Here is a 41253-nt window from a genome sequence, read left to right as displayed (position 1 = left end):
CCGGGGCCGTGGGGGTGGGGGCCGCGGCGACGGGCACGTCGGGCGAGGGCGGCAGCGTGGCGACGGGCACCACCGCCGGGGCGGCGAAGTCGAGGATGTCGGGCGCGTCCGCGAGGACCTGCACCCCGAGCGAGCGCACCGCCCCCACGGGCACGTAGAGGCTCCCGCCGACGAGCTGCGGCACGCCGAGCCGCACGTCCGCCGCCAGGGTAAAGCCCAGCGCCCGCCAGCCGCGCCCCGGCGAAAAACGCAGCTCCCGCTCGCCGAGGAGCAGCCGCAGGTCGCGCGGGTCGTTGCGCACGGCCACCCCCAGCCGGGGCAGCGTCCACACCGCGATGACCTCGCCCCCCGCCACGACGCGCGACCCCACCGCCGCACTCTGCCTCACGCCGCCAATCGCCACGGGCCGCGCGCCCGCCGTGGCCGCCGCCAGCAGCACGAACGTCGCCATGCCCAAGAGCCTTCCCCTCATCACGGCGCGGAGTTTATCCCACGGCGGGCGGGTCGGGGGCCGGACGGCGGGGGAGGTGGCTGGGGGCAGGCCCGGCCTTCGTCTCCTTTCACGGACCACTCGCCACTTCCCGCTCTCTCCTCTTTGTCAGAAGCGCGTTTGAGTCCGCCTCCTACACTTCCCCTGAGATGATTGAACCTTCCCTTGCCCTCTACGGCGACGCGTTCGAGCGCGTGGACCGTCATCTGGAGGAGCTGCTCGCGGCCACCGGCGTGCGCTACTGCCTGCTGGTGGACCGCAAGGGCTTCGTGCTCTCGCACAAGGAAGCCCTCTGGGCCCCCCGGCCCCCCGCGCTCGACAGCGTGGCGACCCTCGTCGCCTCCAACGCCGCCGCCACCGCCGCGCTGGCGAACATGCTCGGCGAGCGCACCTTCAGCGAGCAGACCCACCAGGGCGAGAACGGCACCTTATACGTCGAGTCGGTCGGCGACTCGGCCCTCCTGACCCTGATCTTCGACGGCAGCGTGCCCCTCGGGCGGGTCAAGGTCCAGACCAAGAAAGCCATCGCGGGGCTCGCCGCCATCCTCAAGGAGCTTCAGGACGCGCCGCCCGTCCAGCTCGGCGAGGACTTCTCGCACGGGGCGACCGCCCTGCTCGACGACCTGTTCGGCTGAGGGCCGACCTGACCCCAGGGGGAATCCATGAGCACCATCAACTTCGCCGCGCGAGAGATCAACTGCAAGATCGTCTACTACGGCCCCGGCATGTCCGGCAAGACCACCAACCTCAAGCACGTCTTCTCCAAGGTGCCCGCCCAGCTACGCGGCGAGATGGTGAGCCTCGCCACCGAAGACGAGCGCACCCTCTTCTTCGACTTCCTGCCGCTCGACCTCGGCAGCGTGCAGGGCTTCAAGACCCGCTTCCACCTCTACACCGTGCCCGGCCAGGTCTTTTACAACGCCAGCCGCAAGCTGATCCTGCGCGGCGTGGACGGCATCGTCTTCGTCGCGGACTCGGCCCCCAACCGGTTGCGCGCCAACGCCGAGAGCATGCGCAACCTGCGCGAGAACCTCGCCGAACACGGCATCGACGTGCGCGAGGTGCCCATCGTCCTCCAGGTCAACAAGCGTGACGTGGAAGGGGCGCTCCCCACCGAGATGATCCGCGCCGTGATCGACCCGAAAAAAGAACTCACCCTCTTCGAGGCGACCGCGCACAACGGCGGCGGCGTATTCGAGACCCTCAAGAGTGTGAGCCGTCTGGTGCTGGACCGGCTGGCGCAGAACAAGTAAGTGGGGAGTGGGAAAGGCCCCCGGACAGGTGACGGGGGTTGTCCCGTGACCCCCGTGCCGCCCCGTCCTCAGCTCGTCTCTATCGCCGCGTAGGTCTCCCCGAAGTTCAACGCCTCCAGGTCCCTCTCGCGGATCAGGAAGTGCAGATACCCCGCGTCCCAGAAGGTGAGGTCGAGGGCCTGCACGGAGTCGAGGCGCAGGAGGGTGCGCCACGTGTCGGCCCGCGTCATGTCCAGGGTGTCGCGCCGCCCATAGTCGTACAGCCACGCCGGGTTCACGTCGCGCACCACGAAGGCGTCCTCCTCGGCGGGATGACCGATCCCCGCGACGTGGCCGAACAGGTGGCCGACATGTTCCCGGCCCTGCCCCTGGCCCGCCTGCAAGTCCTCGGTCAGGGCCTGGTACCTCTCCTGCCCGTCCTCGGGGAGCCTCTCCATCAGCACCTCGTAGGCGTGCGAGGTCCAGCGCGGCAGGTCGGGCACGAGGACGGTGCCGAGGCCGCGCGGGGCGAGGTCGCCGTAGTTCTCGTTGGCGGGCGGCAGGTCGGGCAGGGGACGGGGGCTCAGTTCCTCCGTGCCCGTGTAGAGCAGCAGGCAGTGCTCCACGTCCGAGGCGGGCTCGTCCAGCCCCAGGAAGACGTAGAGCATCCCGCGCTGTGGCAGGGGATTTCCGGCGAAGTGCGGCACGTCCCGCAGGTTGAGTTGCAGGAGGAAGGTCAGGGCCTCGCCCTCCCGGCTGATCGGCCAGTCGAGCGAGGCGGGAAGGTCGGGCAGGCCACCGATCCGGCTCTCGCCCGGGGCCGGGTTCGGCTCGCCGAGGTACAGGAGCACCGCCGACCGCACGGCGGCGAGGACGGCGCCCTCGATCTCGGTCAGGCCGTGGTGGCGGATCAGCCCTTGCAGGGAGGTCATGGTGATCCAGCATGACACGGGGCCAGGAGAAAGGGAGGAAAGCCCGCGAGCCTTCCTCCCCCCGTCCTGCCCGGCCCTAGAACTTCCCGAAGCGGGTCAGCCGGAAGGGCGTCTCCGGCGTGCCCCCCATCAGCTTGTCGAGCTGCGCCTGGGTCACGACGAGTTCTCCCCCGACGAGGGCGAGCGTGGCCGGGAAGCGCAGGCCCCTCAGCGGCTCCTCGGCGACGAGCTGGCCGCTGCCGTAGTCGGCGGCGAGGCTGACCTTGCTCACGACCTGATCCTTGTTGCGGGCGACGTACAGGGTGCGCCCGTCGAGCAGCAGGCCGTCACCGTTCATCAGGCCGCCCATGACCTTCCTCACGGCCTTGGTCCGCAGGTCGATGCGCCACAGCTCGCCGGTGTTGAGCTGCATGGCGAGCAGGTAACGCCCGTCCGGCGTGGCCGCGATGCCGTTGAGGTTGATGCCGGGGCCGTACTTGATCGGCGTGTTCGCCAGGTCGAGCCAGGCCGTGAGGTTGAGGTCGCGGTCCACCCGGAAGATGACGGGCCGGGTGGAGTCGGTGACGTAGACGTTCCCGTCGGGGGCGGGCGTCAGGTCGTTGACGTAGGGGTTGGGGCTTTCCGGCGTCTGAAGCACCTTGAGGGTCATCCCGGCGGGGCTGAGGATGCTCACCGTGCCCTGGGCGCCGCCCGCGATCCACAGTCGGCCCTGTGGGTCCACCTTCAAGCCCAGCGCGGCCTGACGCCCGAGCGCCCCGCCCTCCTGGAACTTGGTCACCGCGCCGCTCGCCGCGTCGACCGCGTAGATCGTGCCGTTCACCGCGCTGCCGGTGTAGATCACGCCCCGGCGCGCGTCGTAGGCCACGCCCTCGGGGAAGTCCTGGGCGCCGGGGAGCGCATAGTCGCGCGTGGTCAGGCCGTCCCGCGCGATGACGCCGCAGCGCTGGCGGGCGCCGCTCATCCCCGCCGGGTCGCTCTTGTAGTCGTCGGGGTTGGCGTGGATGACCAGGGTGCGGTTCAGGATGCCGTTCATGCCCGTCAGGCTGATCTTGTCGCTCGTGAAATTGGAGCGGCCCACCCCGTCCGCGCCGACGTTGAGCATGGGCACGTCGCCGCCGTGGCCGTACTTGTTGGGGGCCTGCGGGTCGTCGTGGTTGCGGCTCATGCCGGGGTCGAAGTGCCCGCCCGCCGCGCCGAAGGGGACGACCGTGTTCATCGCCGGGTCCACGCCGGGAGCGCAGCGCCCGGACTCGTGGACGTGCATCCCGTGTTGCCCCGGCGTCAGGCCGCGCGCCTCCACGCTGACCTGCACCCCCTGGCCGACCTGCCGGAAGGTCGCGGTGCCGAGAAGTTGCCCCGCCGGGTCACGCAGGGCGGCGGTGGCGGAGAGGGGTGTGCTCGCCGGGGCCATGTTCATGGGCTGGGCTCCCCCCGCCGAGGCACTGTGCCCCACGGTACTGGCGAGCGCCAGGACCCCCAGGATCGTCAGGTGTCGCATCACTGGCCCCCCGTGTAGCGCACCCGGTACAGGACGCCGCTCTGGTCGTCGGTGAAGAGCAGGCTGCCGTCCGTGTAGGTGGCGACGCCCGCCACGCGCCCGAACTGCTTCCACTGCCCGTTCTCCTGGTAGACGAAGCCGGTCACGAAGGGCTGGATGGCGGTGGGGCGGTTTTGCGCGTCGAAGTTCACCCGGGCGATCTCGTAGCCGCTGGGCGCGGAGCGGTTCCACGAGCCGCGGAAGGCCACGAAGGCGTCGCCCCGGTACTCGGCGGGGAATTGGGCGCCCGTGTAGAAGTTCAGGGCGATGGGCGAGGCGTGCGCCGTGTAGGTCAGCACCGAGCCCTGGGTCAGGTCGCAGAACTCGGCCTTGGTGATCCGGCCCGGAATCTGGCTGGAGTTGGTGTAGGGGTCGGGGCGGCGGTCGGCGTAGCAGAAGGGCCAGCCGTAGTTGCGCCCGCGCTCGATCACGTTCAGCTCCTCGGGCGGGAGGTCGTCGCCGTGCCAGTCCATGCTCATGTCCATGCCGTAGAAGGTCCCCGTGACCGGGTGCCAGCCGAAGCCGATGGTGTGCCGCAGCCCCCGCGCGTACACCTCGCGCCACTGCCCGTCGGGGCGGACGCGCAGGATGGTCGCCTCCTCGGGATTCTGGGTGGGCGTGTCGTTGTTGGTGGAGCCGAACGACGCGTAGAGGTAGCCGTCCGGGCCCCACTTCAACCCGCGCGCGGGGTGCTGCCCGGCGTCGGGAAAGCCGTCGGCGAAGACGCGGGGCACGCTCAGGGTGCCGTCCCGCGCCATATCCATCACCCAGATCGTCTTCTCGCCGACCGCGTAGAGCTTGCCGCCCCTCACGTCGAGCCCGTGGACGAGCTTGAGGTTTTGCGCGACCATCCGGCGCTCGCCCGCGTCGAACAGGCCGTCTTTGTTCACGTCCTTCAGGTAGTAGATGTCGTTTTGCCCCCTGCGGGTGAGGTAGATGCCGCCGTCGGGCATCACGTGCATCATCCGCGCGTTGCCCAGGCCGCTCGCCATCACCTTGATCTCGAAGCCCGCCGGGACCCTGAGCCGGGCGAGCTTGTCGGGGGTGAACTCCAGCGCCGCGGGCTCGTTGCGGGTGACCGTCGCGCTCACGGGCGGCTCGGGGGCGGGCAGGGGGCGGGGGGTGGGCACGGTCGTCTGCTGGGGGCCGGGGCCGGTGGGCGGAGCCGAGCCCTGGGCAAATGCGGGGGGCAGAACGCCGAGGGCCGCCGTCAGCGCGGCGAGCAGGGGTCTTCTCATGGTTGTTCCTCCAGGGCTCAACATTTCATCCCGCGTTGAGGAACAATCTCGGCCCGGCTTACCTTCTGAGACGAGATTCAGCGCCACCTCAAGAGACGCCGCCGTCCGTCCGGGGCGGAACCTCCGGGACCGGCCTCCCCGCCGAGCGCCGCCCGAGCCACCAGCGGGTCGCGGCCCCGAGGGCGACGAGGGCCGAGAGCAGCCCCAGCCCCCACGCCATCCGGTGGGCCGAGCCGCTGAGCCACACCACCAGCAGGGTCACCGGCAATGCCCCGGCGGCGGTGGCGAGCAGGAAAGGCCGGAAGCCCATCCTGGCCGCCCCCGCGACGAGGTTCATCACGTCCGCCGAGAGAACCGGCGTCAGCCGCACGAGCAGCACCCCCTGCACCCCGTACCGCTCGGCGAAGGCGTGGGCCGCGTTGCGCGCCCGTTCCCCGGCGAGCGTCCGCACGAGCGTGTCCCCCACCGCCCGCCCCAGCCCGTACCCGGCGGCGGCCCCGAGCAGCGTGCCGACGTAGACGATAAAAAAGCCCTCGACGGGGCCGTAGGCGCGGGCGGTCACGGCGATCATCACCAGGGCGGGGAGGACGGGCACGACCGCCTGAAACACGAAGCCCAGGATCAGCGCGAGGGGTCCGGCCCAGCCGAGCCCGCCTACGAAGGCGTGGGTGACGGCGGGGTCGCTCGACGTGAGGGCCGTATACCCGCGCGCCAGAAAGGCCCGCACGTCCGGCGTGAGACCGATCCCCACCAGCAGCGCGAGCGTTCCGCCCAGCACCAGCCAGCGCACGAGACGGGGGTTGCGGCGGGGGGCGGGCGTCACGGGTGCAGTCTAGGAAAAGGCGCGTGAGAAGGCCGTTCCGGTCCCCTGCGACCCGGAGGCCCACGCCGCCCCGCTACACTGCCCGCGATGCGTCCCGACCTGCTCGACCGCGTGCTGTCGCTGCTCCCTGCCCGGGGGGGGCGACCGGAACTGCAACTGCTCTACGACATGCTGCGCGACTACCCCGGGCGCGGGGGCAAGGGCATCCGCTCGGACCTCCTGCTCGCCAGTGCCCGCGCGCACGGGGTCACGCCGGATTCGGAACGCCGGGAGGGGGCGCTGTGGCTCGCGGCGGCCCTGGAGCTGTTTCAGAACTGGGTTCTGATCCACGACGACATCGAGGACGACTCGGAAGAGCGCCGGGGCAGGCCTGCGCTGCACCGCCTCCACGGGGTGCCGCTCGCCATCAACGCGGGCGACGCGCTGCACGCCTACATGTGGGCGGCGGTCCACCGGGCGGGGGTGCCGGGCGCCGTGGAGGAATTCCTCGCCATGATCCACCGCACCGCCGAGGGGCAACACCTGGACCTCGCCTGGGTGGAGCACCGCGAGTGGAACCTGCGTGAGGCCGATTACCTGGAGATGGTGCGCCTGAAGACCGCCCACTACACGGTCGTCGTGCCGCTGCGGCTCGGCGCACTCGCGGCGGGCGCGACCCCTGCTGAAGCCTTCACCCCGGCGGGCCTGGCGCTGGGGGCGGCCTTCCAGATTCGGGACGACGTGCTCAACCTCGCGGGCGACTCCCTCAAGTACGGCAAGGAGATCGGCGGCGACCTGCTGGAGGGCAAGCGCACGTTGATCGTGCTCCACTGGCTCGCCCGGGCGCCGGAGGAGCAAAAGCGCGTCTTTCTGGACCAGATGCGCCGCAACCGCCCCGACAAGGACCCGGAGGCCATCGCCGACATCCACCGCTGGCTGCTGGAGAGCGGGAGCGTGCGCTACGCCCAGGACTACGCGGACGCCCAGGCACGCGAGGGGCTGAGATTGCTGGAGGAGGCGTTGAGGGACGCGCCGGATCAGGCGGCGGCGCGCGAGCTGGTGAACGGAGTGCGGGAACTGGCGACGCGGGAAGCGTGAGGGGATGGGGGACACGCTCTGATCCTCGCTGTAGATGTGGGCTACCCGCCGGGTGGGACGAAGGCGGCGGGCGTGCTGTTCAGGGAGTGGACGGACGAACACCCGGCAAGAGTCCTCACCGCCCACCTCGGCCCCCCAGAGGACTACCTTCCCGGACAGTTCTACCGCCGCGAGCTGCCCGCCCTGCTGGCCGTCATCGGGCCCGTCTTGCCCGAACCACACGTCATCGTGATCGACGGGTACGTGTAGTTGGGGAGCGAGCAGAGGCCCGGTCTCGGGTGGCACCTGTGGGAGGCGCTGGCCGGGCGGGTCCCGGTCATCGGCGTCGCCAAGTCGAGGTTCCACGGCACGCCCGGGGAGACCGAGGTTTTCCGTGGGACGAGCAGGAGTCCCCTCTTCGTCACCTCCGTCGGCCTGCCGCTGGAGGAGGCGAAGGGGGACATCAGAGGGATGGCGGGCGCGCACCGCATCCCCACGCTGCTCAAAGAGGTCGATAGACTCAGCCGCTCCGGCTGACGCTCACTCCACCAGCCCCAGCGCCGCGTCCGCGAAGCGCCCAAACGCTGCGTTCAGCTCCCGCAGCGCCCCGGGCCGCACCACCCCCCACTCCGCGTAGTACAGCGCCACGTTGATCTCGATGCCGAAGGCGGGAATGCCCGTGCGCGCGTGGTGGTTGCGGCTGAGGGTGTCCGTTGTCCAGGGGTCGCCGACCGCCACGCGGGTGAACTCGCCCGTCAGGACGGGGGCGAACGCCTCGGCGCAGGCGGCTTGCAGGGCGTCCCAGCGGTCGCGGGGGAAGGTGGGCTCCCCCTCCGTCCCCGGCATCAACGTGAGGGCGGGGCGCGGGGCCCCCGTGTCCGGCCCCAGCTTCGGCCCGTGCGAGGCCATCGAGTGCCCGACGATCATCAGCCGCGCGCCCGCGAGTTCCGTGCTCACCTGCGCGTCGAAGGCGTCCCAGACCCGCCGCAGCCGCGCTTCCCTCCCCTCGGGCGTCAGGGTGAAGCCCTCCGGGTAGAGGGGGCGGCGGCCAAAGTCCATCAGCTTGACCACGCCGTTGTCGTCCAGATCGTCCCGGTCGCGGTTGAGGTCCACGGCGAAGCGGCTCCAGGGGGCTTGCAGATACCGCGCGCCCGGCACGGCGTAGATCAGGTCGGTGTAGGGGTCTCCCTCCAGAAAGACGCGCCGCAGAAAGGCCGCCCGTTTCTCCTCGTCGAACACGTCCTCCCCCAGCATGTCCCGCAGCACGTCGGCGGACAGGGCGCCGGACGGGTGCGGCGTGAGGACGAGGAGGCGGTCGCGGTCAGGGGCGGGGGTCATGGGGAGGATGGTACGCGGTCGGCGGGACGGGGTGCGCGGGAGGGGCCGCTTACCAGGTGTCTCCCCCGCCGGGAGGAGGCCAGGCGCCGAGCATCCGCCGCAGCAAGATCACCTGACCGAGGTGGACGGCGTTGTGCATGACGTGGAGCGTGAGTTCATAGCCCAGCGTCTCGTGCCCCCGCACGGGCCGCGACAGGTCCTCCTCCCGCGCCACACGCTTCATCTCGGTCAGTCCCTCCAGGAAGCGTCCCCGCAGCCCGTCCCACTCGTCCGGCCTCACCTCAGGCCAGCCCTCGGCGGCGTGTTCGGGCAGGGCGGCCCGTTCGCCGCGGGCGAGGGTGAGCGTGTACGACTGCCAGAAATGCAGGTGCGCGACGATCTCGGCGACCGTGTGGGGTGTCCCCTCGACCCGGCGGCAGGCCAGTTCGGCGCTCAGGCCGCCCAGGACGCGGCTGGGCGGCACGAACGCGCTGCCCTCGTCGAGCAACCGTTCGAGCGCCTGGGGTGAAGGTCCGGACAACACCGCCTCACGCGCTTCCTCGGTCATGTCCTCAGCTTACGGAGATGGAAAGGGGGCAGGGGCGGGCGTCCTTTCCCACTCACCACTGACCACTTCCCACTCCCCGCCCCCCCAACTGCGTCCCCGGCACCCCGCCCCACTCCCCCCTCGCCTAGAATGTCCGGAGTGCACCTCGCCTCCCTCTCCACCCTCAACTACCGGAACCTCGCGCCGGGCACGCTGAGTTTTCCGGCGGGCGTGACGGGTGTGTTCGGCGAGAACGGGGCGGGCAAGACCAACCTGCTGGAGGCCGCGTACCTCGCCCTGACGGGACTCACGGACGTGACGCGGCTCGAGCAGCTCGTGCAGTCGGGCGAGCGCGAGGCGTACGTGCGCGCCGACGTGCAGCAGGGCGGCAGCCTCAGCATCCAGGAGGTTGGGCTGGGGCGCGGGCGCCGTCAGCTCAAGGTGGACGGGGTGCGGGTGCGCACGGGCGACCTGCCGCGCGGGAGTGCGGTGTGGATTCGCCCCGAGGACAGCGAACTCGTCTTCGGCCCCCCGGCGAACCGCCGCGCCTACCTCGACGCGCTGCTCTCGCGCCTCAGTGCCCGCCACGCCGGACACCTCGCCCGCTACGAGCGCACGGTCACCCAGCGCAACGCGGCGCTCAAGGCCGGGGAAGACTGGTCCCTCCACGTCTGGGACGACGTGCTCATCAAGCTCGGCACCGAGATCATGCTCTTCCGCCGCCGCGCCCTGACCCGGCTCGACGAACTCGCGCGGGAGGCGAACGCGGGGCTGGGCAGCCGCAAGACGCTCACCCTGACCCTGACCGAATCCACCACGCCCGAGACCTACGCCGAAGACCTCGCCGCCCGCCGCTCCGAGGAGTTCGCGCGGGGCGCCACCGTGACGGGCCCCCACCGCGACGACCTGACGCTGACGCTGGGCGACTTCCCGGCCTCGGAGTACGCCTCCCGGGGCGAGGGGCGCACGGTCGCGCTGGCGCTGCGGCGGGCCGAACTCGAACTGCTCTCCGAACGCTTCGGGGAAAAGCCGGTGCTCCTGATCGACGACTTCACGGCGGAACTCGACCCCGGGAGGCGCGCCTTTCTCCTCGACCTCGCCGCGAGCGTGCCGCAGGCCATCGTGACCGGGACCGAGCGCGTGCCCGGCACCGCCCAGGCCCTGCGGGCGCACGCGGGGCGCTTCACCTCCGACGGGGAGGATGGAGAGGAAGAAGATGTCCGGGTCGAGGCTGCCCCCCCCGACCTCGACCCGGTGGAGGCGGGGGCATGAAGGGGCCGCGCCGCCTGGGGGACACCCGCAGCCTCGGCGACCTGATGGGCGCGACGCTGGGCACCGCCCGCCTGACGAAGGGGATCGGCAAGGCGCGGGCGATCCTGGCGTGGCCGCAGGCGGTCGGCCCCGAGATCGCGCGGATGACCCGGCCCCGCTCGCAGCAGGGGGGCACCCTCTTCGTGGAGGTGCGCGACAGCGCGACCGCCCACCACCTCACCCTGCAACGTCACCACTTCCTGAAAAGCCTCAACGCCCTGCTCGGGAGCGACGCCGTGAGCGAGATCCGTTTCACGGTGGGCACCGTCCGCACCGCCGCGCCCGCCCCCCGCGCCGCGCCCCTCCCTGCCCCCGACCGTGCCCGCGCCCGCTCGCTCGTGCGGAACGTGGAGGGCGACCTGAGGGACGTGGCGCTCAGGGCCGCCGAGGCGATCACCCGGGCCCGCAAGTGGCGCGAGGAACAGGGCTGGCGCCCCTGCCCGGTGTGCGGCGAGGCGAGCCGCGAGCAGCCCTGCCGCGCCTGCGCCCTGACGCTGGAGGACCCCAACGTCAAGCGGGCCGCCCGGTCGCTGACCCGCGCGCCTGAGCGCCTGCCCCTCCTGACCCCGCTGCTCGGCGACAGCGGGATGAACGCCGCCCGCTTCCTGGCGCTGGGGATGCTCGAAGACCAGCTCGACCTCCTCGCGCTGGAGTGCGTGCGGGGCGGGGGAGAGGAGGGCTACCGCGCCTTTCTGGGCCAGCAGGCGGAGATGTACCTGGCCCTCACGCACCGCAAGCCCCGCAGCGCGCTCAAAAAGGCCGACTGGGCCGCCCTGCCCGAGCGGGTGCGGCAGGTGCTGGGGGCAGGGCGGTAAGGGTTCTCGGCCCACGAGAAGACCCCACCTCGGCAAGGAGGCGGGGTCTTTCCCTTCGAGGCGGCTAAGCCTTGCCCAGCAGCTTCATCCGCAGTTCGTTCCCCCCGCCCGGCAGCCGCTCGGTCACGGTGAAGCGGAAGCGGGCGCCGTCGTGCATCTCCAGCACACACTCGCTGCCCTCGCTCAGGGGCGGGGCCTCGCCGTTCAGGTCGAGGGAAACGCGCATCATGCCGCGCCCCCCCTCCAGCGCCTCGATACGCCCCGGCACGGGATCGGCGCCGAAGTGGGCCACCACGGTATTGAAGTCGCGCGTCACGTCAGGCGTCGCCCATCATCAGGCCCTCGATGGTGTGACCCTGCATGATGGGTTCGAGTTCGTCCACCACGCGGCAGATCAGGTGGTCCTTCACCTCCTGCGGGAGACGGTCGTAGTAGCCCCGCGTGAACTGGAGGTCGTGCCACTGGTCGTGCCCCGCGCCGGGGGCGTCCACCCCGAGCACGAGCACCGGGCGCGGCTTGTCGCTGGTGTTCGCCGTGCCCCGGTGGATGGTGAGGGCCGAGCGCACCGAGATGTCGCCCGCCCTGGGGTACTTGCGCTGGGCGAGGGAGTGGTAGCGCGGGTAGAGCGTCTGGGGCGGGAACATGCCGTGGTCGTACTCGCTGGGGTCGTCCCACTGGGTGCCCGGCGCGATCTCGAAGGGGCCCATGTCCTCCTCGACGTCCACGGCGGTCATGTTGAAGGCGAGCGAGTTCAACCGGCGGTCCACCAGCGTCTCCTCGCCCGCCCGGAAGTCACGGTGCCACGGCTGGTCCTTGGCGCCGGGGTTGGGCACGTCGAAGCCGATCTCCACGATCTTGTAATTCGGCCCCAGCACGCACTCGCACACCGTCCGCACCCAGGGATGGGTCACGAGGTCGTAAAAGCCGCTGATGTCTTCCGGGTGAATCTCGACGTAGTGGCGGTTCGTGCCGCGCCCCACCGCGCCGCCGGGCCGGGCGAGGGCCTCTTTGTACAGCTCGGTCAGCTCGTCGTTCAGCCGCGCCACCCACTCGCGGGGAAAAGCCCCCTTGAGCCCCAGGATGCCGTCGCCGTACAGGGCGGCCATGATCGCGGGCACGCTGTACTGCGGGTCGGCATAGGGCGTGGCGTTGATCGGAGCCTGGGTCTCGGTGGTCGCAACCGGGGCGTCGGCGCTCATGCTCATGGAGGGGGCGGGCTTGGTGTCGTTCGTGGCGGTCATGCGGTCCTCCTGAAGGGTGGAAACGTGGGGCGACAGCCGGAGTGGAGAGGGGGCCTGTGCCGTTATTCTGCGCCTTTCGGGGTGAAAAGGAATGAATTCGTCCGCACGCGCGCGGGACTCACCCCCCGCCGCCCGCCCTGCGCCGGGTGAGCCGGTTTTGCAGCACGACCACGAGGAGCAAGAAAGCCCCCCGGATCACCGACTGCCAGTACGCGCTGAGGCTGATCGTGCCGCGCCCGTTCTCGAAGTTGAGGATGTTGAAGATGATCCCGAGGAGCAGCACGCCGACCAGCGTCGAGCCGACCGACCCGCTCCCGCCCGTCAGGAGCGTCCCGCCCACCACGACGGCGGCGATGGCGGTCAGCTCCCACCCCAGCCCCTCGGTCGGCTGCCCCGCCCCGAACTGGGAGGCGAGGATCACGCCCGCCAGCCCCGCCAGCGCCCCCGACAGGACGTACACCCACACCAGTGTCCGCTCGACGGGCAGGCCCATCAGCCGCGCGGCCTCCTCGTTCCCGCCGACCGCGAGCACGTGCCGCCCGAAACGGGTGAAACGCAGCACGACCGCCCCGACGACGAAAGCCACGAAGAGCAGGATCGCGGTGTAGGGCACGCCCCCGATGTTCCCCTGCCCGAAGGTCGTGAAACCGCTCTCCGAACTGACCGAGACCGACTGGTTCCCGGCGAAGAGCAGCGCGAGCCCCCGCGCCGCGAGCAGCATGGCGAGCGTGGCGACAAAGGGCAAGATCTTGAGATACGCGACGACCACGCCGTTGATCAGCCCGAGCAGCGTGGCGGCGGCCACCGCCCCCAGCAGCGCGGGCCACAGGCCGAAGGGACTGAGCAGCGCGGCGATCACGCTGGCGAAGGCGGCCACACTGCCCACCGAGAGGTCGATGCCCCCCGTCATGATCACGAAGGCCATCCCCAGCGCGACGAGCCCGAACATCGAGTTGTACCCGAGCACCGAGAAGACGTTGTAGGTGGACAGGAAGCCCTCGTACCGCAGCGAGCCGAACAGCACGAGCAGGCCGAGCGCGACGAGGACGCCGTACCGCTGGAGCAGTTGCCCCGCGCGGACGCGCGAGGATTCACGCCGGGTGGGTTGAGGAGTGATGGCGGACAGGGGAAGCCTCCTTCTGACGAGCCGCGCGATCTACAGATGACCACATGAACGCTTTAAGTCTTTTCGCCCCTCCCCCTTGACTTGCAAAGCTGCGAAGCAGAGGGGGAGGCTGGGAGGGGGTGAGCGCCCCAGGCGTCCCAGCAAAACCGTCTTCCAACGGCCCCCTGCTTACCGACGCTGCCGCTGGATATACACGGCGACGAGGATGATCGCCGCCTTGACCACCAGCGCCACGGCGTCGGGCACCCCGCGCGCGAGCAGGGTGTAGCGGATGAGCTGGATGATCAGGGCGCCGAGCAGGGTGCCCAGGATGGTCGCCCGCCCGCCCGTCAGCGCCGTGCCGCCCACCGCGACGGCGGCGATGGCGTCGAGTTCCATGTTGAGCCCGACCTGATTGGCGTCCGACGACGAGTTGATGGCGATGACGATCAGCCCGGCGAGCCCCGCGAGCAGCCCGCTGATCCCGTACACGGCGAGCTTGACCCGGTTCGTGGGAATGCCCGCCAGCCGCGCGGCGGCCTCGTTCCCGCCCACCGCGAGGACGTGTCGCCCGAAGACGGTGCGGCTCATCACCCACGCGAAGAGGGCCACCACCGCGAGCATCAGGATCACCTGGAAGGGAATGCCGAGGGGCCGTCCCAGCCCGATGTACCCGAAGGTGGAGTTGGAAAAGGTCTGGAGCTGCCCGTTCGTCATCACCTGCGCGATGCCCCGCCCCGCGATGAAGAGGATCAAGGTGGCGATGAACGGCTGGATGCCGAAACGGGTCACGAGCGAGCCGTTGAAGAGGCCGAACAGCCCCGCCACGAGCACCGGCACGGTGAAGGCGAGCCCGAGGCCGAGCGCGGCGTTCCCGAACGGCGGATTCAGAAACAGCATGGGCGCAATCGCCCCGCTGATCGCCATCAGGGCCCCCACCGAGAGGTCGATGCCGCCCGTGGCGATCACCAGCGTCATGCCGACCGCGACGATCACGACCGTCGCCACCTGGGTCAGGTTGACGTTGAGGGTCTGCGCGGTGAGGAAGTTCGGCGTGAACAGGGCGTTGAAGAGGAGGAGCGAGGCGAGGGCGACGAGCGGCCCGAGGAGGGGAGAGGAGGCCCGTTTGCGCCGCGGCTGCGGCAGGGCAGGGGGCGGCGCGGTCGTCCCTTCGGGCCGGGTCATGCGGTGCCTCCCGTCGGGGCCGCCTCGGCGTGCGCCGCGTCCCCGTGTGCCATCGCGGTCATGATCGCGTCCTGGGAGAGGCCCTGGCGCGGCAGCTCGGCCACGCTGCGCCCGTCGCGCATCACGACCACGCGGTCGGCGCCCTCGGCGAGTTCTTCGAGTTCGCTGGAGATCATCAGCACCCCCAGCCCCTCGCGGGCGAGTTCGCTGAGCAGGGCCTGAATCTCCCCCTTGGCCCCCACGTCGATGCCGCGCGTGGGCTCGTCGAGGATCAGGAGCTTCGGGTTCATGCACAGCCAGCGGGCGAGCAGGACCTTCTGCTGGTTGCCGCCCGAGAGTTCCCGGATTTTCTGCTCCGGCCCCGCCGTCTTGATGCCCAGCCGCGCGATGAAGCGGTCCACGACCTCCGCCTGCCGCTTCGGGTCCACGACGCCGTGGCGCGACAGGTGCGGCAGCAGCGCCAGCGTCAGGTTCTCGCGCACCGAGAGGTCGGGGATGATGCCCTCGGTCTTGCGGTCCTCCGAGCAGAAGCCCAGCCCGGCGCGAATGGCGTCTCTCGGCGAACGGAAGGCGGCCTTGCGGCCCGAGACGCGCACCTCGCCGCCCTCCAGCTCGTCGGCCCCAAAGACGGCGCGGGCCGTCTCCGTGCGCCCGGAGCCCAGCAGGCCCGCCAGGCCCACGATCTCGCCCGCCCGCACGTCGAGGTCGGCGTCGCGCAGCATGGCGCCGGTCCGCAGGTCGCGCGCCTCCAGGAGCACGTCACCCCGGGCCCCGCCGCCGCGCGAGAAGGCCGTCTCGCCCTCCCGGCGCAGCTCGCCGACCTCCTTGCCGAGCATCCGGGCGACGAGTTCGAGCTTGCCGATCTCCCCCATCGCCCGCTCATCCACCGTGCGCCCGTCGCGCATGACCGTCACCCGGTCGCACACGGCGTACAGCTCGTCGAGGCGGTGCGAGACGAAGATGACGGACACGCCCTGCGCCTTGAGCTGGCGGATCACCCCGAAGAGCGTCTCCACCTCGCGGTCGTCGAGCGAGGAGGTCGGTTCGTCCATGATGACGAGCCCGCTCTCGAACGACACCGCGCGGGCGATGGCGACCATCTGCTGCACGGCGACGCTGAAGTCCATCAGCGGGCGGGTCACGTCCACGTGAACGTCGAAGCGCTCCAGGAGGGTACGCGCCTCCGCGTTCATCCGCCGCCAGTCGAGGAAGGGGCCGCGCCGGTGCTCACGCCCCAGGAAGATGTTCTCGGTGACGGATCGCAGGGCGACGAGGTTGACCTCCTGGTAGATCGTGCTGATGCCGCCGCGCTGGGCCGCCTGCGGGGAGGTGAATTCGACCTCGCGGCCCGCGAAAGAAATCGTCCCGCCGTCCTTGCGGTAGGCGCCCGTGAGGACCTTGATGAGGGTGGACTTCCCGGCGCCGTTCTGGCCGATCAATGCGTGGACCTCGCCGCGCCTTACCGTCAGGTGGGCGCCCCTGAGGGCGGGCACGCCGGAAAAGCTCTTGTCGATGCCCCTCATAGAGAGGAGAGCTGGGTGTTGTTCCACGTTGGCCTTCTCTGACGGGGTGGGAGCGCGGCCCCCCGAAAGCCCGAAAAGGGTGCCTTGAGACGGGCACCCTTGAGGCGAGGTGGGGGTCAGTACGCCGAGGCGAGACCGGCCTTGGCGTTTTGTGCCGTGTAGTCGCGGTCGGGGTTGATGATCTTGGCGGGAATCTTCTTGCCCGCCGCGTAGTCCTTGAGGGTGGCAAACGCCTTGGGCCCGAAGCGCGGGTTGCACTCCACGACGTAGTTGACCTTGCCGTCCACCACGAGCTGCACGATCTCGCGCCCGCCGTCGATGGACATGATCATGACGTCCTTGCCGGGCTTCTTGCCCGCCGCCTCCAGCGCGGCGATGGCGCCAATCGCCATCTCGTCGTTGTGGGCGTACACCACGTTCACGTCGGGGTGCGCCTGAAGCAGCGTCTCCATCACCTGACGGCCCTTGTCGCGGGCGAAGTCGCCGGTCTGCGAGGCGAGGATTCGGACCTTCGCGTTGCCCTTCACCGCGTCCTCGAAGCCCTTGCGGCGGTCGTTGGCCGGGGAGGAACCCGTCGTGCCCAGAAGCTGGATCACCCGCGCCTCGCCCTTCATGTTCTTGGTGAGCCACTGGCCGACCCGGCGCCCCTCCTCGATAAAGTCGCTGCCGATGAAAGTCACGTAGTCCACGCCCGCCTTGGCGAGCGACGGGTCCACGTTGCGGTCGAGCAAGATCACCGGAATCCCGGCGGCGCGCGCCTTTTTCACGGCGGCGGCGAGGGGCTTTTCCTCGCGCGGAGCGAGGAAGATCGCGTCCACCCGCTGCGCGATCATGGAGTCCACGTCGGCGACCTGCTTGGCCGCCGAGCCCGCCGCGTCGGTGTACACCAGGCGGTGCCCGAGCCTCTTCGCCTCGTCTTGCATGCTCTTCGTCTGCGCGATGCGCCAGGGATTGTTGCTCTCGGTCTGCGCGAAGCCCACCTTGTAGGTCGGTTTCTGGGCGAGCTTGGGCAGCCCCTGCGCGACGGCGAAGACGCCCAGGCCGGTGGCCGCCGCCGCGGTGAGCGTCAGGGCCAGGGTGCGGTGATGTGCTTTCATGGACACTTCCTTGTGTCTCTCAGGGCGAGACGGGCCGCAGAACCGAAAACCGACGGAAGAACGCCTGAACAAGTGACGAGACGGCTCACGCCCCGCCACGGACCTTGATGTGAGGTGGTTCCATTTAAGCATCCCGCCGAGCGAAGATGTCAAGACACCTTCACCCAAACGCCTTGACATCTGAAGGTCGGCGGGGGTAAAGGCGGAGGCTTGGCGAGGCTCCGGGAAGGGGCAGACCCCGGCCCCCCCCGCGCCTACCGCCAGCGCTCGAGCGCCGCGTCGAACTGCTCGGGGGTGAGGGTGGGGTGCCCTTCGTCCGGGAGGTCCCCCTCGGGCGGGCCGCCGTCCGCGTGCCACGCCACGGGGTCGGGGAGGTCGTCCGGGTGGGCGCCGGGGAGGGGGTGGCCGTGGCCGGGGGTGGGCCGGGGGTCGTCGACGTTCATAACGCCTCCTGGTGCGGGGGGAGGGGCGGGCGGTCCCGGTGGCTCCCGGGGCAGCCCGTCCGCGCCACACGTCCTTGACGCCCACACGACAGCACGGGCCGCGTGACCTCGGCGTGACTTGCGGCCCGACCCTCGGCGACGCCTCCGCCGCGTTGACGCCGCCGGAAGGCCCGCTCTAGGGTGAGGTCCGCCCCTTCCGCCCCGAGTCACCCCCACGCCAGGAGGCGCCATGCCGCGAATCCCCCCCTCCCGCCGCCGCGCGGCCCGTTCCCCGCTCACCGAGGCCCCGTGCGCGTCCTGATGTTCGAGGCGCCGTGGCAGATGCCGCTGCGCGAGGTGGAAGCCCCGCGCCCCGCGCCCGGGGAGGTCCTCGTGCGCGTGCGGGCGGCGGGCGTGTGCGGCTCGGACGTGCACGGCTTCACGGGCTCGACCGGGCGGCGCTCCCCCGGCGTCATCATGGGCCACGAGTTCTGCGGCACCGTCGAGGAGACCGGGGAAGGGGTGGAGACTCACCGGGTCGGCGACCGCGTGGTCGTCCAGCCCATCGTCTCCGACGGGACCTGCCCGCAGTGCCGCGCCGGGCGCCCCACCCTCTGCCTGAACCGCCGCGGGATCGGCTGGTCGGTGAACGGGGGCTACGCCGAGTTCGTCAGCGTGCCGGGGCGCAACGCCCTCCCCCTCCCAGGCGAGGTGGGCTGGCACGAGGGCGCCCTCGTCGAGCCGCTCGCGGTGGCCCTGCACGCGGCGAACCTCACCCCGCTGGAGGTGGGGGACACGGTGGCCGTGCTGGGGGCCGGGCCGGTCGGGCTGCTGACCGTGCTGGCCCTGCGGCTGCGGGGCGCGGGCCGCGTGATCGTGAGCGACCTCAGCCCGCACCGCCTGGGGCTCGCGCGGCGCCTGGGAGCGGACGAGGTGATCCACGCGAGCGAGACCGACCCGGTGGAGGAGGTGCGGCGCCTCACGGGCGGGCTCGGCGCCGACGCCGTGCTGGAGGTCGTGGGCGTGACGGCGACCGTGTGGCAGTCGGTGCGGATGGCCCGGAACGGCGGGCACGTCACCTGGGTGGGCAACGCCGCCCCCACCGTCGAGGTCCCCATGCAGGAGGTCGTGACGCGGGAGATCACGGTGCGGGGTGCCTACGCCTTCGTGGAAGAGTTCGCGCGGGCGGTGGAGTTGCTGCGCTCGCGGCGGGTGGACGTGACGCCCCTGATCGAGCGGGTCGCCGGGCTGGAGGACGGTCCCGGGCTGATCCACGACCTCGCGCGGGGAAGTCTCGACGCGGTGAAGGTGGTGCTCGAACCCTGAGCGGGCCGGAGACGCTGGGCTTCCTGATCGTCGGGCCGGGCAAGGTCGCGCACACGCACGCGGGAGCCCTGAGTGACCTGCCCGGTGCGCGGCTCGCCGCCGTCTGCGGTCGGAACGCGGAACGCACCGCCGCCTTCGCCGCCCAGTACGGGGCGAGACCTTACACCGATCTTGCCGAGGCGTTGCAAGCCCGGGACGTTCACGCCGTCATCCTCTGCACCCCGCACCCCCTGCACGCGGACGCCGCCGTCCAGGCCGCTCGGGCAGGCAAGCACGTCTTCGTCGAAAAGCCCCTCGCCCTGACCGTCCGGGACGCCGACCGGATGATCGCGGCGGCGCGGGACTCGGGCGTGCGGCTCGGCGTGGTCAGCCAGCGCCGCCTGTACGAGCCGGTTCAGCGTGTCAAGCGGGCCCTGCTGGACGGCAAGGTCGGTCGCCCGGTGCTCGGCACCCTCAGCCTGCTGGGTTGGCGCGGCCCCGAGTATTACGCGATGGACGCGTGGCGCGGCACCTGGGCGGGGGAGGGGGGCGGCGTCCTCGTCAATCAGGCGGTGCATCAACTCGACCTGCTCCAGTGGTTCATGGGGCCGCTGGAAGAGGTGTCGGGCGCCTGGGCCAACCTCAACCACCCGGAGATCGAGGTCGAGGACACGGCGGTCGCCACCCTGCGTTTCGCGGGCGGGGCGCTCGGCAGCGTGGTGGTGAGCAACAGCCAGAATCCGGGGCTGTGGGGCCGCGTCCACGTCCACGGCGAGAGCGGCAGGGCGGTCGGCGTGCAGACGGACGGCGGCTCGTCCTTCGTGGCGGGGGTGACGGCGGCGGTCGAGCCCCCCGTCAACGACGTGTGGACCGTGCCGGGAGAGGGGGACCTCCTCCCCACCTGGCAGGCCGAGGACCGGGAACGCGCCGCCCGCCTCGATGTGATGACGCACTACCACCGCCTCCAGCTCGAGGACTTCGTGGAGGCCGTGCGGGAGAACCGCGAGCCGCTCGTGCCCGGCGAGGAGGGCCGCAAGACGGTCGAGCTGATCGAGGCGATCTACCGGGCGGGACGGACGCGGAGGGTGGTCCGGTTGCCGCTGGGGGGCTGAGGCGCCTCAGCAGGGCGGCGGGGTGAACGCCTCGTGCGCCGCCGTGGGGCCGAGCCCGGCGACCACGCCCCCGCCCGGCAGGAAGATGCGGTGGCCCAGCGTCACCGCCGCCATCCCGTGCTTCGCCTGGGGCATCGGGGAGAGGGCGGTCCAGACCCCGCTGCGCGCGTCGTACCGCTCGACCTCGCCGAACATGCCGTCCGGGCGGGGGCTGCCCTCCCCGCCGAGGGCGTAGAGGCACCGCCCCACGCCCGCCACCGCGTGCCCGCTGCGCCCGGTGGGCAGGGGGGCGGCGCGCGACCAGCGGCCCGAGGCCGGGTCGTAGACCTCGTGCGCCGTGAGCCGGAAGTCGCGCCCGTCGGTGCGCCCGCCGACCGCGTGCAGCCGCCCGCCCAGCACCGCCACCCCGAGGTGGTCGCGGCGGGTCGGCATGGGAGAGAGGACCGTCCAGCGGTCGCGCCCCGGGTCGTACACGGCGAGGTCCCCGACGCTCGGCCCGCGCTGGCCTCCGACGGCGTAAATCCGGCCCCCGGCCACCGCCGCCGCGAGCCCGCCCCGCCGCGTCGGCAGGGGGGCGCCCCGGCGCCAGCCCTTCCCGGGCTCGTAGACCTGTACGGCGTCCGTCGCCCCGCCGAGCCCCGGCCCCGTGTGGCCTCCCAACACGTACAGCCTGCCGCCCAGCGCCACCGCCGCCGGGTGATTCACGGCCACCGGAAGAGGCGGCAGGGAGGCCCAGGTGTTCGTGGCCGGGTCGTAAGCGTCGGCGCGGGGGGTGGTGCGTCCATCCGCGAGAAAGCCGCCCACGACGTACACGCGCCCGTTCAGAGGGGCGGCCCCGACCTCCTGGCGGGCCTGGGGCAATGGGGCGAGGGACGACCACGCGGGCGCGGAGGCCGCCTGCGTCGGGCCCAGGGCGAGGGCGGCGAGGAGGGCCAGGGGACGGGGGCGCGGACGGTGGGACATGGGGTTTCTCCTCGGGGGCAAGGGGGAGGCGCCGGGGTAACGGTGCCGGAGCTTCAATCTTTTCCCAGAATCCCGGCCTAGAGTGGAAGGACGCTCTCTCGTTCCACTCCCCCAGGAGGCTGGCGTGATCGTTTCAACAGACCGGGTTCGGACGCCCTTTCCTCCCCGTCTTCCGCAAGGGGGACCCACATGAAGGTCTGGATGGTCGGTCTCGTCGTGGGCGCGCTCGGGGGCGGCTTCGTCGCCGGGCGGCTGAGTGCCCCCGCGCCCTTCCCCCTGGCGGTGGCGGGCACCAGCCCGACCCTGCGGCCCCTTCCCGTGCAGGCGCAAGTCCAAGGTGACCCGCGCGAGGTGATCCCGCTGGTGCCCGGCCCCGGCGACGAACCCGGGCGGGGACAGCCGGGCCAGCAGCCGGGACCCCAGCAACCCGGGCAGCAGCCGGGTCAGGGGCAGGAGCAGTGCGTCCTGCTCTTCAAGGACGGCCAGATGTACCGCCTGCAACCGGGCCAGCCCGGGCCGGGACAGCAGCCTGGCCAGCAACCCGGGCAGCCGCAACCCGGCGGGGACGGGCGGGGCAATGGGCCGGGCGGCGACAACGAACTCTTCCCCCTCGAACCCTTCTCGCCCGCCCCGGGACAGGGCCCATCCCAACCCGGAGAGCCTGCCCTGCCCGACCTGAACCGGAGGACCTGATGACCGCACCTTCCCCCCTCACCCCCCTGTCGCCCCAGGCGGTCACGAACGCCGCCGCCCGCCTCAGGACCCTGCTGTTCGAGGTCAAAAAGGTCATCGTGGGGCAGGACCTGCTCCTGGAGAGGCTGCTCGTCGCCCTGCTCGCGCGCGGGCACGTCCTCGTGGAGGGGGTGCCGGGCCTCGCCAAGACGCTGGCGATCAAGACGACCGCCGACGCCATCGGGGCCTCGTTCCGCCGCATCCAGTTCACCCCCGACCTCGTGCCCGCCGACCTGATCGGCACCCGCATCTACAACCAGAAGACGGGTGCGTTCGAGGTCGAACTCGGGCCGGTCTTCGCCAACCTGATCCTCGCCGACGAGATCAACCGCGCGCCCGCCAAGATCCAGTCCGCCCTGCTCGAAGCCATGCAGGAGCGGCAGGTCACCATCGGCACGCAGACCTTCCTCCTGCCCGATCCCTTCCTGGTGCTCGCCACCCAGAACCCCATCGAGTCGGAGGGCACGTACTTCCTGCCGGAGGCGCAGGTGGACCGCTTCATGTTCAAGGTGGTCGTGGGCTACCCCGGCTTCCACGAGGAGATGACGGTCGTGGAGCGGGTGTCGTCGTCCTTCGCGCCCGTGGGGGTGCAGCTTTCCGCCGACGAACTGCGCGAGTTGCAGCGGATGGCCGACCTCGTGTACGTGCACCCGGCGGTGACGGAGTACGCGGTGACCCTGGCGCGCGCCACCCGCGACCCGGCGGCGGTGCGGCTTCCCGAGCTGGGGCGGTCAGTCGCCTACGGGGCCAGCCCGCGGGCGAGCGTGAACCTGATCCTGGGCGCCAAGGCCCTCGCCGTCGTGCGCGGGCGGGAGTACGCCCTGCCCGAGGACGTGCGCGACCTCGCGCCGGAGGTCTTGCGCCACCGGGTGATGCTCTCGTACGAGGGGCTGGCCGAGGAGATCAAACTCGAGGAGATGGTGGGCAAGCTCATCGCCGCCGTGCCGCTGCCGCGTGTCCACCTCGGGGACCCGACGGGCGGCTCGCCCCCGGCTGTGACGGGCCATGGCCCTGCTTAGCCTGCGGCGGCGCCGGGGGGTGACGAGTCCGCCTCGCGTCCACACCCACGCCCCGTCGCGCCCGCCGCTGGAACCGCCCGCCCAACTCCTGCGGCGGCTGGAGTTCCGGGTGGTGCGGCGGCTCGACGGCTTCCTCTTCGGGGACTACCGGGGCCTCTTTTACGGCCCCAGCCTCGACCTCGCTGAGGTGCGCGAGTACCAGCCGGGAGACGAGGTGCGGCGCATCGACTGGAACGTGACCGCGCGCAGCGGGCGGCTGCACGTCCGCCAGTACCGCGAGGAGCGCGAGCTGACCGCGTGGCTGGTCATCGACACCTCGCCCTCGATGAACTTCGGCACCCGGCGGGTCCTCAAGCGCGAGCTGGCGCGCGAGTTCGCGGGGGTGGCGTCTCTCGTGATCACCCGCCACGGGGATAAGATCGGCGCGATCACCTTCGGCCCCGGTTCGGGGATGGCGCCGCCGCGCGGGGGCCGCGCCCAGGCCCTCGCCGTGATGAACCTGCTGTCGAAGGGAAGCCCGGACGCCGCGCCCGGCCCCGCGACCGACCTCGCCACGGCCCTGACGGCGGTGGAGCGGACCCTGCGGCGGCGGGCGCTCGTCTTCGTGGTCTCGGACTTCCTGGAGACGGCGCAACGGGGCGCGGGGGGCTGGGCGGGGGCGCTCGGGCGGCTGGCCCAGCGGCACGACGTGGTGGCGGTGCGGGTGTCGGACCCCGCCGAGCGGGCGCTTCCCGACGTGGGCGGCCTGCGGATGCGCGACCCGGAGACGGGCGAGGAGCTGTGGCTCGACACCTCCGACCCGGGGGTGCGCGCGGCCCACGCCCGGCTGGTGGGCGAGCGCGACCAGGCACTCAAAAGGGCGCTGCAATCGGCGCAGGTGGACCTGCTCGACCTCGGCACCGAGCGTGACCCGGTGGGGCCCCTGCTGCGCTTCGCGGCGGTGAGAAGGGGGCGGCGCACATGACCTTCGGCTATCCCGCGCTGCTGTGGCTGCTCTTGCTCGTGCCGCTGGCGGTGTGGCTTCTCTCGGCGGCGGCGCGCAGGCGTCAGGGCCGGGCCCGCGCCTACGCCGACCCGCACCTGCTCGGCACGGTGCTGCGGGGGGGGAAGCGGCAGCGGGCCCTGATTCCGCTGGGGCTGCAACTCGGGGCCCTCGCCCTGCTGCTCTTCGGGGCGGCGCAACCCGTCGCCCGGCCCACCCTGCCCGTGAACAAGGCGTCGGTGATGATCGCGCTCGACGCCTCGCGCTCCATGCTCGCCGACGACGTGCAGCCCTCGCGGCTGGAGGCGGGGCGCACGCTCGCGCGGCAGTTTCTCGAACTCGCCCCCGCCTCCACCCAGATCGGCCTGATGACGTTTTCCGACAACGCCTCGGTCCTCGTGCCGCCGACCACCGACCGCCAGGAGGTGCTCGACGCCCTGAACCGGGTCAAGCCCGCCCAGGCGACCTCCTTCGCGGGGGCGCTCGTGAGCGGCGTGCGGGCGCTGCCGGGCCGCGAGAAGGCGGTGCCGCCGCGCGAACTCGTCGAGGGGCCCGGTCAGGCCCAGGCCGCCCCCACTCCCAACCCGGCGCCCACCCCGATCGACCCTCAGACGCTGCCCCCGGGCGCAATCCTGCTCCTCTCGGACGGGATCTCGAACCGGGGAGCGAACCCCCAGATCGCGGCGCGTTTTGCCTCCGACCACAAGGTCAAGCTCTACGCGGTGGCCCTGGGAACCGAGGGGGGCGCGGTGAGCCGGGTGGAGGGGCAGCTCGTGTTCGTGCCGTTCGACACGCGCGAACTCAGCCGCCTGACGCAGCTCACGGGGGGCGAGTTTCTCTTCCCGCCCGATCCCGAGCGGCTGCGCGGGCTTTTCCGCGACCTCGGCTCGGCGGTGCGCTGGGAGCCGAGCGAGCTGGGGCTCGGCGGCCCGCTCGCGGGGGTGGCCGCCCTGCTGCTCGTGATCGGCGGCGGGCTGGCCGTGGCGTGGCAGAGGAGGGTGCCGTGACACGGGCCTGCCTTCACCCCCGGCCCAAGGAGGTTTTCGCATGAGCTTCATCTGGCCCTGGGCCCTGGCCGCGCTGGCGCTGCTGCCCCTCCTCGTGTGGCTGTATCTGCGGGGGCTGGGGCGGCCCGCGGCGGCGGCGGCGCTGCACCCCGACCTGCGGCTGCTCGCCCAGGCGCGGGGGCGGCCCCGGCCCTTGCGGCGCCACCTGCCCGCCGCGCTGTACCTGGGGGCGCTGAGCCTGGCGCTCGTGGCGCTGGCCCGGCCCACCGCGCCCCTGCCGCTGCCCGACGACCGCACGGCGATCATGCTGACGATGGACGTGTCGCGCTCGATGGAGGCCGAGGACATCAAGCCCAGCCGTTTTTTCGCCGCGCAGGAGGCGGCGCGCAACTTCGTGCGGTCGCTGCCGCAGGGGGTGCGGGTGGGGCTGGCGTCGTTCGCCGGGTACGCGGTCCTCAACACGCCGCCCACCACCCGCCACGAGCAGGTGCTCGTCGCCATCGACGGGCTGGGGCTGGCCCGGCGCACCGCCATCGGCGACGGGCTGCTGGAGTCGCTGCGCGCGCTGCCGGAGCGCGGCCCGGAGGTGACGAACACCCGGGACCTGCCCGCGGCGGCCATCGTGCTGCTCTCCGACGGGCGCAACAACAGCGGCTCGGACCCCCTGGAGGCGGCAGCCGAGGCGAAGCGGCTGGGGGTCAAGGTCTACACCGTGGGCCTGGGCACCGAGAACGGCGACCCCGGCATGGGCGGCTGGGGCGGCTTCTGGGGCGGTTTCGACGCCGAGACCCTCAAGCAGATCGCCTCCACCACGGGCGGGCGCTACTTCGAGGCCCGGTCGGCGGGCGAACTCAACTCGATCTACCGCGACCTGGGCCGTTCGCTGGGCTGGACCGTGCAGCCGCGCGAGGTCTCGGGCTTCGTCGCCGCCCTCGCGGGCCTGATGCTCCTGAGCAGCCTGGGGGTGTCGGAACTGCTCACCCGCCGCATCCTGTAATGGGCCGGGCTCCGCCGTTGGGCGGCGCTCGGGAGGGCTTCTCTCGCCGGGAGAGGCCCCTCGTTCTGTGGAACCCGGCCCGGCAGCTCGCGCACGGGCACCTTGCCCCCGTTCGGCAGGACGGCAGAAAACAAAGAAAACCCCCTGCTCGAGGGGGTCTGCGTGGCGCGCCCGAAGAGATTCGAACTCCTGGCCTTCTGATCCGTAGTCAGACGCTCTATCCAGCTGAGCTACGGGCGCGTGCTGTGGTGTGTGACGGTTCTGCCGGGTGATGCTTGGCGGAGAGGGCGGGATTCGAACCCGCGGTACACTTTTAAGGCGTACGAGCGTTTAGCAAACGCTTGGTTTAAGCCGCTCACCCACCTCTCCACAGGAGGCACCGGATTGTCATGCTGCTGGTCGAAACGGTGGCGAGGGGTGAGGGATTCGAACCCCCGGTAGGTTGCCCCACTACGGTTTTCAAGACCGTTGCCTTCAACCACTCGGCCAACCCCCCGTGACGGCGGGTCACGCCCGGGGCATTCCCAAGCGCGAAAGGAAGTATAGGGACCTCCCCCGGCCCTGTCAACGCTTGCGCCGGAAGGCGAGGAGCAGGGCCACGCCCAGCGCGAGCCAGGGCCACAGCGGGCGGCTCCCCGTCAGCGTCGCCTCCCCCCGCAGGAGGGCGGCCAGGGCTCGCTCGTGCTCCGTCTGGAGCGGCGCGGGGACCTCGCTCGGCGGCAGGGTCAGGTCGGCGTGAAGAATGCCCGTGCGGTAACGGTTCTCCCAGGGGTGGCCGCTGCGCGCGGCCCGCTCCAGCCCCGCGGCGCGCAGGCGCTCGGGGAGGCCCTCCTCCACCCAGGGGAGCAGCGCGACGAACCCCGGACGCGGTTCGGTCAGGACGTACGAGCGCGCCTCGGGGGCGTCCTCGGCCCGGCCCGTGATCGCGCTCTGTCCGTCGAAGGTGAGGTCGAGGAGGTTGCCTACGACCATCGGGTTCACGGCGTAGCGGATGGAGCGGCTCGTCGTCGTGACCTGCCAGCAGCTCTCCAGCCACGCGACGGGCTGGTCGCGCACGTTCGTGGGGTTGGGGGGAAGGCCCTCCTTGGCCGTCCAGGGGGCGCCGTTCGCGTCGGGTTGCAGCAACACGGTGCAGCCGCCCGCCTCCAACTGCCCGATCACGTCCGCCCGGAAGGCATCGAGGCTGATCGCCACGCCGAGGTCGCCGACCGGGGTGGGGAAGACCCGCATTTCCTCCAGCGGCCCCGGCGTCAGGTCCACGCCCCCGGCCTCCTCGGCGGGGGTGAGGTGCACCTTGCCCGCCACGCCGATCAGGTCGCCCTGCGGGTCGAGCAGCACGGTCTCGTTGTGCAGCGTGCCCGCCTCACGAACGAGCCGCCTTCCTTTCAGCCGGTAGCGGGGCAGGGGGGTCGAGCCGCAGCACAGGTACACCCCGTACTCGCGGGCGAGGTCGCGGCAGGTCTCCAGGTAGAGCCGGGTGTTTCCCGCGCTCAGCGCGAGTTGCAGGGCGCGGATGGGCGAGACCCGCTCGCGCAGCAGCACGGGCAGCACGCGGGGGAACCAGCGCAGGAACAGCACGAGGGCCGCCCGCTCGAAGGTCCCGGTCCGGACGGCGAGGGGCACGCCGCGCAGCACGAGGGGCAACCCGTTGAGTTCGGTGAGCACGACGAGGTTGGGACGGTCCGGCGCGAGGTGGGGGCGAGCCATCTCCAGTTGCGAGCGCATCCAGGTGCGAAAGGTCTCGGCGCTGGCGAAGTCGGCGGCGCTCCACTGCGGCTGCACGGCGACGGCCCGGAAGTGTCGTTCCTGGGGGGGTCGCTCTTGAGGGGGCTGCTGCCGGGGGGAGGTCATGCCGCCCAGCCTAGCGGGGGCCGCGTGGGATGATGGGCGCATGTCGGAGGAGGGGAGGACCACGCCGCCCGAAATCACCCCGCTCGGCGACGCCGCGCTCGTCGTGCGCTCGCCCCTCGCCCGGGAACTGCTCGCCGACCTCATGGCCCGGCCCCTCCCCGGCGTGCGGGAGGCGGTCCCCGCCCTCCGTGTGCTGACCGTCCTGTACGACCCGCTGACGACCACGCCGCAGGTCCTGACCGCAAACCTCGCCGCGCGGCTGGGCGGGCTGACGGGGCAGGCGGGCGGCAAGGGACGGACCCTCGCCCTCCCCGTCACCTTCGACGGCCCCGACCTCGCGTGGTGCGCCGGGCGGGTGGGGTTGAGCGTGACCGAGTTCGTCCGGGCCGTGTGCGCCGCCCCGCTGGAGGTCGCCTTCCTGGGCTTCACCCCCGGTTTCGCCTTCCTGACGGGACTGCCGGAGGAACTGAAGATGCCCCGGCTGGACACCCCCCGCGAGCGCGTCCCGGCGGGCAGCGTCGCGCTCGGCGGTCCCTGGGCGGGCGTGTACCCGCGCGAGACGCCCGGCGGGTGGCGGATCGTCGGGCGGACGGACGCCGTGCTCTTCGACGTGAACCGGGCTGAGCCGGTCGCGTGGCGCGCGGGCGACCGGGTGACGTTCGTGGACGTGACGGATGGTTGAGCCCCCCTCCCTGACCGTGGAGCGCCCCGGCCTCCTCACCACCGTGCAGGACGCGGGGCGGCGGGCGCGGGCCCTCGGCGTGCCGGAGGGGGGGGCCGCCGACCCGGTGGCGCGGCGGCTGGCGAACGCCCTCGTGGAGAACGCGGCGGGGGCGGCGGGGCTGGAGGTGACGCTGGGCGGGCCTGCCCTGCGGTTCCACGCGGACGCCCTCGTCTCGCTGTGCGGGGCCCCCTTCGAGGCGAGGTTGGACGACGGGCCCTTCCCCCTGTGGCGGGCCGTCGTCGTGCGGGCGGGGCAAACACTCTCCATCTTCGGCACCCCGCGGGGGGCGCGGGCCTTCCTCGCTGTGCGGGGGGGATTGCACGGGCAGGAGGTCTTCGGCAGCCGCTCGACCGACCTGCGCTCCAGGTTCGGCGGGTTGGAAGGGCGGGCGCTCAAGGCGGGGGACCGCCTCTCCTGGTCCGTCCTGCCGCCCGTCACGCCGCCCCACGCCTTCGTCGGCCCCGACCTCCACACACCGACCGGGCCGGACCTCACCCTGCGCGTCCTCGCCACCCCGGAGGCCACGCCTGACCTCCTCGCCGCCCTGTGCGGCCCCACCTTCACCGTGAGCGGGCAGGCCGACCGGATGGGCGTGCGCCTGGGCGAGGTCGTCCCAGCGCCGCACGACCCTACCCGCGTCAGCCTCCCCAACCCGCCCGGCGCGGTGCAGCTTCCGCCCGACGGTCGGCCCATCCTGCTCCTGAGTGACGCTGGGACCCACGGCGGCTACACCACCCCACTCGTCGTGGCGCGGGTGGACCTGCCCACGCTCGGCCAACTGCGGCCCGGCGACCGGGTGAGGCTGCGGGCCGTGACGCTGGAGGCGGCGCACGCGGCGCTGCGGCGGCGAGAACGGGCCCTGCGCGGGGTGGAGGCGGCCTTGAGCTGGTGGTACAAGGGGGCATGACCTCCACACTCACCATCGACCTCAACGCCGACCTCGGCGAGGGCAGCCCCCACGAGGCCCTCGTCATGCCCTTCGTGTCGAGCGCGAACATCGCCTGCGGGGGCCACGCGGGGGACGAGGAGACGATGCGGGGCAGCCTGCGCCTCGCCGCGAGGCACGGGGTCTCGGCGGGCGCCCACCCCGGTTTTCCCGACCGCGAGGGCTTCGGGCGGCGGGAGATGCACTTCCCCCCGGAGGAGGTGACTGCCTTCGTCCGCGAGCAGATTGAGGCGCTGAAGGCGGTGGCGGCGCGCGAGGGAGTCCGACTCGTTCACGTCAAGCCCCACGGGATGCTCTACAACATGGCGGTGAAGGACGCGGAACTGGCCCGCGCCATCGCCGTCGCCGCGAAGGACTCCGGCCTCCCCCTGTACTTCGGGCTGGCGGGCGAGCGGTCGGTGATGTTGGATGAGGCGGCGGCGCTGGGGCTGGACGCCGTAGGTGAAGGCTTCGCGGATCGAGGCTACGCGCCCGACGGTTCGCTGTGGCCGCGTGGGCAGGCTGGCGCTCTGCTTCCCCACGATAAGGCCGTCGCCCAAGGCGTCCGCCTCGCGCGGGAGGGCGTCGTCACGGCGGTGACGGGGGAGACGGTGCGCGTGCCCGCCCGGACCCTCTGCCTGCACGGGGACGGGGCGGAGGCGGCGGACCTCGCGCGGGACCTGCGGGCGGCGCTGGAGGGGGCGGGGGTCCGGGTGGCGGCGCCGGGAGCCTAGCCCCTCACAGCCGCCGGGCGAGGTAATCGGCCAGCAGGCGGTAGCTGCGGGTCCGCCCGGCGATGTCGCCCGCCCCGTGGCCCTCGTCGCCGAACTCCACGTACTCGAAGTCGCGTCCCTCCTCCCGTCCGTGGGCGAGCAGCGCGTCCCGGAAGCCCCGGGCCTGGTTGACCGGACAGCGGGGGTCGTTGACGCCGTGCATCATGAACATGTGGGCCTTCAGGTTCGCCGCGTGCGTGATCGGGCTGCGCTCGCGCCACAGCTCGGCCTGCTCCACCGGGTCACCCATCAGCGTGCGGAAGTAGTAGCCGAGTTGCGGCATGTCGCGGCTGTTGTCTTCAAACAGCCGGTGCAGGTCGGTGATCCCGACGATGGGCACGCTGACCTTGAACAGGTCGGGCTTCTTCACCGCCGCGAGGTACGAGAGATATCCGCCGTAGCTGCCGCCGAAGACGCCGACGCGCCCCGGGTCCACGAAGTCGAGGGTCTTCAGGTACTCGGCCCCGGCAGCTATGTCCTCCAGGTCGCGCCCGCCCCAGTCCCGCAGGTTGGCGTCGCGCCACTCCACCCCGTACCCGGTCGAGCCGCGCACGTTGGGGCACAGCACCACGTACCCCCGGTCGGCGAGAAACTGGAGCTGCGCGCTGAAGGAGCGGAAAAACTGCGCGGTGGGGCCGCCGTGCACGCAGACCAGCGCCGGGAACCGTTCGCCGGGGGTGACCGACCGGGGCCGGTAGAGGATGGCGGGAACGTGCAGGCCGCCTTCGGTGGGGTAGCGCACGTACTCGCCGGGCACGAAGTCCGCCGGGTCCACCCCGCCGTACTCGGCGGGCAGCAGGACCTCGGGGGTGTCGGTCTCCAGGTCGTACAGCAGCACCTCCGGGCGGGTGGTGGTCGTCATGTATTGAAAGAGCAGTCGCGTGCCGCCCAGCGCGAACTCCGTGCCGTAGGCGAGGCCGGGGGGCAGCCTCAGCTCGCGGGCCTCTCCGGTCTCCGTGTCGTACAGGACGGGCGTCAGGGTGCTCTCCACGTTGCGGATCACGCTCAGCCAGCGGCCATCGGGGGAGAACTCCCCAGCCTCCTCCTCGGTGAGCCCGTCCGGCGGCGTGAGCCAGCGTACCTCGCCGCTCTCCAGGGTGAGGAGGCCGACCCGCCCGTGTCCGTCCGCGTCGCTGGTGACGGCCACCCGCCGCCCATCCGGGTGCCAGCGCCCCACCCCGTCCCGGCTGCCCTCGCGCACCCGCAGGACCCGGCGCAGGTCGCCCCCGTCCGCATTCATCACGTAGCCGTCCAGGTTGCGCAGGTCGGCGCTCTCGTTGGTGTTGAGCGTCACCTGCGTGCCGTCCGGGCTCCAGGCCACCGCCTGGGTGGTGTTGGGTTGCCGGGTGAGGGCCGTCCAGGCGTCCTCGCCCTCCCGGGTCAGGTCGTAGACGTGCACGTTCATCTGCCCGCCCCGCGTGCTGTTGACGAGGAGGCGCCGTCCGTCCGGGTGGGCGTCCACCGCGTAGTCCATGCTCTCCGGGACGTGGTGGAGGGGCCGCACCTGCCCAGGCGCCACCGTCACCTCGAAGAGGGCCTGCCGCTCGTCGCCGTCGTGATCCCGGCTGAAGAGGATGCGTGTGTCGTCGTGCGACCACACGAAGCCCGCGCGGACGCCCTTGGGTGCCTCCCCGTTCGTCACCTGACGCCGCTCGCGGGTGCGGAGGTTCAGGACGTACAGCTCGAAGCGCCCGGTCCAGTCGGCGTAAAAGGCCACCTCCTCCCCGCTGTGCGCGACGGTCAGGGCCGCGACGGTGGGAAGGGCGGTCAGGGCCTCCAGCGGGATGCGTTCGGACATACGGCAGTCTAAGAGGTCGGGGGGACGGGGAACGGCGCAGGTCCGGCAGGCGCCCCCTCGGCCTCTACCTCGACCAGTTCGGCGCCGCCGGGGGAGGGGTGATCGCCGCGTACGTCTCCGTCGCGTAGCGGTCCGTCATCCCCGCGATGAAGTCGCACACGGCGCGGGGCAGGCCGTCCTCCTGTGCCCGGGCGCGGGCCTGGAGCGGCAGCATGGAGGGCCGGGCCAGGAACGCCGAGAAGAGGGTGCTCAGCATCCGGGTCGCCTGCTCGACCTGCATCTCCACCCGCCAGTGGCGGTACAGGTGCTCGCGCAGGAAGACGCCCGTCTCGCGCAAGAGGGCGCGCATGGGATCGCTGTAGGTGATCAGCCGCCCCCCGTTCGGCCCGGTGTGCGCGCGGGCGTCCTCGGCGCTCCCGATGCCGCTCGCGGTGATCGCGGCGTGGCTCGCCGCCGTCAGGTCCGTGATCAGCCAGCCCAGCAACTCGCGGTGCAGGGTGCGGCGGTCGCGCTCGGTCAGGTCGGGCGAGGTCGTGGGCACCCGCACCAGAAGTTCCTGCCACAGCGGCAGTTCGGCGAGTTGGGCCGGGGTGATCAGCCCGCTGCGCAGCCCGTCGTCGAGGTCGTGGGCGGTGTAGGCCAGCGCGTCGGCGGCGTCCACGAGTTGCGCCTCCAGGCTGGGCGGCCCCTGCCCCGCCCGGTCGTGCTTGTTCAGGCCGTCGAGGGTGTCCAGGGTCAGATTGAGCCCCGGGAAGTCCGGGTAACGGTCCTCCAGCCGGGTCACGATGCGGCGGGCCTGGGTGTTGTGGTCGAAGCCCTCCCCGTGTTCCTCCATCAGCGCGTGGAGCACCCGTTCCCCGGCGTGCCCGAAAGGGGGGTGCCCCAGGTCGTGCGCGAGGGCGATGGTCTCCGCCAGCGTCTCGTTGAGCCCCAGCGTCAGGGCCACCGAACGGGCGACCTGCTGGACCTCCAGCGTGTGCGTGAGGCGGGTGCGGTAGTGGTCCCCCCGCGCGTTGAGGAAGACCTGGGTCTTCGCCTCCAGGCGCCGAAAGGCCGTCGTGTGCAGGATGCGGTCGCGGTCTTTCTGGAAGGCAGTTCGAGTCGCGCTCTCGGGCTCGGGGTACTCCCGTCCGCGGGACCGGGCGCTCAGGGTGGCGTAGGGGGCGAGCGTCCGGGCCTCGCGCTCCTCCAGGTCGGCGCGGGTGAGCATGGGGGTATTAGAGCAGACGGGGACAGCCCCGCAGGGGATGGTGAAGCGTTGGGGGCTGGTCAAGCCTTGACGCTCGAAGCGTGTCCGTGGGGTGGGATTGAGCGGCTCAAAATTTCTTTGCCTCGTGAACGTGGAGCGCCGACCCACCATCCGAAGTCAGACCAGTTCGAGCCTTAGCCGCTTGCCCAGGACGACTGCCGCGCGTTCCAGGGTCCGCAGGGTGACGGCATGGTTCTCTGGGTCGAGCAGGCGGTCTACTGCCGAGCGGCTGGTCTCCATCCGGGAGGCCAGTTCGGTTTTCGTCAGGCCGCTGCGTTTCATCTCCTGTTCGAGTTGGAACGCGATCACCCGCTTGACGGCCACCGCCTCGACCTCCGCCAGTATTCCGTCTTCTGCCAGGAAGTCGTCGAAGCTACTCCCGATGTGCTTGCTCACGGATTCGTTACTCATCGCCATCTGCCTCCACTTGGCCTAGACGCCTTCGAGCGGTTTCAAGGTCATTCTTCGGGGTCTTCTGGGATTTCTTGACGAACCCGTGGAGCAGGATCATCCGGTTTCCCTTCACGGTGAAGATCACGCGGGCCGTCCCGTCTTCCAGAGTGGTCCGGACTTCCCAGAGACCCTTTTCCAGCTTGCGGATCAGGGGCATCCCAAGAGGCCAGCCAAATTGCGCGGTCTTGATGTCCTCCCCGATCCTCCTGCGGTCATCCCGACTGAGCGCCTTCAGCCACTCCCGGACGGGTTCGTTGCCCGTGGCCGTGCGAAAGAACCGAACCTCAAGGATGGGCTGTGGTGTCTCTGGTTCAGTCGGGGTGGTCACACCGAAGCAGTGTATCATTTTTGGTGCACGTCGGTCAGTCCGCTTCAACCCCTCCTAAGAGTGCTTCTGGCCCCCATGAAGGAAACACGCCGCGCCCATTCCTTCACCCCCACCCTTGACCCTCCACCCCCTGCTTTACATTGCCCCCATGACGAATGCCGAGACGGGCACCCGAGTGATCTACGACGGCCACATCGTGCGGCTGGAGCTGCTGGACGGCAAGTGGGAGGTCGTGCGCCACGCCGACGCGGTGGCGATTCTGGCGCTGAACGACGCGGGCGAGATGCTGTTCGTCCGGCAGCGACGGCGGGCGATAGACGACTCGACCCTGGAGGCCCCCGCCGGACTCATCGACGACGGCGAGAGCCCCGAGGAGGCCGCCCGCCGCGAGCTTCAGGAGGAGGTGGGCCTCGACGGCGACATGGAACTGCTGACCCGCTTCTACTCCAGCCCCGGCTTCTGCGACGAGGAACTGTACGTCCTCCAGGCCCGCAACCTGCGCGAGAGCCGCCTCGACCCCGACGAGGACGAGGACTTGGAGACGGTGTGGATGCCCCCGCAGCAGGTGCTCGACGGCCTGCGCGACGGCACGATCAAGGGAAGCGCGAGCACGGTCACGGCGGCCCTCTTCGCGGTGCAACTCCTCGGGCGGGGCGACGGGTGAAGACCTACGTCTCGCCCTCCCAGCGCCCCGACACGGAGACGGTGGTCGCCGTCGGCTCCTTCGACGGGGTGCATCTGGGCCACCAGGCGCTGATCGCCCAGCTCAAGGCCAGGGCGCGCGAGCACCGGGTCCCCAGCGTCGTCTACACCTTCGACCCCCCCACCCGCGTGCTCACCCAGGGGGTCGAGTTCCTGTCCACCCTCCCCGAGAAACTCGACCTCCTCGCCCGCTACGGGGTGGACGAGACGGTCGCCGTGCCCTTCACCGCCGAGTTCGCGGCCCGGCCCAAGGAAGCCTTTCTCGACGACCTGCGGACCCTGCGCCCCCGCGCCATCGTGGTCGGCGAGGACTTCCACTTCGGGCGGGGGCGGGCGGGGGGCGTGGCGGACCTGCGGGAGGTGACGCGCGAGGTCGTGGCGCTGCCCATGCACCAGCTCGGCGGCGACGACATCAAGAGCACCCGCATCCGCGAACTGCTCAAGGCCGGGGACGTGGAGGGGGTCCAGCGTCTCCTGGGCCGTCACTACGACGCGCAGGGGGTGGTCGTGCAGGGGGATAGGCTCGGGCGCACCATCGGCTGGCCCACCGCCAACATCCGCGTTCCCGAGGGCAAGGCGCTTCCGCTGGGCGTCTTCGCGGTCGTGGCGATCACTGAACTCGGTCCGCACCATCAGCGGCGGCATCACGGCATGGCGAACGTGGGCTTCCGACCCACGGTGAACGGCCAGGGGCGCCGCTTCGAGGTCCACCTCTTCGACTACGAGGGCGACCTGTACGGGGAGGAGGTGCAGGTCAAGTTCTTCACCCGGCTGCGCGGCGAGCAGAGGTTCGCCGGCCTCGACGAGCTCAAAGCCCAGATCGCGCGGGATGCCGAAGGAGCGCGGGAGGCGCTGCGAGACGTGCGGTGAGGGGAGGGTCGGGCGTGTTCTACTCGTGGCATCCACCCCGGAGGCGGGAGGTCGCAGGCTGACCTGAGCCCTGCCCGAAAGGACGCGCATGGAAGCTCCACCGGCGGCAACCGCGCCCTCCCGCCCCCACGCCCCGCTCCACCCCTCCCCCTGGTCCCTCCTCGGCATCGCCGCCGCGCCGCTCGTCATGGCCGGGCTGGGCCTCACCCACCCCGCCGACCTGACCCTGGATACGGCCCGCCACTGGCTCAGCCTGCACCTCGCCCTGGTCCCGCTGTTTCCTTTGATCGGGGTGAACGTCTGGTGGTTGCTTGCGGGCGTTCCCGGGCCCGTGGCGTGGCTCGCGCGGGTCGGGGCCTTCGTGTACGCCGTCTACTACCCGGCGGTGGACCTGCTCGCGGGGGTCGGCACCGGGCGGCTGGTGGGCCTGGGGGTGGATGAGGACTCCGCCATCGTCCGCGCGCTGTTTCGCCAGGGCAACGCGCTGGGGGATGTGGGCAACCTCGGGCTGCTCGCGGCCTGCGTGCTGACCCTCGCCGCCCTGTGGCCCAGCGTGGGAAGGCGGGTGGTGCCCGGGGGGGTGGCGCTGCTCCTCGGGGCGTGGCTCTTCACCGGGCACCACATCTACCCGCCGCTGGGCGTGACGGGGATGCTCCTCCTCGCCGCCGGGTTCGTGGCCTTGCTGTGGGCGCGGCGACCCGGCGCGGGGCGGCTCAGGGCCGGGTGAAGTTCGTGATGCGCCACTCGCCCTCGCCGTCGGCCACGTTCGCCTGGCGGGTGCCACTGAAAAAGCGGGTGGGGTGGCCGTCGCGCGCGTCGTACTCGATCTCGACGGCGGGGCAGGGCTGCTGCCGCTGGCCTTCGAGCGCCTGGGCAATGTTGGCGAAACGGTCTTCCACCGTCGCGCGGGCCTGGGCGCCCGGCTCGCCCGTTTCCCCGGGGGCGAGTTTGACCGCCTGCGCCATCCCGCCGCGCACCGACACGCGCACGGTGGGAAAACGCACGGGCGCCGACACCTGCGAGAAGTCGTGGCTGTAGTCACGGATGCCCGCCGCCGTCCACCTCGCCCGGGCGGCGGCGAGCCCCTGCTCCAGCGCCGCGAAGTCGGGCCGGACGTAGCCGGGCGCGCACTGTCCCACCTGGGCGGGGCCGCCGACGGGCACGGTGGTCTCCTCCGTGGTCCGGGGTTCGGCATTCTGTGTCTGGGACGGCGCGCACGCGCCGAGGCTGAGGGCGAGGAGGACGGGTGGCAGGGCCTTGAGCATGGCCCCAGCCTACCCACGCGCGTGTGACGCACCGCTGACCGGGGTGAGAAGCGGGCGTACCCTGACCCCATGACCGACCTCGCCCCCGCCACCCTGTCCCTCGACCTGGGCTACTCGTTTTGCCCCAACGACACCTTCATCTTCTACGCCCTGCACGCCGGGAAGGTCGCCTCGCCCCTCCCCGTGCGCGAGCGGCTGGAGGACGTGCAGACGCTCAACGACTGGGCGGTCGCGGGCCGCCTCCCCGTCACCAAGATCAGCTACCGCGCCTATTTCGAGGTGATGGACCGTTACGTCGCGCTGCGGTCGGGCGGGGCGCTGGGGAGGGGCGTGGGGCCGCTCGTCGTCGCGCGGGAGGAGGTCGGCGACCTGAACGGCAGGTTGGTGGCCTCTCCCGGAGCCCTCACGACCGCCGAACTCCTCTTGCGCCTCGCCTACCCGGAGGTCCGCCTCACCCGGATGCGCTACGACGAGGTGATGCCCGCCGTGGCGCGCGGGAAGGTGGACGCCGGGCTGATCATCCACGAGTCGCGCTTCACGTACCCGGAACACGGGCTCGCGAGGCTCCTCGACCTCGGCGCGTGGTGGGAGGGGGAGACGGGCCTGCCCCTGCCCCTCGGCGCGATCCTGGTGCGGCGCGACCTGCCGGGGGAGGTCCAGCGCGGGTTAAATCGGGCGGTGCGGGAGAGCCTGGAGTACGCCCGCGCCCACCCGGGGGAGCCGATGGAGTACATCCGCCGTCACGCCCTGGAGATGAGCGACGACGTGATGCGCGCGCACATCGACCTGTACGTCAACGACTTCTCCCTGGACGTGGGCGAGGAGGGCGAGCGCGCCGTGCGCGAACTGCACCGCCGGGCAGTGGAGGTGGGGGCGGTGAGGCCGTCGTCGCTGCCCCTCTTCGTGGAGGGGTGAGGGCGTCCTCTTAAAGGAAACCTCTCCCCAGCGCCCTAAGCGACCGCACGGCCCCGCCCTCCGGTTCGCTACACTGCCTGCCGAGCCCGCCGGGTGCGGGGTGGGGGAGAAGCATGACTCAAGGCAGCAGGGACGAGGGGGCGGCCTCCGCCTACGAGCGGGCGGGCGTGAGCATCGACGCGGGGGGGCGGGCGGTCCAGCTTATGCGGGAGGCGGTGGCCCGCACCTACGGCCCCGCCGTGCTGGGCGGCCTGGGCGGCTTCGGCGGCCTCTTTCGCCCCACCTTCACCGGGATGGCCGAACCCGTGCTCGTCGCCTCGACCGACGGCGTGGGCACCAAGACGAAGGTCGCCGCCCGCGCCGGGCGTTACGCGGGTCTAGGCGCCGACATCGTGAACCACTGCGTCAACGACATCCTGGTGCAGGGGGCGCGGCCCCTTTTCTTCCTCGATTACGTGGCGATGGGCAAACTTCTCCCCGAGGTCGCCGCCGAGATCGTCACGGGCGCGGCGGGGGCGTGCGAGGCGCTGGGCGTCGCCCTGCTGGGGGGCGAGACCGCCGAGATGCCCGGCGTGTACGTGGAGGGGGAACTCGATGTGGTGGGCACGGTCGTCGGCGTGGTGGACCGCGCCGCCCTGATCGACGGCTCGGCCCTGCAACCCGGCGACGCCGTGATCGCCCTGCCCAGCACCGGGCTGCACACCAACGGCTACAGCCTCGCCCGGATGGCGCTCGACGGGCTGGACTGGCAAGAGCCCCGGGTGGACCTGGGCGGCGAGCGGCTGGAAGACCTCCTCACCGCGCCGCACCGCGCCTACCTGGGCGCCTTCGAGGCGCTGCGGGGGGCGGACGTGACCCTTCACGGCATGGCGCACATCACCGGGGGCGGGCTGGTGGACAACCCGCCGCGCGTCTTCCCCGAGGGAATCGGGATGCAGGTGCACACCGCCTCGTGGACGGTGCCGCCCCTCTTCGAGCTGATCGTGCGGGAGGCCAGCGTTCCGCGTGAAGAGGCTTTCCGGGCGCTGAACATGGGGGTGGGCTTCTTGTTCATGGTGCCTGCCGCCGAGGTGACTCCGGCCCTGACCGCCCTGCGCGCGGCGGGGGAGACGCCCTGGGTGATCGGCGGGATGGTGGAGGGCGGGGGCGTGACCTTCGCGGGCGACACCCCGGGCGAGGCCGGGTGCGGGGTCAGCCCTTGACGAGGCGCCGCGCCCCCTTCGGCTTCGTGCCGCCCGAGCGGGCGACCGCCACCGAGTTCTGGGTGGTCCGCCACGGCGAGAGCACCTGGAACGCCGACGGACGCTACCAGGGGCAGACGGACGTGCCCCTCAGCCACATCGGGGTGCTTCAGGCCGCCAGCCTCGCCGAGCGGCTGACCGGGCAGAGTTTCGCCGCCGTGTATACCAGCGACCTCGCCCGCGCCTCGCAGACCGCCGAGATGGTCGCCGAACGCCTGGCGGGCCCCCCCACCGTTCAACCCGAGCCCGGCCTGCGCGAGATCGACGTGGGCGAGCTGAGCGGCCTCGTCGTCCCGGACATCGAGGCGCGGCACCCCGGCTACCTCGCCGCCCTGCGCGCCGACCCCTGGCGCACCCGCCGCCCCGGGGGCGAGAGCATGGAAGACCTCTTCGCCCGCTGCGGCGCCGCCTTCGAGACCCTGCGGCTGCGGCACCCGGGGGGGCGGGTCCTCGTCTTCACCCACGGCGGGGTGGTGCGGGTCGCCGTCGGCCTCGCGCTGGGAGGCGTGCCCGCCCACGCCTGGGCGCGGCTGAGCGTCACGAACACCTCCATCACCCGCGTGCTGCTCGGCGAGGGCAGCGGCACCCTGCTCGGCTTCAACGACGACGCCCACCTCGAAGACCTGCTGGAGGCCACCGAGGCCGACGACGTGCTGGGGCAGGCGCCGTGAGGGGGAGCCAGGCGCGGTGCGCGGTGCGTGGGGGGGGAGGTGCTCCCGCGTCCCGCCTCCCGCGCACCCCCTCCCCATGACGGCCCCTCTCCTCGACCGCTTTCGCGCCGGCGACCCCCGCGCCCTCGCCCGCGCGATCACCCTCGCCGAGAGCGGGCTGGACGGGGCCCAGCCCCTGCTCCGCGCCGCCCGGGAGAGGGGCAGGCGGGCCGTGGTGCTCGGCGTGACGGGCAGCCCCGGCAGCGGCAAGAGCACCCTCACGGACGCGCTGATCGCCCACCTGCGGGGCCAGGGCAAACGGGTGGCCGTCCTCGCGGTGGACCCCAGCAGCCCCTACTCGGGGGGGGCGATCCTGGGCGACCGCATCCGGATGCTGCGCCACCACGCCGACGAGGGGGTCTTCGTGCGCTCGCTCGCCAGCCGGGGGGCGCTCGGGGGCCTCTCGCCCCGCACGCTGCCCGTCCTCGCCTTGATGGAGGGGTCGGGTTTCGACTGGGTGATTCTGGAGACGGTCGGCGTGGGCCAGTCGGAGGTGGACGTGGCCGCCGTGTGCGACCACACGCTGCTCGTCCTGACGCCCGCCGGGGGGGACGGGGTGCAGGCCTTCAAGGCGGGGATCATGGAGATCGCCGACGTGCTGGCCGTGAACAAGGCCGACCTCCCCGGCTCCGACCGCACCGTTCGGGAACTGCGGGCCGCGCAGGGCCTCGGCGCGCACGACGCCCACACCTGGTTCGCGCCCATCCTCAAGACCGTCGCCTCGCAGGGGGAGGGCGTGGCCGAGGTCGCGGAGGCGGTCCTCGCCCACCGCGCGCACCTGGGGGAGGGTGGCCTTGCCGAACGCCGCGAACGCCGCGCCGAGTTCGAGGTGCGGACGCTGGTGCAAGACCGGGTGCTGAGGCGCGCGCGCGAGCTGAGCCGTGACCTCTACGCGCGGGTGGCGCGGGGCGAACTCGACGCCGACACCGCCGCCGACGAGCTGCTGTCGGGGGGGTAAGCTCGGCCTATGGGCGAACAAGTCACGCTGGACGTGGAGTTCCTGCGCCGGGCGCTGGGGCAGGGTTGGGAGGATGACCCGGGGGGCGTGGTCGTCACGCCGAACTCGCTGCCCCCCGACTTCCCCGTGCCGCTGCCCGACTTCGCGGGTGTGAGGGTGCTCGGCGGCGTCCGGTCGGTGGCGTTTCGTCGGCCTCCCGGAGGATTGCCCGACGGACAGACCACCTGGCGCGTCTTTCTGGACGTGCCCGGCCCTCAACCTGGCGTGATGGCCGCTCTCACGGCCCACCTGGAGGGGCAGGGGTGGCGGGCGGCGCAGCCGTGGCGGCAGGCGTTCGTGGAGGCGGAGGCGGGGCAGTGGATGGGCGTCCACCCTGAACAGGAGCGGACGGTGATGCTCCATGCCCGGGGCGAGGGTGGGGTGACCCAGGTCTCGCTGAACGTGCAGGACGTGGAACCGGAGCAGGTCCGGCACATGCTGGGCCAGGACCCCCACCCGCACTT

The 41253-nt window shown here is 72.0% G+C and carries 45 protein-coding genes, 3 tRNA genes and 1 pseudogene (1 of these 49 cut by a window edge); 25 read left to right on the top strand and 24 right to left on the bottom strand.

Annotated elements, in window-relative coordinates; translation table 11 throughout:
* Positions 1-472, bottom strand: a pseudogene (locus A7B18_RS12100) (hypothetical protein); the annotation flags it as partial.
* A gap of 167 nt (positions 473-639) precedes the next feature.
* Here A7B18_RS12100 and mglB point away from each other — a divergent pair.
* The gene (gene mglB, locus A7B18_RS12095; protein WP_102126948.1) at positions 640-1125 is read left to right on the top strand and encodes a GTPase-activating protein MglB; all 486 of its coding nucleotides are present in this window, start codon (positions 640-642) and stop codon (positions 1123-1125) included.
* A 27-nt stretch (positions 1126-1152) separates the two neighbouring features.
* Complete coding sequence (mglA, locus tag A7B18_RS12090; protein ID WP_102126947.1) at positions 1153-1743, top strand: GTPase MglA; 591 nt, start codon at positions 1153-1155, stop codon at positions 1741-1743.
* Between the two features lie 68 nt (positions 1744-1811).
* On the opposite strand, the gene A7B18_RS12085 is transcribed toward mglA, so the two are convergent.
* The 4 genes from A7B18_RS12085 to A7B18_RS12070 all read right to left on the bottom strand — a co-directional run bounded on the left by A7B18_RS12085 (position 1812) and on the right by A7B18_RS12070 (position 6252).
* Positions 1812-2654 carry a DUF1963 domain-containing protein gene (locus tag A7B18_RS12085; RefSeq protein WP_102126946.1) on the bottom strand — a complete coding sequence of 281 codons (843 nt, stop codon included), beginning with the start codon at positions 2652-2654 and terminating at the stop codon, positions 1812-1814.
* Between the two features lie 76 nt (positions 2655-2730).
* Positions 2731-4152: a superoxide dismutase family protein gene (locus A7B18_RS12080; protein ID WP_102126945.1), complete on the bottom strand. Its 1422-nt coding sequence runs from the start codon at positions 4150-4152 to the stop codon at positions 2731-2733.
* Entirely contained in the window at positions 4152-5429 is a 1278-nt protein-coding gene (locus A7B18_RS12075) for a PQQ-dependent sugar dehydrogenase (RefSeq protein WP_102126944.1), read from the bottom strand. The genes A7B18_RS12080 and A7B18_RS12075 overlap by 1 nt, the downstream gene beginning before the upstream one ends.
* An 88-nt stretch (positions 5430-5517) precedes the next feature.
* Positions 5518-6252, bottom strand: a complete 735-nt coding sequence (locus tag A7B18_RS12070; RefSeq protein ID WP_102126943.1) for a TVP38/TMEM64 family protein — start codon at positions 6250-6252, stop codon at positions 5518-5520.
* Positions 6253-6339: 87 nt separating this feature from the next.
* Between A7B18_RS12070 and A7B18_RS12065 the strand changes: the two genes are divergently transcribed.
* The 3 genes from A7B18_RS12065 to A7B18_RS22635 are packed head-to-tail and all read left to right on the top strand — an operon-like array spanning position 6340 to position 7845.
* A complete protein-coding gene (locus A7B18_RS12065; RefSeq protein WP_102126942.1) occupies positions 6340-7329 on the top strand; it encodes a polyprenyl synthetase family protein in 990 nt (329 codons plus the stop codon).
* Positions 7330-7347: 18 nt separating this feature from the next.
* A complete protein-coding gene (locus A7B18_RS22640) occupies positions 7348-7578 on the top strand; it encodes an endonuclease V (protein ID WP_342747172.1) in 231 nt (76 codons plus the stop codon).
* Positions 7579-7845, top strand: coding sequence for an endonuclease V (locus A7B18_RS22635; protein ID WP_245872852.1), 267 nt, complete (start codon positions 7579-7581; stop codon positions 7843-7845).
* A 3-nt stretch (positions 7846-7848) separates the two neighbouring features.
* On the opposite strand, the gene A7B18_RS12055 is transcribed toward A7B18_RS22635, so the two are convergent.
* The gene (locus A7B18_RS12055; RefSeq protein ID WP_102126941.1) at positions 7849-8646 is read right to left on the bottom strand and encodes an N-formylglutamate amidohydrolase; all 798 of its coding nucleotides are present in this window, start codon (positions 8644-8646) and stop codon (positions 7849-7851) included.
* Between the two features lie 49 nt (positions 8647-8695).
* The gene (locus A7B18_RS12050; RefSeq protein WP_102126940.1) at positions 8696-9193 is read right to left on the bottom strand and encodes a DinB family protein; all 498 of its coding nucleotides are present in this window, start codon (positions 9191-9193) and stop codon (positions 8696-8698) included.
* A gap of 129 nt (positions 9194-9322) precedes the next feature.
* Here A7B18_RS12050 and recF point away from each other — a divergent pair, with 129 nt between their 5' ends.
* A complete protein-coding gene (gene recF / locus A7B18_RS12045) occupies positions 9323-10444 on the top strand; it encodes a DNA replication/repair protein RecF (RefSeq protein WP_102126939.1) in 1122 nt (373 codons plus the stop codon).
* On the top strand, positions 10441-11298 hold the full coding sequence (locus A7B18_RS12040) for a DciA family protein (protein WP_102126938.1): 858 nt from the start codon (positions 10441-10443) through the stop codon (positions 11296-11298). The genes recF and A7B18_RS12040 overlap by 4 nt, the downstream gene beginning before the upstream one ends.
* Before the next feature lie 64 nt (positions 11299-11362).
* Here A7B18_RS12040 and A7B18_RS12035 read toward each other — a convergent pair whose 3' ends face one another.
* From A7B18_RS12035 to A7B18_RS12005, 7 genes are all read right to left on the bottom strand, one after another.
* Positions 11363-11614, bottom strand: a complete 252-nt coding sequence (locus A7B18_RS12035) for a hypothetical protein (protein WP_102126937.1) — start codon at positions 11612-11614, stop codon at positions 11363-11365.
* Position 11615: 1 nt separating this feature from the next.
* Positions 11616-12539 (bottom strand): phytanoyl-CoA dioxygenase family protein, encoded by a 924-nt coding sequence (locus A7B18_RS12030; protein WP_102126936.1) that lies wholly within the window; start codon positions 12537-12539, stop codon positions 11616-11618.
* A gap of 118 nt (positions 12540-12657) precedes the next feature.
* Positions 12658-13563 (bottom strand): ABC transporter permease, encoded by a 906-nt coding sequence (locus A7B18_RS12025; protein WP_245872851.1) that lies wholly within the window; start codon positions 13561-13563, stop codon positions 12658-12660.
* A 270-nt stretch (positions 13564-13833) separates the two neighbouring features.
* Positions 13834-14829, bottom strand: coding sequence for an ABC transporter permease (locus A7B18_RS12020; RefSeq protein ID WP_102126934.1), 996 nt, complete (start codon positions 14827-14829; stop codon positions 13834-13836).
* A complete protein-coding gene (locus tag A7B18_RS12015; RefSeq protein ID WP_102126933.1) occupies positions 14826-16352 on the bottom strand; it encodes a sugar ABC transporter ATP-binding protein in 1527 nt (508 codons plus the stop codon). The genes A7B18_RS12020 and A7B18_RS12015 overlap by 4 nt, the downstream gene beginning before the upstream one ends.
* A gap of 116 nt (positions 16353-16468) precedes the next feature.
* Positions 16469-17449: an ABC transporter substrate-binding protein gene (locus tag A7B18_RS12010; RefSeq protein ID WP_102126932.1), complete on the bottom strand. Its 981-nt coding sequence runs from the start codon at positions 17447-17449 to the stop codon at positions 16469-16471.
* A gap of 254 nt (positions 17450-17703) precedes the next feature.
* The gene (locus tag A7B18_RS12005) at positions 17704-17892 is read right to left on the bottom strand and encodes a hypothetical protein (protein ID WP_102126931.1); all 189 of its coding nucleotides are present in this window, start codon (positions 17890-17892) and stop codon (positions 17704-17706) included.
* A gap of 288 nt (positions 17893-18180) precedes the next feature.
* On the opposite strand from A7B18_RS12005, the gene A7B18_RS12000 reads away from it, so the two are divergent.
* On the top strand, positions 18181-19197 hold the full coding sequence (locus tag A7B18_RS12000; RefSeq protein ID WP_102126930.1) for a zinc-dependent alcohol dehydrogenase: 1017 nt from the start codon (positions 18181-18183) through the stop codon (positions 19195-19197).
* On the top strand, positions 19194-20288 hold the full coding sequence (locus tag A7B18_RS11995) for a Gfo/Idh/MocA family protein (protein WP_102126959.1): 1095 nt from the start codon (positions 19194-19196) through the stop codon (positions 20286-20288). The genes A7B18_RS12000 and A7B18_RS11995 overlap by 4 nt, the downstream gene beginning before the upstream one ends.
* Before the next feature lie 6 nt (positions 20289-20294).
* Here the strand turns inward: A7B18_RS11995 and A7B18_RS11990 are convergent, their stop codons facing one another.
* Positions 20295-21251, bottom strand: a complete 957-nt coding sequence (locus A7B18_RS11990) for a Kelch repeat-containing protein (RefSeq protein WP_102126929.1) — start codon at positions 21249-21251, stop codon at positions 20295-20297.
* A gap of 189 nt (positions 21252-21440) precedes the next feature.
* Between A7B18_RS11990 and A7B18_RS21990 the strand changes: the two genes are divergently transcribed.
* Genes A7B18_RS21990 through A7B18_RS11965 form a run of 5 tightly spaced genes read left to right on the top strand, consistent with a single transcriptional unit; the run spans position 21441 to position 25988 of the window.
* The gene (locus tag A7B18_RS21990; RefSeq protein ID WP_180970133.1) at positions 21441-21944 is read left to right on the top strand and encodes a hypothetical protein; all 504 of its coding nucleotides are present in this window, start codon (positions 21441-21443) and stop codon (positions 21942-21944) included.
* Positions 21944-23002, top strand: a complete 1059-nt coding sequence (locus A7B18_RS11980; RefSeq protein ID WP_102126928.1) for an AAA family ATPase — start codon at positions 21944-21946, stop codon at positions 23000-23002. The genes A7B18_RS21990 and A7B18_RS11980 overlap by 1 nt, the downstream gene beginning before the upstream one ends.
* Positions 22989-23966, top strand: a complete 978-nt coding sequence (locus A7B18_RS11975) for a DUF58 domain-containing protein (protein ID WP_102126927.1) — start codon at positions 22989-22991, stop codon at positions 23964-23966. Before A7B18_RS11980 ends, A7B18_RS11975 begins: the two co-directional genes overlap by 14 nt.
* Entirely contained in the window at positions 23963-24991 is a 1029-nt protein-coding gene (locus tag A7B18_RS11970) for a VWA domain-containing protein (protein ID WP_102126926.1), read from the top strand. Before A7B18_RS11975 ends, A7B18_RS11970 begins: the two co-directional genes overlap by 4 nt.
* Positions 24992-25031: 40 nt before the next feature.
* Complete coding sequence (locus A7B18_RS11965) at positions 25032-25988, top strand: VWA domain-containing protein (protein ID WP_102126925.1); 957 nt, start codon at positions 25032-25034, stop codon at positions 25986-25988.
* Positions 25989-26151: 163 nt separating this feature from the next.
* Here A7B18_RS11965 and A7B18_RS11960 read toward each other — a convergent pair.
* From A7B18_RS11960 to A7B18_RS11945, 4 genes are all read right to left on the bottom strand, one after another.
* Positions 26152-26228 (bottom strand) — tRNA-Arg (locus A7B18_RS11960).
* Positions 26229-26264: 36 nt separating this feature from the next.
* Positions 26265-26357 (bottom strand) — tRNA-Ser (locus A7B18_RS11955).
* 39 nt (positions 26358-26396) lie between these two features.
* Positions 26397-26484, bottom strand: a tRNA-Ser gene (locus A7B18_RS11950).
* Between the two features lie 68 nt (positions 26485-26552).
* Positions 26553-27839: a nitrilase-related carbon-nitrogen hydrolase gene (locus A7B18_RS11945; protein ID WP_102126924.1), complete on the bottom strand. Its 1287-nt coding sequence runs from the start codon at positions 27837-27839 to the stop codon at positions 26553-26555.
* Here A7B18_RS11945 and A7B18_RS11940 point away from each other — a divergent pair.
* The 3 genes from A7B18_RS11940 to pxpA are packed head-to-tail and all read left to right on the top strand — an operon-like array spanning position 27838 to position 30222.
* Positions 27838-28521 carry a 5-oxoprolinase subunit B family protein gene (locus A7B18_RS11940; RefSeq protein ID WP_245872850.1) on the top strand — a complete coding sequence of 228 codons (684 nt, stop codon included), beginning with the start codon at positions 27838-27840 and terminating at the stop codon, positions 28519-28521. The two genes, A7B18_RS11945 and A7B18_RS11940, sit on opposite strands and share 2 nt — an antisense overlap.
* Complete coding sequence (locus A7B18_RS11935; protein ID WP_102126922.1) at positions 28514-29470, top strand: 5-oxoprolinase subunit C family protein; 957 nt, start codon at positions 28514-28516, stop codon at positions 29468-29470. Before A7B18_RS11940 ends, A7B18_RS11935 begins: the two co-directional genes overlap by 8 nt.
* Complete coding sequence (gene pxpA / locus A7B18_RS11930; protein WP_102126921.1) at positions 29467-30222, top strand: 5-oxoprolinase subunit PxpA; 756 nt, start codon at positions 29467-29469, stop codon at positions 30220-30222. Before A7B18_RS11935 ends, pxpA begins: the two co-directional genes overlap by 4 nt.
* A gap of 4 nt (positions 30223-30226) precedes the next feature.
* On the opposite strand, the gene A7B18_RS11925 is transcribed toward pxpA, so the two are convergent.
* From A7B18_RS11925 to A7B18_RS11910, 4 genes are all read right to left on the bottom strand, one after another.
* Positions 30227-32059, bottom strand: a complete 1833-nt coding sequence (locus A7B18_RS11925) for a S9 family peptidase (protein ID WP_102126920.1) — start codon at positions 32057-32059, stop codon at positions 30227-30229.
* A 64-nt stretch (positions 32060-32123) separates the two neighbouring features.
* On the bottom strand, positions 32124-33269 hold the full coding sequence (locus A7B18_RS11920) for a deoxyguanosinetriphosphate triphosphohydrolase (RefSeq protein WP_102126919.1): 1146 nt from the start codon (positions 33267-33269) through the stop codon (positions 32124-32126).
* A gap of 156 nt (positions 33270-33425) precedes the next feature.
* Positions 33426-33719, bottom strand: a complete 294-nt coding sequence (locus A7B18_RS11915) for a helix-turn-helix domain-containing protein (protein WP_102126958.1) — start codon at positions 33717-33719, stop codon at positions 33426-33428.
* Positions 33712-34089, bottom strand: coding sequence for a type II toxin-antitoxin system RelE/ParE family toxin (locus tag A7B18_RS11910; RefSeq protein ID WP_219722129.1), 378 nt, complete (start codon positions 34087-34089; stop codon positions 33712-33714). The genes A7B18_RS11915 and A7B18_RS11910 overlap by 8 nt, the downstream gene beginning before the upstream one ends.
* A gap of 148 nt (positions 34090-34237) precedes the next feature.
* Here A7B18_RS11910 and A7B18_RS11905 point away from each other — a divergent pair, with 148 nt between their 5' ends.
* The 3 genes from A7B18_RS11905 to A7B18_RS11895 all read left to right on the top strand — a co-directional run bounded on the left by A7B18_RS11905 (position 34238) and on the right by A7B18_RS11895 (position 36388).
* Positions 34238-34753 carry an NUDIX hydrolase gene (locus A7B18_RS11905; protein WP_102126957.1) on the top strand — a complete coding sequence of 172 codons (516 nt, stop codon included), beginning with the start codon at positions 34238-34240 and terminating at the stop codon, positions 34751-34753.
* Positions 34750-35661, top strand: a complete 912-nt coding sequence (ribF, locus tag A7B18_RS11900; protein ID WP_102126917.1) for a riboflavin biosynthesis protein RibF — start codon at positions 34750-34752, stop codon at positions 35659-35661. Before A7B18_RS11905 ends, ribF begins: the two co-directional genes overlap by 4 nt.
* 88 nt (positions 35662-35749) lie before the next feature.
* A complete protein-coding gene (locus tag A7B18_RS11895) occupies positions 35750-36388 on the top strand; it encodes a hypothetical protein (RefSeq protein ID WP_102126916.1) in 639 nt (212 codons plus the stop codon).
* Here the strand turns inward: A7B18_RS11895 and A7B18_RS11890 are convergent.
* Positions 36375-36926, bottom strand: a complete 552-nt coding sequence (locus tag A7B18_RS11890; protein ID WP_102126915.1) for a DUF6174 domain-containing protein — start codon at positions 36924-36926, stop codon at positions 36375-36377. The genes A7B18_RS11895 and A7B18_RS11890 overlap by 14 nt on opposite strands.
* A 69-nt stretch (positions 36927-36995) precedes the next feature.
* On the opposite strand from A7B18_RS11890, the gene A7B18_RS11885 reads away from it, so the two are divergent.
* The 5 genes from A7B18_RS11885 to A7B18_RS11865 all read left to right on the top strand — a co-directional run.
* Positions 36996-37841 (top strand): 1,4-dihydroxy-6-naphtoate synthase, encoded by an 846-nt coding sequence (locus A7B18_RS11885; RefSeq protein WP_102126914.1) that lies wholly within the window; start codon positions 36996-36998, stop codon positions 37839-37841.
* Between the two features lie 113 nt (positions 37842-37954).
* A complete protein-coding gene (gene purM / locus A7B18_RS11880; RefSeq protein ID WP_102126913.1) occupies positions 37955-39043 on the top strand; it encodes a phosphoribosylformylglycinamidine cyclo-ligase in 1089 nt (362 codons plus the stop codon).
* Positions 39040-39753: a histidine phosphatase family protein gene (locus tag A7B18_RS11875; protein WP_102126956.1), complete on the top strand. Its 714-nt coding sequence runs from the start codon at positions 39040-39042 to the stop codon at positions 39751-39753. The genes purM and A7B18_RS11875 overlap by 4 nt, the downstream gene beginning before the upstream one ends.
* A gap of 76 nt (positions 39754-39829) precedes the next feature.
* Positions 39830-40750, top strand: a complete 921-nt coding sequence (meaB, locus tag A7B18_RS11870; protein WP_102126912.1) for a methylmalonyl Co-A mutase-associated GTPase MeaB — start codon at positions 39830-39832, stop codon at positions 40748-40750.
* Positions 40751-40759: 9 nt separating this feature from the next.
* Positions 40760-41253 carry the 5' portion of a hypothetical protein gene (locus A7B18_RS11865; RefSeq protein ID WP_102126911.1) on the top strand. 364 nt of this gene lie beyond the right edge of the window, so the window shows 494 of its 858 coding nt (coding positions 1-494); the start codon lies at positions 40760-40762; its stop codon lies off the right edge, out of view.

Origin of the sequence: Deinococcus planocerae, from assembly GCF_002869765.1 — a bacterium.
In the GTDB taxonomy this organism is placed as follows: Bacteria; Deinococcota; Deinococci; order Deinococcales; family Deinococcaceae; genus Deinococcus; species Deinococcus planocerae.
The sequence above is the reverse complement of the archived record's forward strand: the minus strand, read 5'-3'. Positions and strand labels throughout refer to the sequence as shown.

Coding starts and splice junctions, on each gene's coding strand:
- A7B18_RS12020 (WP_102126934.1), bottom strand. CDS start 14,829: ATGACCCGGCCCGAAGGGACGACCGCGCCGCCCCCTGCCCTGCCGCAG.
- A7B18_RS11940 (WP_245872850.1), top strand. CDS start 27,838: ATGCCGCCCAGCCTAGCGGGGGCCGCGTGGGATGATGGGCGCATGTCG.
- A7B18_RS12075 (WP_102126944.1), bottom strand. CDS start 5,429: ATGAGAAGACCCCTGCTCGCCGCGCTGACGGCGGCCCTCGGCGTTCTG.
- A7B18_RS12015 (WP_102126933.1), bottom strand. CDS start 16,352: ATGAGGGGCATCGACAAGAGCTTTTCCGGCGTGCCCGCCCTCAGGGGC.
- A7B18_RS11945 (WP_102126924.1), bottom strand. CDS start 27,839: ATGACCTCCCCCCGGCAGCAGCCCCCTCAAGAGCGACCCCCCCAGGAA.
- A7B18_RS11970 (WP_102126926.1), top strand. CDS start 23,963: ATGACCTTCGGCTATCCCGCGCTGCTGTGGCTGCTCTTGCTCGTGCCG.
- A7B18_RS12005 (WP_102126931.1), bottom strand. CDS start 17,892: ATGAACGTCGACGACCCCCGGCCCACCCCCGGCCACGGCCACCCCCTC.
- mglB (WP_102126948.1), top strand. CDS start 640: ATGATTGAACCTTCCCTTGCCCTCTACGGCGACGCGTTCGAGCGCGTG.
- A7B18_RS11885 (WP_102126914.1), top strand. CDS start 36,996: ATGACCGACCTCGCCCCCGCCACCCTGTCCCTCGACCTGGGCTACTCG.
- A7B18_RS12055 (WP_102126941.1), bottom strand. CDS start 8,646: ATGACCCCCGCCCCTGACCGCGACCGCCTCCTCGTCCTCACGCCGCAC.
- A7B18_RS11920 (WP_102126919.1), bottom strand. CDS start 33,269: ATGCTCACCCGCGCCGACCTGGAGGAGCGCGAGGCCCGGACGCTCGCC.
- A7B18_RS11980 (WP_102126928.1), top strand. CDS start 21,944: ATGACCGCACCTTCCCCCCTCACCCCCCTGTCGCCCCAGGCGGTCACG.
- recF (WP_102126939.1), top strand. CDS start 9,323: ATGTCCGGAGTGCACCTCGCCTCCCTCTCCACCCTCAACTACCGGAAC.
- A7B18_RS11975 (WP_102126927.1), top strand. CDS start 22,989: ATGGCCCTGCTTAGCCTGCGGCGGCGCCGGGGGGTGACGAGTCCGCCT.
- A7B18_RS11935 (WP_102126922.1), top strand. CDS start 28,514: ATGGTTGAGCCCCCCTCCCTGACCGTGGAGCGCCCCGGCCTCCTCACC.
- mglA (WP_102126947.1), top strand. CDS start 1,153: ATGAGCACCATCAACTTCGCCGCGCGAGAGATCAACTGCAAGATCGTC.
- pxpA (WP_102126921.1), top strand. CDS start 29,467: ATGACCTCCACACTCACCATCGACCTCAACGCCGACCTCGGCGAGGGC.
- A7B18_RS12065 (WP_102126942.1), top strand. CDS start 6,340: ATGCGTCCCGACCTGCTCGACCGCGTGCTGTCGCTGCTCCCTGCCCGG.
- A7B18_RS12030 (WP_102126936.1), bottom strand. CDS start 12,539: ATGACCGCCACGAACGACACCAAGCCCGCCCCCTCCATGAGCATGAGC.
- A7B18_RS12080 (WP_102126945.1), bottom strand. CDS start 4,152: ATGCGACACCTGACGATCCTGGGGGTCCTGGCGCTCGCCAGTACCGTG.
- A7B18_RS21990 (WP_180970133.1), top strand. CDS start 21,441: ATGAAGGTCTGGATGGTCGGTCTCGTCGTGGGCGCGCTCGGGGGCGGC.
- A7B18_RS12050 (WP_102126940.1), bottom strand. CDS start 9,193: ATGACCGAGGAAGCGCGTGAGGCGGTGTTGTCCGGACCTTCACCCCAG.
- A7B18_RS11990 (WP_102126929.1), bottom strand. CDS start 21,251: ATGTCCCACCGTCCGCGCCCCCGTCCCCTGGCCCTCCTCGCCGCCCTC.
- A7B18_RS11915 (WP_102126958.1), bottom strand. CDS start 33,719: ATGAGTAACGAATCCGTGAGCAAGCACATCGGGAGTAGCTTCGACGAC.
- purM (WP_102126913.1), top strand. CDS start 37,955: ATGACTCAAGGCAGCAGGGACGAGGGGGCGGCCTCCGCCTACGAGCGG.
- A7B18_RS12085 (WP_102126946.1), bottom strand. CDS start 2,654: ATGACCTCCCTGCAAGGGCTGATCCGCCACCACGGCCTGACCGAGATC.
- A7B18_RS11895 (WP_102126916.1), top strand. CDS start 35,750: ATGGAAGCTCCACCGGCGGCAACCGCGCCCTCCCGCCCCCACGCCCCG.
- A7B18_RS11890 (WP_102126915.1), bottom strand. CDS start 36,926: ATGCTCAAGGCCCTGCCACCCGTCCTCCTCGCCCTCAGCCTCGGCGCG.
- A7B18_RS12010 (WP_102126932.1), bottom strand. CDS start 17,449: ATGAAAGCACATCACCGCACCCTGGCCCTGACGCTCACCGCGGCGGCG.
- A7B18_RS12040 (WP_102126938.1), top strand. CDS start 10,441: ATGAAGGGGCCGCGCCGCCTGGGGGACACCCGCAGCCTCGGCGACCTG.
- A7B18_RS11965 (WP_102126925.1), top strand. CDS start 25,032: ATGAGCTTCATCTGGCCCTGGGCCCTGGCCGCGCTGGCGCTGCTGCCC.
- A7B18_RS11925 (WP_102126920.1), bottom strand. CDS start 32,059: ATGTCCGAACGCATCCCGCTGGAGGCCCTGACCGCCCTTCCCACCGTC.
- meaB (WP_102126912.1), top strand. CDS start 39,830: ATGACGGCCCCTCTCCTCGACCGCTTTCGCGCCGGCGACCCCCGCGCC.
- A7B18_RS11905 (WP_102126957.1), top strand. CDS start 34,238: ATGACGAATGCCGAGACGGGCACCCGAGTGATCTACGACGGCCACATC.